Source organism: Massilia sp. CCM 8734 (assembly GCF_011682155.1).
Classification (GTDB): Bacteria; Pseudomonadota; Gammaproteobacteria; order Burkholderiales; family Burkholderiaceae_D; genus Telluria_A; species Telluria_A rubra.
On record NZ_WHJI01000001.1, the window covers coordinates 227425 to 282886 of the forward strand.

General features: G+C 62.9%; 56 protein-coding genes and 1 pseudogene (2 of these 57 running past the window's edge). 38 read left to right on the plus strand and 19 right to left on the minus strand.

Annotation, left to right across the window (positions count from 1 at the left end):
* The 3 genes from F2P46_RS00995 to F2P46_RS01005 form a co-directional block, all read left to right on the plus strand.
* A protein-coding gene (locus F2P46_RS00995) for a CHASE domain-containing protein (protein ID WP_166884407.1) crosses the window boundary here: on the plus strand, positions 1 to 1208 show its end. 1879 nt of this gene lie to the left of the window's left edge; the window shows 1208 of its 3087 coding nt (coding positions 1880-3087); its start codon lies beyond the left edge, outside the window; the stop codon is at positions 1206 to 1208.
* 317 nt (positions 1209 to 1525) lie between these two features.
* Positions 1526 to 2191, plus strand: coding sequence for a hypothetical protein (locus tag F2P46_RS01000; protein ID WP_166884409.1), 666 nt, complete (start codon positions 1526 to 1528; stop codon positions 2189 to 2191).
* Between the two features lie 172 nt (positions 2192 to 2363).
* Positions 2364 to 3158, plus strand: coding sequence for a hypothetical protein (locus F2P46_RS01005; protein WP_166884411.1), 795 nt, complete (start codon positions 2364 to 2366; stop codon positions 3156 to 3158).
* An 88-nt stretch (positions 3159 to 3246) separates the two neighbouring features.
* Here F2P46_RS01005 and F2P46_RS01010 read toward each other — a convergent pair whose 3' ends face one another.
* Positions 3247 to 3558: a YdhR family protein gene (locus F2P46_RS01010; protein WP_166884413.1), complete on the minus strand. Its 312-nt coding sequence runs from the start codon at positions 3556 to 3558 to the stop codon at positions 3247 to 3249.
* 17 nt (positions 3559 to 3575) lie between these two features.
* Entirely contained in the window at positions 3576 to 4106 is a 531-nt protein-coding gene (locus tag F2P46_RS01015) for a hypothetical protein (RefSeq protein WP_166884415.1), read from the minus strand.
* 401 nt (positions 4107 to 4507) lie between these two features.
* Here F2P46_RS01015 and rnk point away from each other — a divergent pair, with 401 nt between their 5' ends.
* From rnk to F2P46_RS01040, 5 genes are all read left to right on the plus strand, one after another.
* Positions 4508 to 4915: a nucleoside diphosphate kinase regulator gene (rnk, locus tag F2P46_RS01020; RefSeq protein WP_166884417.1), complete on the plus strand. Its 408-nt coding sequence runs from the start codon at positions 4508 to 4510 to the stop codon at positions 4913 to 4915.
* 218 nt (positions 4916 to 5133) lie between these two features.
* Entirely contained in the window at positions 5134 to 5475 is a 342-nt protein-coding gene (locus F2P46_RS01025; protein ID WP_166884419.1) for a hypothetical protein, read from the plus strand.
* A 184-nt stretch (positions 5476 to 5659) separates the two neighbouring features.
* Positions 5660 to 7582: an ATP-binding protein gene (locus F2P46_RS01030; RefSeq protein ID WP_166884420.1), complete on the plus strand. Its 1923-nt coding sequence runs from the start codon at positions 5660 to 5662 to the stop codon at positions 7580 to 7582.
* Positions 7583 to 7675: 93 nt separating this feature from the next.
* Positions 7676 to 7951, plus strand: coding sequence for a hypothetical protein (locus F2P46_RS01035; protein ID WP_166884422.1), 276 nt, complete (start codon positions 7676 to 7678; stop codon positions 7949 to 7951).
* 220 nt (positions 7952 to 8171) lie between these two features.
* Positions 8172 to 8960 (plus strand): hypothetical protein, encoded by a 789-nt coding sequence (locus F2P46_RS01040; protein WP_166884424.1) that lies wholly within the window; start codon positions 8172 to 8174, stop codon positions 8958 to 8960.
* 34 nt (positions 8961 to 8994) lie between these two features.
* Here the strand turns inward: F2P46_RS01040 and F2P46_RS01045 are convergent, their stop codons facing one another.
* A complete protein-coding gene (locus F2P46_RS01045) occupies positions 8995 to 10320 on the minus strand; it encodes a sigma-54-dependent Fis family transcriptional regulator (protein ID WP_166884426.1) in 1326 nt (441 codons plus the stop codon).
* Positions 10321 to 10533: 213 nt separating this feature from the next.
* Between F2P46_RS01045 and F2P46_RS37355 the strand changes: the two genes are divergently transcribed.
* The 4 genes from F2P46_RS37355 to F2P46_RS01065 all read left to right on the plus strand — a co-directional run bounded on the left by F2P46_RS37355 (position 10534) and on the right by F2P46_RS01065 (position 14838).
* Positions 10534 to 11415: an MBL fold metallo-hydrolase gene (locus tag F2P46_RS37355; protein ID WP_166884427.1), complete on the plus strand. Its 882-nt coding sequence runs from the start codon at positions 10534 to 10536 to the stop codon at positions 11413 to 11415.
* A gap of 14 nt (positions 11416 to 11429) precedes the next feature.
* Positions 11430 to 12662: an FAD/NAD(P)-binding oxidoreductase gene (locus tag F2P46_RS37360; RefSeq protein WP_166884429.1), complete on the plus strand. Its 1233-nt coding sequence runs from the start codon at positions 11430 to 11432 to the stop codon at positions 12660 to 12662.
* A gap of 10 nt (positions 12663 to 12672) precedes the next feature.
* A complete protein-coding gene (locus tag F2P46_RS01060; RefSeq protein WP_166884431.1) occupies positions 12673 to 13470 on the plus strand; it encodes a sulfite exporter TauE/SafE family protein in 798 nt (265 codons plus the stop codon).
* A 339-nt stretch (positions 13471 to 13809) separates the two neighbouring features.
* Positions 13810 to 14838 carry an energy transducer TonB gene (locus F2P46_RS01065; RefSeq protein WP_166884433.1) on the plus strand — a complete coding sequence of 343 codons (1029 nt, stop codon included), beginning with the start codon at positions 13810 to 13812 and terminating at the stop codon, positions 14836 to 14838.
* A gap of 341 nt (positions 14839 to 15179) precedes the next feature.
* Here F2P46_RS01065 and F2P46_RS01075 read toward each other — a convergent pair whose 3' ends face one another.
* Positions 15180 to 16094, minus strand: coding sequence for a hypothetical protein (locus F2P46_RS01075; protein WP_166884435.1), 915 nt, complete (start codon positions 16092 to 16094; stop codon positions 15180 to 15182).
* Positions 16095 to 17143: 1049 nt separating this feature from the next.
* On the opposite strand from F2P46_RS01075, the gene F2P46_RS01080 reads away from it, so the two are divergent.
* A complete protein-coding gene (locus tag F2P46_RS01080; protein WP_166884437.1) occupies positions 17144 to 17458 on the plus strand; it encodes a peptidylprolyl isomerase in 315 nt (104 codons plus the stop codon).
* 42 nt (positions 17459 to 17500) lie between these two features.
* Here the strand turns inward: F2P46_RS01080 and F2P46_RS37365 are convergent, their stop codons facing one another.
* From F2P46_RS37365 to F2P46_RS01120, 7 genes are all read right to left on the minus strand, one after another.
* A complete protein-coding gene (locus F2P46_RS37365) occupies positions 17501 to 19120 on the minus strand; it encodes a glycosyl hydrolase family 18 protein (RefSeq protein WP_229508918.1) in 1620 nt (539 codons plus the stop codon).
* A 288-nt stretch (positions 19121 to 19408) separates the two neighbouring features.
* Positions 19409 to 20506, minus strand: coding sequence for a branched-chain amino acid ABC transporter substrate-binding protein (locus F2P46_RS01095; protein WP_229508955.1), 1098 nt, complete (start codon positions 20504 to 20506; stop codon positions 19409 to 19411).
* Positions 20507 to 20646: 140 nt separating this feature from the next.
* Positions 20647 to 21729, minus strand: a complete 1083-nt coding sequence (locus tag F2P46_RS01100; RefSeq protein WP_166884442.1) for an HAF repeat-containing protein — start codon at positions 21727 to 21729, stop codon at positions 20647 to 20649.
* A 192-nt stretch (positions 21730 to 21921) separates the two neighbouring features.
* Entirely contained in the window at positions 21922 to 22284 is a 363-nt protein-coding gene (locus F2P46_RS01105) for a hypothetical protein (RefSeq protein WP_166884444.1), read from the minus strand.
* A gap of 71 nt (positions 22285 to 22355) precedes the next feature.
* Positions 22356 to 22649: a hypothetical protein gene (locus F2P46_RS01110; protein ID WP_166884446.1), complete on the minus strand. Its 294-nt coding sequence runs from the start codon at positions 22647 to 22649 to the stop codon at positions 22356 to 22358.
* A 190-nt stretch (positions 22650 to 22839) separates the two neighbouring features.
* Complete coding sequence (locus F2P46_RS01115) at positions 22840 to 24936, minus strand: TonB-dependent siderophore receptor (RefSeq protein WP_229508957.1); 2097 nt, start codon at positions 24934 to 24936, stop codon at positions 22840 to 22842.
* 114 nt (positions 24937 to 25050) lie between these two features.
* On the minus strand, positions 25051 to 27393 hold the full coding sequence (locus tag F2P46_RS01120; protein WP_166884449.1) for a DNA polymerase II: 2343 nt from the start codon (positions 27391 to 27393) through the stop codon (positions 25051 to 25053).
* A 186-nt stretch (positions 27394 to 27579) separates the two neighbouring features.
* Here F2P46_RS01120 and F2P46_RS01125 point away from each other — a divergent pair, with 186 nt between their 5' ends.
* The 4 genes from F2P46_RS01125 to F2P46_RS01145 all read left to right on the plus strand — a co-directional run bounded on the left by F2P46_RS01125 (position 27580) and on the right by F2P46_RS01145 (position 30649).
* On the plus strand, positions 27580 to 28248 hold the full coding sequence (locus F2P46_RS01125; RefSeq protein ID WP_166884451.1) for a hypothetical protein: 669 nt from the start codon (positions 27580 to 27582) through the stop codon (positions 28246 to 28248).
* Between the two features lie 27 nt (positions 28249 to 28275).
* A complete protein-coding gene (locus F2P46_RS01130; protein ID WP_229508920.1) occupies positions 28276 to 28854 on the plus strand; it encodes a DUF302 domain-containing protein in 579 nt (192 codons plus the stop codon).
* Between the two features lie 350 nt (positions 28855 to 29204).
* Entirely contained in the window at positions 29205 to 29891 is a 687-nt protein-coding gene (locus tag F2P46_RS01135) for a hypothetical protein (RefSeq protein WP_166884453.1), read from the plus strand.
* 335 nt (positions 29892 to 30226) lie between these two features.
* Entirely contained in the window at positions 30227 to 30649 is a 423-nt protein-coding gene (locus F2P46_RS01145) for an Imm70 family immunity protein (RefSeq protein WP_267875815.1), read from the plus strand.
* Positions 30650 to 30824: 175 nt separating this feature from the next.
* On the opposite strand, the gene F2P46_RS01150 is transcribed toward F2P46_RS01145, so the two are convergent.
* Entirely contained in the window at positions 30825 to 31235 is a 411-nt protein-coding gene (locus tag F2P46_RS01150) for a hypothetical protein (RefSeq protein WP_166884456.1), read from the minus strand.
* 162 nt (positions 31236 to 31397) lie between these two features.
* Between F2P46_RS01150 and F2P46_RS01155 the strand changes: the two are divergent.
* Positions 31398 to 32184 (plus strand): annotated as a pseudogene (locus tag F2P46_RS01155) (IS5 family transposase); the annotation flags it as partial.
* A gap of 9 nt (positions 32185 to 32193) precedes the next feature.
* Here F2P46_RS01155 and F2P46_RS38170 read toward each other — a convergent pair.
* Positions 32194 to 32322 carry a hypothetical protein gene (locus F2P46_RS38170; RefSeq protein WP_267875817.1) on the minus strand — a complete coding sequence of 43 codons (129 nt, stop codon included), beginning with the start codon at positions 32320 to 32322 and terminating at the stop codon, positions 32194 to 32196.
* A gap of 129 nt (positions 32323 to 32451) precedes the next feature.
* Here F2P46_RS38170 and F2P46_RS01160 point away from each other — a divergent pair, with 129 nt between their 5' ends.
* The 15 genes from F2P46_RS01160 (at position 32452) to F2P46_RS01230 (ending at position 45646) form a co-directional block, all read left to right on the plus strand.
* Entirely contained in the window at positions 32452 to 33324 is an 873-nt protein-coding gene (locus tag F2P46_RS01160; protein ID WP_166884702.1) for a LysR family transcriptional regulator, read from the plus strand.
* Between the two features lie 97 nt (positions 33325 to 33421).
* Positions 33422 to 33790: a metalloregulator ArsR/SmtB family transcription factor gene (locus F2P46_RS01165; RefSeq protein WP_229508923.1), complete on the plus strand. Its 369-nt coding sequence runs from the start codon at positions 33422 to 33424 to the stop codon at positions 33788 to 33790.
* A 130-nt stretch (positions 33791 to 33920) separates the two neighbouring features.
* Positions 33921 to 35273 (plus strand): sulfite dehydrogenase, encoded by a 1353-nt coding sequence (gene soxC / locus F2P46_RS01170; protein ID WP_166884458.1) that lies wholly within the window; start codon positions 33921 to 33923, stop codon positions 35271 to 35273.
* On the plus strand, positions 35257 to 36312 hold the full coding sequence (locus tag F2P46_RS01175; RefSeq protein WP_166884460.1) for a c-type cytochrome: 1056 nt from the start codon (positions 35257 to 35259) through the stop codon (positions 36310 to 36312). Before soxC ends, F2P46_RS01175 begins: the two co-directional genes overlap by 17 nt.
* A gap of 210 nt (positions 36313 to 36522) precedes the next feature.
* Positions 36523 to 36984 carry a thiosulfate oxidation carrier protein SoxY gene (soxY, locus tag F2P46_RS01180; RefSeq protein WP_166884462.1) on the plus strand — a complete coding sequence of 154 codons (462 nt, stop codon included), beginning with the start codon at positions 36523 to 36525 and terminating at the stop codon, positions 36982 to 36984.
* A gap of 43 nt (positions 36985 to 37027) precedes the next feature.
* Positions 37028 to 37339 (plus strand): thiosulfate oxidation carrier complex protein SoxZ, encoded by a 312-nt coding sequence (gene soxZ, locus F2P46_RS01185; protein ID WP_166884464.1) that lies wholly within the window; start codon positions 37028 to 37030, stop codon positions 37337 to 37339.
* 45 nt (positions 37340 to 37384) lie between these two features.
* Entirely contained in the window at positions 37385 to 38191 is an 807-nt protein-coding gene (soxA, locus tag F2P46_RS01190; protein ID WP_166884466.1) for a sulfur oxidation c-type cytochrome SoxA, read from the plus strand.
* Between the two features lie 10 nt (positions 38192 to 38201).
* The gene (gene soxX / locus F2P46_RS01195) at positions 38202 to 38825 is read left to right on the plus strand and encodes a sulfur oxidation c-type cytochrome SoxX (protein WP_166884468.1); all 624 of its coding nucleotides are present in this window, start codon (positions 38202 to 38204) and stop codon (positions 38823 to 38825) included.
* Between the two features lie 19 nt (positions 38826 to 38844).
* Positions 38845 to 40557 carry a thiosulfohydrolase SoxB gene (gene soxB, locus F2P46_RS01200; protein ID WP_208296476.1) on the plus strand — a complete coding sequence of 571 codons (1713 nt, stop codon included), beginning with the start codon at positions 38845 to 38847 and terminating at the stop codon, positions 40555 to 40557.
* On the plus strand, positions 40554 to 41078 hold the full coding sequence (locus F2P46_RS01205; RefSeq protein ID WP_229508925.1) for a thioredoxin fold domain-containing protein: 525 nt from the start codon (positions 40554 to 40556) through the stop codon (positions 41076 to 41078). Before soxB ends, F2P46_RS01205 begins: the two co-directional genes overlap by 4 nt.
* Before the next feature lie 21 nt (positions 41079 to 41099).
* A complete protein-coding gene (locus F2P46_RS01210) occupies positions 41100 to 42095 on the plus strand; it encodes an MBL fold metallo-hydrolase (RefSeq protein WP_166884472.1) in 996 nt (331 codons plus the stop codon).
* A 20-nt stretch (positions 42096 to 42115) separates the two neighbouring features.
* Entirely contained in the window at positions 42116 to 42544 is a 429-nt protein-coding gene (locus F2P46_RS01215) for a DsrE family protein (protein WP_166884474.1), read from the plus strand.
* Positions 42545 to 42764: 220 nt separating this feature from the next.
* On the plus strand, positions 42765 to 44378 hold the full coding sequence (locus F2P46_RS01220; protein ID WP_166884476.1) for a methyl-accepting chemotaxis protein: 1614 nt from the start codon (positions 42765 to 42767) through the stop codon (positions 44376 to 44378).
* Entirely contained in the window at positions 44368 to 44580 is a 213-nt protein-coding gene (locus tag F2P46_RS01225; RefSeq protein WP_166884477.1) for a hypothetical protein, read from the plus strand. Before F2P46_RS01220 ends, F2P46_RS01225 begins: the two co-directional genes overlap by 11 nt.
* 217 nt (positions 44581 to 44797) lie before the next feature.
* Positions 44798 to 45646, plus strand: coding sequence for an NAD(P)H-binding protein (locus F2P46_RS01230; protein ID WP_166884479.1), 849 nt, complete (start codon positions 44798 to 44800; stop codon positions 45644 to 45646).
* A 65-nt stretch (positions 45647 to 45711) separates the two neighbouring features.
* On the opposite strand, the gene F2P46_RS01235 is transcribed toward F2P46_RS01230, so the two are convergent.
* The 4 genes from F2P46_RS01235 to F2P46_RS01250 all read right to left on the minus strand — a co-directional run bounded on the left by F2P46_RS01235 (position 45712) and on the right by F2P46_RS01250 (position 48225).
* Positions 45712 to 46146: a GNAT family N-acetyltransferase gene (locus F2P46_RS01235; protein WP_166884481.1), complete on the minus strand. Its 435-nt coding sequence runs from the start codon at positions 46144 to 46146 to the stop codon at positions 45712 to 45714.
* Positions 46147 to 46288: 142 nt separating this feature from the next.
* A complete protein-coding gene (locus F2P46_RS01240) occupies positions 46289 to 46699 on the minus strand; it encodes a hypothetical protein (protein WP_166884483.1) in 411 nt (136 codons plus the stop codon).
* A gap of 29 nt (positions 46700 to 46728) precedes the next feature.
* Complete coding sequence (locus F2P46_RS01245) at positions 46729 to 47364, minus strand: response regulator transcription factor (protein ID WP_166884485.1); 636 nt, start codon at positions 47362 to 47364, stop codon at positions 46729 to 46731.
* Positions 47365 to 47613: 249 nt separating this feature from the next.
* Positions 47614 to 48225, minus strand: coding sequence for a c-type cytochrome (locus F2P46_RS01250; RefSeq protein WP_166884487.1), 612 nt, complete (start codon positions 48223 to 48225; stop codon positions 47614 to 47616).
* A 108-nt stretch (positions 48226 to 48333) separates the two neighbouring features.
* Between F2P46_RS01250 and F2P46_RS01255 the strand changes: the two genes are divergently transcribed.
* The 4 genes from F2P46_RS01255 to F2P46_RS01270 all read left to right on the plus strand — a co-directional run bounded on the left by F2P46_RS01255 (position 48334) and on the right by F2P46_RS01270 (position 50546).
* On the plus strand, positions 48334 to 48747 hold the full coding sequence (locus tag F2P46_RS01255) for a DUF6331 family protein (protein WP_166884489.1): 414 nt from the start codon (positions 48334 to 48336) through the stop codon (positions 48745 to 48747).
* 64 nt (positions 48748 to 48811) lie between these two features.
* Positions 48812 to 49621 carry a hypothetical protein gene (locus tag F2P46_RS01260; protein WP_166884490.1) on the plus strand — a complete coding sequence of 270 codons (810 nt, stop codon included), beginning with the start codon at positions 48812 to 48814 and terminating at the stop codon, positions 49619 to 49621.
* Between the two features lie 60 nt (positions 49622 to 49681).
* Complete coding sequence (locus tag F2P46_RS01265) at positions 49682 to 50251, plus strand: 2OG-Fe(II) oxygenase (protein ID WP_166884492.1); 570 nt, start codon at positions 49682 to 49684, stop codon at positions 50249 to 50251.
* Between the two features lie 43 nt (positions 50252 to 50294).
* Positions 50295 to 50546 (plus strand): DUF2164 domain-containing protein, encoded by a 252-nt coding sequence (locus F2P46_RS01270; protein WP_166884494.1) that lies wholly within the window; start codon positions 50295 to 50297, stop codon positions 50544 to 50546.
* 4 nt (positions 50547 to 50550) lie between these two features.
* On the opposite strand, the gene F2P46_RS01275 is transcribed toward F2P46_RS01270, so the two are convergent.
* Both F2P46_RS01275 and F2P46_RS01280 read right to left on the minus strand, forming a co-directional pair.
* Entirely contained in the window at positions 50551 to 53769 is a 3219-nt protein-coding gene (locus F2P46_RS01275; RefSeq protein WP_166884496.1) for a PAS domain S-box protein, read from the minus strand.
* Between the two features lie 186 nt (positions 53770 to 53955).
* Positions 53956 to 54363, minus strand: a complete 408-nt coding sequence (locus F2P46_RS01280) for a response regulator (protein ID WP_166884498.1) — start codon at positions 54361 to 54363, stop codon at positions 53956 to 53958.
* Between the two features lie 315 nt (positions 54364 to 54678).
* Here F2P46_RS01280 and F2P46_RS01285 point away from each other — a divergent pair, with 315 nt between their 5' ends.
* Positions 54679 to 55462: the start of a sensor domain-containing diguanylate cyclase gene (locus F2P46_RS01285; RefSeq protein WP_166884500.1), read on the plus strand. It continues 866 nt past the right edge of the window; 784 of the gene's 1650 nt are visible here — the first part of the coding sequence; its start codon is at positions 54679 to 54681; its stop codon lies off the right edge, out of view.

Sequence of the window (55462 nt, forward strand, 5' to 3'; positions counted from 1 at the left end):
GCAAGCTCGCCGAACAGCTCGAAGTCGAGCGCAGCCTGGCGCTGGAAGAAGCGCGCCATGCGCTCCAGCATTCGCAAAAGCTCGAAGCGGTTGGCAAGCTGACCGGCGGCGTGGCGCACGACTTCAACAATGTGCTGCATGTCATCGGCGGCAATGTCCAACTGCTCCAGCTGACCAACCGCGACGACGCACGCCTGCACAAGCGCTTGAACAGCATCCAGTCGGCGGTCGACCGTGGCGCCAAGCTGGCCGCGCAGCTGCTCGCGTTCGCGCGCCGCCAGCCGCTGCAGCCGGTGGTGCTCAACCCCCTGCAAACCTTGCAGGCCATGGACGACCTGCTGCAACGCGCGCTCGGCGAATCGGTGCGCATCAGCATCGACGCCGATGACGGGCTGTGGAACACGCTGGTCGACCCCTGCCAGTGGGAAAACGTGGTCATCAACCTGGCAATCAACGCGCGCGACGCCATGCCCGGCGGCGGCGTGCTCACCATCGGCCTGCGCAACGAGACGGTGGACGCCGCGCATGCGGGCGCGCTTGACCTGGCGCCCGGCGACTACATCCGCTTCAGCTTTGCTGATACCGGCCAGGGCATGGATGCCGAGGTGATGGCGCACGCGTTCGAGCCGTTCTTCACCACCAAGCCGGTGGGGCAGGGGACCGGCCTGGGGCTGAGCATGGCCTACGGCTTCGTCAAGCAGAGCGGTGGCCACATCGTGCTCGACAGCGTGGCGGGCGAAGGTACCGCGGTGGTGATTTACCTGCCGCGTTCAGCGCAGCGCGCCATCAGCAAGATGGGCGCGGCCGAGCAGGACGTGGTCGGCGGCGGCGAAACGGTGCTGGTGGTAGAAGACGATGCGGAAGTGCGCGCGACCACGGTGGCGACCCTGAACGAGCTTGGCTACTGCGTGCTGGAAGCGCACGACGGCGCCAGCGCGTTGGCCATGCTGCGCAGGGGGGCGTGGTTCGATCTGTCGTTTACCGACGTGGTGATGCCGGGACCGGTGTCGAGCATCGAACTGGCGATGCTGGCGCAGCGCGAGCTGCCTGGCGTGGCGGTGCTGTACACATCCGGCTACACGCGCGACGCGCTCACCACCGGCGGCAGGCTCGATGACGGCGTGCGCCTGCTCGGCAAGCCTTACCGGCGCGCGCAACTGGCGCAACACGTGCGCGACGCGCTGGCGAGCAGGATGCTGGACGCCTGAAGCGCACGACGCCATCATGCGTGCTCGCTGTCGTCTTTAACGTAGGGCTCAAGGTCACGTGGGGGCGTCGAATGCGGACGTACAGAACGCGGATGATGGAAATTGCGCGCGGGGCTATTTACAGCTCGTGTTCGCATTCCCACTGGCAGTGGCGGGTGATCGAGATGCAAACATCGCGCTCGTCGGGATTGCCCCGTTCCAGCATCGGCTTGTGGTCGTCTCGCTCACGTGAGCCATTTGGGTGTGCCTGTACGATACAATCGCCGCGCAATAGTACCCGATAACTTACACCTCACCTTTAAGCTACAAGGAATCTGATGTCCAGCAACAGCTCAGTTAAGTTCGACGTTTCCGATTGCACGCTTCGGGAGCAGTCCGAAGAGCATTTCGGCTGGAGTAACGCGAACGGCGTGTATATCGTATTACGCGTACCAAAGAGCACGAACTGGTCCTTTGACGTGCACGACATCGACACCGCCACGCGATATTTTTCTCAACAGAGCGCCAGCAATGGCGGCGTTTTACTGGAAATGGACGTCGTCTCCGTCGGTGGCCAGACCGCACTGCGCGGGTTGTTCAAGTACCGCTCGCCGCTTCCGCAGAGTATGGGAATGATGTTCGTAAGCATTCTGTGGATCCGTCTGGGCGATGCGACGGCGCAAATCAACGTTGAGTCCATCGAGCAAGGCACAACTGGCGTGCGTGAAGCGACCGTTTGCGTGATGACAGGGGAAAGCCCGGCTAGTGCTTCGCCAAACGTGCCAGTGCTGATGGACAGCATCGAAGACATGTTTGCCGACATGCGTGCGCGGCCGTTGCACGTACTTCCCTCCGACAACAGCCAATATGACCAGATGTTCCCCGACCATCCGCTTTCCAAGGTCCGCCACCGCATGGCGCAGTTGGAGGCCACATTGTCCATTGGGGCCAAGGAAGTGGCACTCGCGGCGCCAGGGCAAGCTCCGTGGTGGAAATTTTGGTGAGCCAATGTACGATCGTTCTCCCGCGCGCGCCGACATGACGCTTCTAAAAAGCCATGGCAGGATGCTGGCTGCGGTCGGCCCGGAACGGACGTTCGCCCATCCGTGGCTGACTAGGGGAATTGCGGAGCATGGCAGGTCGGCAATACGAACTACTTACTAGGAATTTATACCAATGGAACAACTCAACGACCTCATACGTGCCCAACTCAAACGCGACTTGATTCGCGATAAAGCGTTGCCGTTCGAGAAGGAATTTTGTCGGACGACCGACCTGGAACGATCGATTCTCGACCAGTTCGGTCGACCGGGAGCCGAGTTCATTGTCAGCCAACATAACCTCGTCCCGTCTTTCGATGCCGCTTGCCCGTGGCGGATTGAAGCTCTGGAGGCCGTCGATGCCGTGGACAAAGTGCTATCCCCACTTCGTAGGCTGCTTCCGAAGTTTGTATCCACACTTGAAGAGCGAATTCGATGGGTCGTGCCGGTTCGCAGTGGGAGCGATTGGAAGCTCGTTTATCTTGTTGATCGGGCACTATACGATGGCAGGCCATACTACGAACTGATTGTAGGGGGCGCCCCAAATTCCTCGCCGCGACTCTCGGATCGGGCAGAGTCCCTAGGGTGGCAAGTACCGCAAGCGATGAATAAGCTTTACAGCGTGCATGACGGCTTCGGCGTGCTTGACGGCGGAATACTTTCTAGTCGGTATCTGGTGGATCTGGGCGAGCTCATGGATCCGATCGCGAAGGAGCAAAGGTTCGTTCCCGACGATTACGAATTTCAAGATCTGCTCGAGTTCTGTCCGGATGGAGCGGGCAATTGCCAAGCATTCCACCGCAAGAGCCGTACCGATGCCGATCCGCTGACGGTCGACTGGGATCACGAGACACGCGAGATTTCTGGCGAGATGCTTTTTTTTGAGTTTGCTGATGAAAGGCTGTTGGGTCAGATTCTCGACGAAGAGTGATCTGATTTTTGCCGGCGCGGCTGACGTTTCCAGACCTGATGCTCCAAGATTCGTGACGCCCTGGTTTCAAGTATGTGTGCAGCATCAACTAGTAAGTAAATACCTTCTGCGCTACATTGTCGACCATGACCGGGCTGTAGAAATAGGTGACCGATGGCTCGGCGCCGTACTTCCCCCGCACGAATGCACGCCAGGCCGGCGTGTACATCGCTTCGGCTTGCGCCCGCGATGCCCAAACGTAGACGCCGCCCGCCGTGCCCCCGTCTTCCGAGAGCACATAGTGCTTTTGCAGCAGTCCCGGCACGTCCTGGTAGGTCGGCGCAGTGCTCAGGAAGATGGTGCGCGCTTCCTCGCGGGTGAGGGGCTTGGGTAGCGAAAACGCGGTCATGGCGATGATCATCGGTGACTCCTGCGCTCTCAGCTCAAGCTGCGATAGATAACCTGCTTCAGGCTGTCATCGTCGAACGCATCGGCATTGGTGACATGGCCATCGAAAGGGCCGATCTTGCAGACCGTGTCGCCATTGCGCAGGACGATCTGCAGTCCGTGTTCGCGTTCCCAATCGCAGTTGCAGGTGATCGAAATGTAGACGTCGCGCTCGTCGGGATCGCCCCGTTCCACCATCGGCTCGTAGCCGAACTGGATGTGGCGCCAGACCTCGGCGGGCGTGTCGATGGCAACGACACCCTCGTCCGATGCGCTCTGGCGGCTGCTCACATCGCGGTAGTACTGGAAGATATGCGCTTGCGCTGCCTTGAGCACGTCCGGGCCGCTGGACAGAAATGCGGCGATCGCGGCGTGAAAATCTTCCTGGTGCGGGTCCTCTGCATAGCCTTCGAGGACGATCTCGCACATCGCGTCATCGAGCATCTTCACCTGCATCGGCGCGCTGCAAAGCCAGTCGGTGCCTTCGTCGAGTGTCATGTCACCGAGTCCTGGAACGTTCATGTGTGCTTTCGTTGTTTGGATTTGAAGGAAAGAACGACGAGTTGCGCCTTCGTGCGCGAGGCGGCATCCCATCGTGATTATACGGGCGCCATGCCGCCTGCGCCACGCGCCGGGATGGCGCCCGGCAGCCGGGCCGGATTTATCGCCGATATCGCCGCGCTTGCCCAAGTAGCGCTATACTCGGGCTATTCCGATCACGTCCCGCCAATGAAGCTACTGCGCTCCCGTCCGATGCACGCTTGTCCGTCCCCTTGTGGCGACGGATCGCGCTCGCTCGCGCGCCATCTCGCCCGGCTCTCCCGAGCTCGGTGAGGACCATCCGGAAACAAACCCGTTTCCCGTCCTCCCGAGCCACCCTCCATCCGCATTGCCCCGTTTATCAATATCAGTGGAGTACCATCATGAGACCGAACATCATTGTGTCGTCCGTTGACATGCAACGCCTTGAAACCCTGCTCGACTCGCTGCCGGCCGCGCAGTCCGACGTCAAAAACGTGCTGCTCGACGAACTGGCGCGCGCCGAGCTGGTCGAGCCGGAGGCCATGCCGCCGGACGTCGTGACCATGAATTCGCGCGTGCGCTTTTCCCTCGACGCGCCCGCCGAGGAGTTCAGCCTGACCTTGGCCTACCCGAAAGACATGCAGCCCGATGGCGGGCATATTTCCATCCTCTCGCCGGTCGGCAATGCCCTGATCGGCCTGGCGGTGGGCGACAGCATCGACTGGCACCGTCCCGACGGCGCCAGTTTCCAGCTCACCGTGCTGGACGTCTTGTACCAGCCCGAGCGCTCTGGCGAGTTGCACCGCTGAGCGCAGCCGGATGACGACTTCCCGCCGCTTTGCTCGCGGCGCCGGTCGCCGCACCGACCTGCTGGGAGTGCATGAGCATCTCCCCGGCTTCCTGCAAGGCGCGTGGCGGGCGTCGCACCTCGACGAAGATTCCAAGCAAGGTGATTGGAAGCCGAAACGGACCGTCGTCTTTCAATGGGCGTCGTCAACATGATCGCCCCCCACTTTCGGAAAAACACATGACACTTGGAATTGATGCCTATTACATCGATGAACACGGCAAGCAGGTCGACTTGCCGCTGAGCTCGGCCCTTGGCGGCGTTGAAAGCACACGGTATTCCTTCTACGCAGGCGAAAAGGCGATTGCCGCCGGACTGGTTCTGTTTCCGCTGCTCGCTACCGAGATGTGGATCGAAGCGCGCGGGGCTGAACTGGCGATCCTCAAGCGCGAGGCGCACGTCATGCTGGGGCTTCTCGAGGATAAGGAACGAGCCTATTGGGAGTTTCGATTAGGCAATATCCTGGAAGCGATAGAACTGGCGACGCCGTATGGAGAGAACGGCATCGTGAGCATCGGCTAAAGCGTGCCTGCGCGCTCCAGCCGATTCAGGTCCACTTGCCGGAAGTAGCGCATGGCGCTGGTTTGCCATGGCGGCGCCGATACTGGCGCTTATGTTTGCTACCGTACTGAAGCTCGGTACCAAGTCGGTAGAATCACGGCATAGCCGCTTTGCTTGTGCTCGCCGAAAAGATTTGATTTCTCCCATGTCCGATTCCTTCCCTCCCAGCAGTGTTGTCCCGCCTGCACCCGCCGTTCCGGACATCGGCGCCGCCATTTACGACAGCAGCCCCGATTGCGTCAAAGTGCTCGACGTGGACGGTCGCATGCTGTCGATGAACAAGAACGGCCAGTGCGCGATGGAAATCGACGATTTCGCGCCGCTGGTCGGCCTGGCCTGGGCCAGCTTGTGGCCACCAGAGACGGTGGCCACAGTATTGACGGCGCTCGACGCCGCCCGCAGCGGCGGCACCGGCCGTTTTGGCGCCTTCTGCCAGACGGCCAAGGGGACGCCGAAATGGTGGGAAGTGATTGTCGCCCCGATCCTCGGCGCCGATGGCCAGCCCGGGCGCATCCTGGCCATGTCGCGCGATGTCACCGGCGCGCGCCAGGCCGACGCAGAACTGCGGCAAAGCGTCGAACGCCTGCAACTGGCCACCGACGCGGCCGAACTGGGCTTGTGGACCTGGGACCCGGTTTCCGACAAGGTCACCTGGGATAACGAGCGCACCTACGACATCCTGGGCGTCGGACACGGCGAGCCGCCGGTCAACGCGACGCGCTTTGCCGCCGATTTTTTGCATCCGGACGATGTTGCGCGGTTTGCGCAGGCAGTCGCCGCCAGCGTGGCGGGCGACCTGCGCTTCCAGTTCCAGGGCAGGGTGCTGGACAAGGACGGGGCGGTGCGCTGGCTCGAGCTGTATGGCCGGCCCCACGATTGCGCAGGACAGCCGCGCACACAACTGGTGGGCACCATCGCCGATATCACCGCGCGCAAGCTGGCCGAAGACAAACTGCGCGACGCCGACCGCCGCAAGGACGAATTCCTGGCCATGCTGGCGCACGAACTGCGTAATCCCCTGGCGCCGATCGGCGCCGCCGCCGAACTGCTCAAACTAGGCAAGTTCGACGAGGCGCGGGTGCGCAGGACCAGCGAAATCATCAGCCGCCAGGTCAGCCACATGACGCACCTGGTCAACGACCTGCTGGACGTTTCGCGCGTGACCGGCGGCGTGGTCAAGCTCGATACGGCGCCGCTCGACCTGCGCGACATCGTCGCCGACGCCGTCGAGCAAAGCGGGCCGCTGATCCTCGGCCGCGGGCACAAACTGTGCATCCATGTGCCGCCGGAGGCCAGCACCGTGCTGGGCGACGCCAAGCGGCTGGTGCAAATCGTCGGCAACCTGCTCAACAACGCCGCCAAGTACACCCCGGACGGCGGCAAGATCGACCTGCGCATCGCCATCGATGACGAGCGCGTGACGCTCAGCGTGGCCGACAACGGCATCGGCATGGAGCACCAGCTGGCATGCCGCGTATTCGATCTGTTCAGCCAGGCCGAGCATACGTCCGACCGCACCGCCGGCGGCCTGGGTCTGGGCCTGGCGCTGGTCAAGAGCCTGGTCGAGATGCATGGGGGCACGGTGTCCTGTGTCAGCGGCGGGACCGGCGCCGGCAGTACCTTCAGCGTCTCGCTGCCGCGCCTGTGCGACGGCCGCCAGGCCCCACTGGCGGCGCACGCTCCCGAGCGCGTGGCCGGACAAGCGCGCACGCTCGATATTCTGGTGGTGGACGATAACGTCGACGCCGCCGCCATGCTGGCCATGCTGCTCGAAGCGTCGGGGCACCGCATGACGGTCGAGCATTCGGCCAGGGACGCGCTGGCGCGCATCGAAACGGCCCGCTTCGACGTCTGCCTGCTCGATATCGGCCTGCCCGACATGGACGGCAACGCCCTGGCGGCGCGCCTGCGCAGCCATCCGCACACGCGCGGCGCGCTGCTGGTGGCCATTACCGGTTACGGGCAGGAGAGCGACCGCCAGCGCAGCCAGGCCGCCGGTTTCGACCAGCACATGGTCAAACCGGTCGATACCGGCAGGCTGATGGACGTGCTGGCAGAAGTCGCGTAGTGCCGGTCACCGAGCCGGCCGTCCGATGTATAGCGCCGCCCGTTTCCTGATGGTAAAATAGCATCTGTAAATGATCGGCAAGCAAGGCTTAACATGGTAAATCCGTGCAACATTCAAAATGCGGTTCTGTTCGTCTCCCTGCACCATGAAGATGCCAGCAGACTCGCTGACGACCTGCGCATGCCAACTGAAAATATTCTTGGCCTGGCTGCACACGAGTGCAAACACGGGGAAGGTCGATTTGCTGATAAAGGCAATAACTTCTTTTCGATGCACGCACCGGCTCCTTTCCAGATCGGCACCATTACAGCGTCGGGCGACCCCCGGGGTGAAAATGGCCGTGTTCCCGAACTTTCGCGTCGCATGTGATTCCTTCGCTTAAAGCTAGGGTGACAAATTGCGCGGCATAACGGATGCGGGAGACTTCAGCAGAGCCCTCGTCACAATCGGTTTCAATACCGGGAAGAAGAGCAACGGCGAACCGACGGCTATGCGAAAAAGGTGGAAGACTCGATCCGCATGGTCAAGATACGGTTGACGCGTTGCATTCGATAAGCTGTCAGGCTGCCAGATTTTCCGGAGATTTTCGATGACCATGCCCCGTCCGCACCACGCGCTGTTGACGTTTTTATTCATCGCGCTGGTCTCGTCCGCCTGCAATGCCACATCCAATGACGTCGTCGCGGTCCGCACGACGGGCGCGTCTGAAGCTGCCATATGGGCGCCGTTGCTCGCCGTCGCGACAGGAAACTACGACACGCGCTGCGAGTCGCTCAGTATCCCCCCTGATCCGGCAGCGAAGCAATACGGACCGCTGGTCATCGCCGCGGACGGCTCGCTGCGCGCCGGCAGCATCGTCGGCAACCTCAGGCCGGCCAAGGTGGCCTCGGTGAGCCGTCCGCGGGACATCAGCGGTAAGCCACTGATGTCGATGAGCGTCTCTTCTGAAACTGTATCGTTCGGCACAGTGGAACAGGACGACGGGACCAAGCAAGCAGCGTTTGGCAGGGCGCCCGACATGTTCGAGTGCCGGCTCGCCGGGAAGGTCCAACCCGGCATGCACAGCATCTACGCCCAATTGGACGGTGTTATCGATGCCGCAGGCAAGATGACGTGCCGGCACGTCAGAACGCGCAACGTCAGCAGGGCCGATTACGCGCTGGCCGAAGGCGTCCTCACGATCGGGACAACGCGTTTTGACTTGGGCACGTTGAAAAACGAAACGCTGACCATGTTTCCCGGAGAGCGTTTCTTCTATAGCGGATCCACCGACGATGACCGCAGTTTCAAGCTTCGCCTGCATAGCCGCGGCAAGCCGGAACTTTTCGAACTGAGAAAAAAAGGCGGGAACCTGGTCGAATGCACCCCCTTGCCGTGAGCACCAAGTTGTTCGCTCCCAAGGTGGCGGACTCCTATTTCTGTTTTGTCACATTCATCTCTTTGAGTCGTCTGTACAGCGTCCGTTCGCTGATGCCTAAGTATTCTGCCAACTCGCTACGCGTGCCCGCTGAATTTAACATTGCGTCGCTCAACACGGCGGACTGGCTTTTCGACGAATTCGCCACCCCGCCAAATTGTCCCGCCGGCGGCAGATGGGCGACGCGGATCACGCCATCGTCGGCGAACAGGCTGGCGCGTTCGAGCACGTTGCGCAGTTCGCGGATATTGCCCGGCCATGCGTGGCGCTGCAACTGCGCCAGCGCTGCCGCATCGATGCTCACGGTGCGCATGGCGCTTGGGCGCGCGAGGAAGGAATTGGCCAGCAGGGCGATATCGTCGGCGCGCTCGCGCAGCGGCGGCAGTTCGATCGGGAAGGCGTTGATGCGGTAATACAGGTCCTGGCGGAACTGGCCGCGCGCGACCATCTCGTCGAGCCGTTTGTGGGTGGCCGCCACCAGGCGAAAATTGGCGTGCAGGGTCTCCACCCCGCCCACCCGCCGGTAGGTGCCCGTTTCGATCAGCCGCAGCAGCTTGACCTGCATCGCCAGCGGCACGTCGCCGATTTCATCGAGGAAGATGGTGCCGTCCTGCGCCGTCTCGACCAGTCCCGGCTTGCGTAGCGCCGCGCCGGTGAACGCGCCTTTTTCATGGCCGAACAATTCACTTTCGAACAGGGTCTCGCTCAGGCCCGAGCAGTCGACCACGACCAGCGGGCCGCCCGCGCGCGCGCTGGTGGCGTGCACGGCGCGCGCGAACAGCTCCTTGCCGGTTCCCGATTCTCCCAGCAGCAGCACCGGCAGCATCGACGGCGCCACCCGTTGCAGCGCGGCCAGCGCCTGGTTGAAGGCGGGCGAACGGCCGACCAGCCCGTCGCCGCTGGGCTGCGCCGACGCGCTGCGCACCGTCGAGAGTCGCTCGACGTAGGCGGTAATGGCGCCGTGTTCGTCGAAGATCGGGCGCAGCTCCACATCCACGTGTTCCGGCCCGCGCGGCGTGTGGTGGATGTGCAGTACGCGGTCCGGCCCGCGCAGCTCCCGCGCTTTCTTCATCGGGCAATGCTCGCCCGCCTGGTCGCACGGCAGCTCGTAGTGATGCGAGACGCGGTAGCACTTCTGGCCGATGAACGGCTTGCCGGTGGCGCCGAACTGGCGCCGGTAAGCGCCGTTGGCGGCCAGGATGTTGTAGTCGGGGTCTAGCACGATCATCGGCTGCGCCTCGTGTTCGAGGAACGATACAAGCGACTGCACCTGCGCGGAATGGGGGGCAATCGAGGCTGGTTTCGCCGGGTCGTCGGGCATGGGGAAGCTCCTGGTCAGGCACGCATGGTGGCGCAGCACTGCCATGACTGTCAAGCGGCACTGCCATGTGGCAGTCTCCTCGCAGCCGGCCGCGCGCGCTGCGACATGTAAATTCCTTAACAAATCAAGGAGATCGATCAAGTTTTATGCACGTTTGCGCTCTGGCATGTGTTTTGCATTGTCCTGCAAGGTATCCACAGGAGAGCCCCACGCATGAGCACAGCCGCATTCCAGGTCGAAGGTTTTTTCGACGCCGCCACCAGCACTGTCAGTTACCTGGTGCTCGATCCGGTGACGCGCTGCTGCGCCCTGATCGACAGCGTGCTCGACTTCGACCAGAAATCGGGCCGCACGGCCACCACCTCGGCCGACCGGCTCATTGCGCGCGTCGGCGAACTTGGCGCCAAGGTCGCGTGGATACTGGAAACCCACGTCCATGCCGACCACCTGACGGCCGCCCAGTACCTGCAACAGCGCCTGGGCGGCAAAACCGCCATCGGCCGCCACATCGCCGCCGTACAGGAAGTCTTCGGCGCCTTGCTCAATACCGGGGCCGGCATGGCGCGCGACGGCAGCCAGTTCGACCACCTGTTCGCCGACGGCGAGACGTTCCGCATCGGCAGCCTGGAGTGCAGCGTCATGCATACGCCCGGCCACACGCCGGCGTGCCTGAGCTACGTGGTCGGCCACGGCGCTCGCCTGGCCGCGTTCGTCGGCGACACCCTGTTCATGCCCGACTACGGCACCGCGCGCTGCGATTTTCCGGGCGGCGACGCGCTCACCTTGTACCGCTCGATCGGCAAGGTGCTCGCCTTGCCCGACGATACCTTGCTCTACATGTGCCACGACTACCAGCCCGGCGGGCGCGAGGTGCGCTTTGTCAGCACGGTGGCCGAGGAACGCGCCCACAACGTCCACGTCGGCGGCGGCGTCAGGGAAGACGAATTCGTGGCCATGCGCACCCGGCGCGACGCCACCCTGGCGATGCCGGCGCTGATCCTGCCGTCCGTGCAGGTCAATATGCGCGCGGGACGCTTCCCGGAACCGGAATCGAACGGGAAGCGCTACCTGAAAATTCCGATCGACGCGCTGTGAGCGCGGCAGGGGTCATGGACCGGCACGAGGTGCTCATCATCGGCGGCGGCGCCGCCGGGATCGCGACGGCGGCCAGCCTGCTGGCGCGCGCGCCGGGCCTGGACATCGCCATCGTCGACCCGGCCGAGGTGCATCACTACCAGCCCGGCTGGACCCTGGTCGGCGCGGGCGTGTTCGACGCCGCGCAGACGGCGCGCACCATGGCTTCGGTCATTCCGCGCGGGGTGAAGTGGATCAGGGCGGCGGTGGCGGCGTTTGAACCGGAGCGCAACGCCGTCATTCTCGATGGCTATCGCATGCTGGGCTACGGGCAACTGATCGTGTGTCCGGGTCTCAAGCTCGACTGGGAAGCCATCGACGGCCTGCGCGAAACGCTGGGCAGCAACGGCGTCACCTCGAACTACCTGGGCCATCTGGCGCCCTACACCTGGCAACTGGTGCGCAGCCTGCGCGCGGGACAGGCCATCTTTACCCAGCCGCCGGCGCCGATCAAATGCGCGGGCGCGCCGCAGAAGGCGATGTACCTGTCGGCCGATCACTGGAAGCGCAGCGGCGTGGCCGGCCAGGTGCGGGTCGACTTTTGCAGCGCCGCGCCGGTCCTGTTCGGCGTGCCCGAGTACGTGCCGGCGCTGATGGACTATGTGAATGGCTACAGCATCGGCCTGCAACTGGGCCACACCCTGATTGCAGTCGACGGCCCGGCGCGGCGCGCCACGTTTGCGCGACTCAATGCCGACGGCGGCAAGGAGACGATCACGCGCGCGTTCGACCTGCTGCACGTGGTGCCGCCCCAGGTGGCGCCGGACTTCGTGCGGGTCAGCCCGCTGGCCGATGGCGCCGGCTGGATCGATATCGACCCGGCCACCCTGCGCCACAAGCGCTGGAACAACATCCACGCGCTCGGTGACGCCATCAATGCCGGCAACGCCAAGACGGCGGCGGGGGCGCGCAAGCAGGCGCCGGTGGTCGCGCACAATGTGCTGGCGGCGCTCGGCAAGCGGGCCGGCGTGGCCCGCTACGACGGCTACGGGGCCTGTCCGCTGACGGTGGAACGCGGCAGGATCGTCCTGGCCGAGTTCACTTACGGCGGCAAGCTGGCGCCGAGTTTTCCATCCTGGCTGATCGATGGCACGCGCCCATCGCGGCTGGCGTGGCTGCTCAAGGAGCGCATCCTGCCGCCGCTGTACTGGCATGCCATGCTCAAGGGGCGCGAGTGGCTGGCCAGGCCGACGGTGGCGGACGCGTGAGGCGCGCTCCATGACGCTCGTCGCGCTGCTCGGCTTTGCGGTCGGCATTGTGCTGGCGCTGACCGGCGCCGGCGGCGGCATCCTGGCCGTGCCGTTGCTGGTGTTCGGCGCGGGCTTGTCGATGGCCGAAGCGGGGCCGATCGGTTTGCTGGCGGTGGGCCTGGCGGCCAGCTTGGGTGCGGGCATGGGCCTGCGCAGCGGCACCGTGCGCTACAAGGCGGCGCTGCTGGTGGCCGCGGCCGGGGTGCTGTGTTCGCCGCTCGGCTTGTGGCTGGCGCAGCGCATGCCGAACCGGCCGCTGACGGCCGTCTTCGCCGTCGTGCTGCTGTACGTGGCGCTGCGCGCCTGGCGGCGCTCGCGCTGCACCGGCGACGCGCCGCCCGAACGCGGCAAGCCGCCGCCGTGCCGGCTCGATACCACGCGCGGCAAGCTCAATTGGACGGCGCCATGCGCGCGGGCGCTGTGCTGGAGCGGGCTGGTGGCGGGCGGCTTGTCCGGCTTGCTGGGCGTGGGCGGTGGTTTTGTCATGGTGCCGGCGCTGCAGCGCTTCACCGACTTGGGCACCCAATCGGTGCTGGCGACCTCGCTGGCGGTGATCGCGCTGGTGTCGATGGCGGGCGTGGCCGCCAGCGCCGCCACCGGGCATCTGCAATGGCCCGTCGCCGTGCCGTTTGCGTTCGGCGCGCTGGCCGGCATGGGCGCCGGGCGGCTGGTGGCGGCGCGCCTGCCCGCCGCGCGCCTGCAACAGGGCTTCGCGCTGGTGTCAGCGCTGGTGGCGGTCGCGCTGCTGGTCCGCGCTACGGCTTAGCAGCGTGTCGGACTTGGGATTGTCGGCTGCAAAAATACCTGGGACGGTCCATATTTCGCCGCTTTCTCGGCCAATAGCTCGCTATTGGCACTGCGAAATCGTCAAAATCTGGCCTCGCCCAGCTATTTTTTCGTTTCGACTCCGCAGGTCCGACAGGCTGCTGTGTGGTTGTTTTGCACGGTTCCCGGCGTTGTCATAAAAATATCTTGAGGGTTGGCGTAGTTTTCAGCTAGAGTTTCAAGCCGGAAATTTCCGCCTTTACCCACACCGAGGTCTGACATGTATCGAACGCTGAGCGCTTGCGCCCGCACACTCCCCGTGCTATCCGGAACCGCTGCCATGCTGCTGGCGCTGGCCGTGCCCTTGTCCACCGCAGCGGCGGCCGACCTGGCCCTGTCGGCCTGCGCGGCGCAAGTCTACCCGGACGAAGCGCTACGCTACCGCATGGAGGGCGTGAGCCGGGTCCAGCTGGTGCCGGGCAAGAAGGTGCGCGTGGCGGGCGTGGTCGGCGAGAGCGGCTACGCGCTGCTCGACAGCGCCTCGGTGGCGCTAGCGACCAGTTGCACGGTCCCGGCCACCAGTCCCGACGGTACGCCCTGGGTGCTCAGCGTGCCCTGGAAGCTGCCCGCCGAAAAAGGTGCGTACACGCCGGCGCGCCTGGCGGTCGAGTTTTGCTCGCGCCGGAACAAACTGATCCAGTTCCCCGAACTGGACGGCCTGGCGCCGAACATGACGGTGCGCGTGCTGGTGGGCGCCGATGGCGCGCCGTCCGCGCCGAAGATTGAACTGTCGAGCGGCGAGCCGCTGGCCGACCAGCAGGCGCTCGAGATGGTTGCGCAATGCCGCTTCGGGCGCGCAACCCTGGACGGCGTGGCGGTGCCTGGCGCGGTGCTGGTGCCGCTGGCTTTCGACAGCGCCGGCGCAAGCGAGGAGAAGGTGCGCGCGCTGTACAAGCTGCAGACCGATCCGAAGCTGGGACCGAAAGATTACAAGCTGGCGCAGATCGATTTTGCCACCGAAACGGAAGCGAGCCGGGTCATCGGCGAGCTGAACGGCGGCGCCAAGTTCGTCGACTACATCCGCAAGCGTACCAAACTGCCGGAAGTGATCAAGCGCGCGGGCCGGCTCGGCTGGATGCGCGTGGGAGAGATGGAAAAGGATATTGCCGAGGCCATCGAGGCACAGGGCGAGCCGGGATTGCTGCAACAGCCGGTGCGCGCGAAAAATGGCCGCTGGCATGTGATCGACATCGAAGAGACGCGCCCGGTCGCAACGGCGAGCTACGAGAAGGTCAGGGCCAATCTCAAGCGCAAGCTGATCGAGGAGCGCGACGTGGTGGTCCAGCAGCCGCCGCCGCTGGCGAAGTGATGCAACCTGAAGGGGCCGTGGCGCGCCCCTTCAGGACTGTGCTTACGGCAGCGTTTTCAGCGTTGCCTTGACGGGGGCCGAGAAGTTATAGCCGTCGTACTTGTCCCGGTTGATCGACCAGGTCTTGGCCTTCAGGTTCTTGACGGTGATCGGCAAATAGGTCTGGGATTGCCGTGCCCTGGGAGACGCCGCCATTCAGGTCGAGGTCGATGCCGTCGAATCCATACTTCACTGTCAAGACATGAAACTAAACAACGAAACACTTAACGATGATCGCGTGCAGCGAATTGGATACCTACGCCTTCGTTTTTATGGTGCCGAAACGTGCATCATCAAGTAATTCAGCGCTTTCCGAAATCGGAAGAGGCAGTGATTCCAAATCCTTCATATATTTTACCCAAATTCCCATCCTTGTCCCATCCTGAAAATTTCGACTCCAGCTTGCCATCTCGGAAAAACAAAAAAAGAGGCGATACCCAATGGGAAACTTCGGGCCATTCTTCCCGGCGATGCGTTAATGTAAACGGAAGAGAGGGGTGCGATTGGTTCCACCTGGTATAACTATCGTAATCGAAGTTAAAATCAGGCATTGCCATGACCGTAACTCTCCCAGGTAGCAGCGGCGCGAGCATGGGACTGCTCTCGATTTCCGAAAAAGCTCTGGTCGCGAATGGACAATACGGCGAACCAATAATAACGAGATGTCGCCCCTTTTGTAAGTCCATATCAAGTCGCGTTAAGGTGCGATTCGGATGAAAAGTCCAAATCGTCCGCGTCGAGAAAGGGCTCGTCAGGTCTTTTATGATAATTGGGCGAGCTTGTAAAGGATGACGACCGTACCGCTCAATAAAAGAATTGGCTTTTTCAAATTCGCGAAGAGCATAGTACATCTGCAATAACTTACCAGATTGTTCCGACGTTGCTTGGTGTATGTAAATCAGCCTGGCAAATATCATTTCAAATAGAGATAGTTTGGATCTATCCAGGGTGTAAAACATCACGTACTGGGTTGCTTCGAAAAACGCGGCTAACTCGTTCTCTGGTATGGCCGCCGCGTCGGCTGCAAAATTTTTCATATATTCCGCGTTAATTAATGATGCTTTTTCCTCAGTCGGTTTGCCGCTTGTTGAAACCGCATCGGTTTTCGCAATAAAGTTTTGCAGACGCTGTGAAATTTCCATTCCTGCGCAACTCAAAGAACAATATCCACACAGCGACAGCCCGGCAAGAATTTTTGGCCAAATATATTCTTTCATAGCTACTCCTGAAGTCATTTCTTGAGAATACACGCGTCTTAAGTCCGTCAGATCAATGCCACGTCGGGGATTTTTAGTGAAAATTGACTTGGCCAAATGGTGAAAGCATTATCGAAGAGCCGCTATCGCTCTGGATGCCGCAGCGGTTGAGCAATGATTTCCCGGTATGCAATTCAGTTGTCGTAAGCTGAGAGTGTAGATATCCGACACGCTCACGATTTTCCGCGCTTCCCACAAGGGCCCATGCTTGCGCAATGGCATATGCCCTTGCAGCGTCCTTTTTTCCAAATGCGCCGCTTAGATAACCATGCGCAAGGCACGCCATTGCACTCTCTGATCCAGAGCGAAAGCGGACACTAAGCTTATCTTTAAGTGTGTACACATCTTCAACCGGGCGATTGCTATCTAGACTGGCTTGAGTCTTCCTGTATGTTTCTATAATCGTCTGTGTACACTAAGCGTTACTCGCATATCATCGAATATATTGCCAAAGATATTTTTTATGAAGAATTTTCCTCCTGCCTCAAAATTTCCTGATAAAAACTTGATGCGTTTTTTGGTGATTAGATAAATTCTAAGGTTTGAATTCGCGCTTGTCTACTAAAAATCTGATTGAATTATGCCTTTTAATGTTTTTAAACTTGAGCACGCCTAAAATATTCGCAAAATTTTTGAAATACAATTGCTGCGTTGAAATCGTTAACCGGAGCGCTTTCCAAAACATAACTCTATGCTTTGCGGCTAGAGAATTGTGGATATATTCTATTATCTGATGAGCAGGACTTTGTACTCTATTTTTTAGTTAACAAAAATTGAATTTGGGAATGACATGCAATTACGCGCCCCCTGACTCTGTACGGTGCAATCGTCACCCTCCCGCGCGATTTCTTCAGCATGAGTTGTTTCAAGTCCCTCTTGGGAAATTCGTGCCGCTGCCAATGTCCGTGATAACGGCCAATCGCACGACCCAGCATGCGTTCGAACATGACGCGACAATCGGAGGAAGTTTCACGCAGTCGGAATATCTTGTGGAACGAGGTCCAGCCGGTATGCCGTTTGAATTCGTCGACTACATCCGCAAGCGTACCAAACTGCCGGAAGTGATCAAGCGCGCGGGCCAGCTCGGCTGGATGCGCGTGGGGGAGATGGAAAAGGATATTGCCGAGGCCATCGAGGCACAGGGCGAGCCGGGATTGCTGCAGCAGCCGGTGCGCGCGAAAAATGGCCGCTGGCATGTGATCGACATCGAAGAGACGCGCCCGGTCGCAACGGCGAGCTACGAGAAGGTCAGGGCCAATCTCAAGCGCAAGCTGATCGAGGAGCGCGACGTGGTGGTCCAGCAGCCGCCGCCGCTGGCGAAGTGATGCAACCTGAAGGGGCCGTGGCGCGCCCCTTCAGGACTGTGCTTACGGCAGCGTTTTCAGCGTTGCCTTGACCGGCGCCGAGAAGTTGTAGCCGTCGTACTTGTCCCAGTTGATCGACCACGTCATCACGCCACGGAAGTCTGGATACGCCTTGAGCGGCTTGATGGTGCCGCAGTTGAGCAGGCGGGTCAGGCAGTTGAGCGCGTTGTTGACGTCGGTCGTGGTGGTAAAGCCCGACCCGGCCGAACTTCTGCCGGACGGCACGCCAAAGCCCACCTGGTCCGGACGCAAGCCGGCAAAGGTATTGCCGCCGTAAGTAAAGCCTTCGATCAGCATCCTGGCCGTAGCCACCAGCTGGTCGGTCGATCCGGCCTTGATCGCTCCGCTCGCATACGGCGTGTAGATGTCGCCGTTGTTGTAATACTGCGGATGGAGCACCGTCAGTTCATTGCGCAGCGCGTTGATGATCGGAATGTACGCGCCCCAGATCGAACCGTAGCTGGTAAAGCCGCCTTCCACATACACCCATTCCGGCGCCATCGACAGGTAGAAGCCCGGGCCGACCTTGGCCTTCAGGTTCTTGACCGCGATCGGCAGGTAGGTCTGGATCGCCGCGCCCTGGGAGACGCCGTTTTCCAGGTCGAGGTCGATGCCGTCGAAACCATACTTGACGATGATCGCGTGCAGCGAATTGGTGAAATTGGTCGCTTCGGCGGTCGAGCCCACCGAGACCGAACCATTCTGCCCGCCCAGCGAGAGGATCACCTTCTTGCCCTGGGCTTTTTTGGCCTTGATGTCCGCGATGAACTGCGCTTCGCTGCCGGCGCTCGGGTCGACCGTGAAGCTGACGTTGCCGTTGCCGGCGTTATCGGCGAAGGACACCACGATCACGTCCCAGTCGTTGCTGACCTGGCTGATCGGGAAGGTATTGCCGCTCGGGTTGGCGAAATTGTGCCAGTAGCCGACCAGCGCGTGTTTTGCCAGCCCGCTTGGGGTGGGCGTCGGTGTCGGTGTCGGCGTTGGTGTCGGTGTCGGTGTTGGTGTTGGTGTCGGTGTCGGTGTCGGTATTGGTGTCGGTGTCGCGCAGCTCGCGCCAGCGCTCCACAGCGTTGGCGAATCCTTTGGATTCCAGTTGGTGCCAACGTACGCCGTATGCGTCACCAGCGCCTTGTACGACAGGCCGAGATAGCTGACCACCTGGCCGGCGGTGTACGAATTTCCTTCCGCCCACAACGCGCAGGCGGCCGGGGTTGGCGCGGGCGTCGGCGTCGGCGTTGGAACCGGGGTCGGCGTTGGCGTCGGTGTCGGGGTTGGGGTTGGTGTCGGTGTCGGTGTCGGTGTCGGGGTTGGTGTCGGATTGGCGCCACATGCGCCGCTCACGGTCCATGGTTTGCCGGTCCCGGCCGCGCCGTTATTGGTCGACGGATTGGCGCCTTGGGCCCAGTACGCCGCCGTGTAATTGACGCCCGCGACACTGGCCGATTTGCCGCCTTCATACACGCTTGCGCTGTTCCATTCGGCGAAGCACACCGACGTTGCCGCCAGCATCTTGCTCTGGGATGACTGCGTGCCGGTGGACTGGTTCGTGCCGGCGCCGCCGCAAGCGGCGAGCGAGCCGCCCAGCAGGCTGACGATGAGGCTATGGATGAGTGTCTTATTCAATTTGGAACTCCTTGTCGAGATGTCGGGCAGCCTGAAGATGTTTTATGTGCAATACATAAATACCAATATAACACCACTAATCCAGTATATGCATACCAAATTGAAAATTCTTAATACCAACTTATCACCTCCGGCAACGCTTGATGCTGCCCGTTATCAAGGCGCACGACAAGCGAAGGGCGATAGCCGGCGCGCGGCAGGGAAAGTGAAGGTAATCGGGGAAGGTGTTGGGTGGCGCCGGAGGCGGCGCTGAAGGCCGCTTCCGGGCTCGCCTGGGGCGAGCTAAACCTACTTGATGACAGCGACGCGCTGGCGCTTGCCGCCCTTGAAGGTGTACAAGGTCAGCTTGCCATCCTTGACGTCGCCCCGCGCGTCGAAGGCAACCACGCCGGTAATGCCCTGGTAGCTGCCCTTGGCCAAGGCCGGCAGGTACACCGCCGGGTCCGGCGAGCCGGCTTTTTGCATGGCGGCCACCATGGCCAGCATGGCGTCGTAAGCGTACGGCGCATAGGTCATCACCTCGACGCCGAAGCGGCGGCGGTAGGCCGCGCGGAAATCGTCCAGGCCTTTTTGCTGCTGCGGCTCGACCCCGCCCGCTTCGGCGCAGATGACCTGGCCATCGGCCATGCCGTCGCCAGCCAGCCTTGGCACCGAATCGGAACACATGCCGTCGCCGCCCATGAAGCGCACCGGCATGCCGAGCTGCTTCATCTGGCGCAGCATCGGCCCGGCCACGGCATCCATGCCGCCAAAGAAAATCAGGTCCGGCTTGGTGGCCTTGATCGCGGTGAGGATGGCGTTGAAGTCGGTCGCCTTGTCGGTCGTAAATTGCTGGGCAACGATGCGGGCGGCGCCGGACTTCTTGACGTTCTTGACGAACTCGTCCGCCAGGCCCTTGCCGTAGGCGGTGCGGTCGTCGATCACGGCGATCTGTTTGGCCTTGCCATCCTGCACCGCGTAGCGGGCGAGGGCGGCGCCGAGTTGCTCGTCATTGGCGATATTGCGAAACGCCGTGTTGAACCCCTGGCGCGTGTATTTGGGGTTGCTGGCCGCCGGCGAAATTTGCGGGATGCCGGCATCGTAATAGATTTTTGAGGCGGGGATGGTGGTGCCCGAGTTCTGGTGCCCGATCACGCCGCGCACCTTGGCGTCGACCAGTTTTTGCGCCACGGTGGTGCCTTGCTTGGGATCGCCGGCGTCGTCCTCGGCCAGCAGTTCCACGCGGTAGCGCTTGCCGCCGATGACTACGCCCTTGGCGTTGAGCTCATCGACCGCCATGCGCGCGCCGTTTTCATTGTCCTTGCCGAGATGGGCGATGGCGCCGGACGTGGCCGCCACGTGCCCGATCCGGATCACGTCCTGCGCCTGCGCCGCGCCGCCAACCATACAAGCGAGCACGCTCGCCCGCAACACCAATCTTGAACTGAACCGCATAGCTACCTTTATCGTTGACGCGGCCCGAGCGCCGCAGATCGGGCAGCATACCACGCAGTAATGGCAGCGCGCGCCTGTGGCTTTCCCTTACGTCAGCCGTTGCGGTCGATCTCGATGCCGCGGCTGCGCAATTTGTACAGCACCCCAAGGCCGGCCATGGTGAGCACGGCGCAGATCAGGGTCAGCAGTTCGCTGCCGCCCCGGGTAATGACGGCGGCGGCGCTCGAGGCCATGGTGGCGGCGCTCATGCCATGATCGTAAGTGGCGCCGATGACCAGCTCGCGGTCGTTGATGGCATTGGTCAGGTGCAGGCCCTGGCCGCCACGGTGCACGGTCATCTTGTTGTCGCGCCAGACGAAAGACATGCGCTCGGCGCCCACCAGCACGGTGCCGACCACGTGGCCGGCGTTGTTGATGTCGGTGGCGAAGCTGTTGTAGTTGCCGATCAGCGCGCCCAGGTCGACCATGCGCTTGCCGTCGTGCGCGAAGGCGCGCCAGCGGCGCTCGCGCGTTTCTGAGGCACCGACCACCATGCCGGCGTCGTTGATCGCCATGGCCGAACTCTGGCGCCCGCCCAGGGTGCCCAGGTCGACCATGCCGCCCGCCGGCGTGTACAGGAAAGCGTGGCGCAAGCCCTGCTCGTTGGCGGCGGTGCCGACCACATGGCGGTGCTTGTTGATGCCGCTGGCGTAGCTGATCTTGCCGCCCAGGGTGCCCAGGTCCTGCAAGGTTCCGCCGCCATCGTCGATGAAGGCGTGCCAGTCGCCTCCGGGGATATCGGCAAACCCGACCGCCACGCCCTCCTGGTTCAGGCCCATGCCGTAGCTGCTGGGGCCGCCCAAGGTGCCGATCACGCGCATCCCGCTGTCGCGATGGAACATGAAGGCGTTCCAGGTACCGTTTTTGTTGCGCACCGACCCGATGATCTGGCCCCGGTCGTTGATGCCGCGCGCGTCGCTGTGCTTGCCGCCGCGCGAGCCGAGGTCGGTGACCTTGCCTTTTTCGAACAACACCCCGCGCGTGTTGCCATCGCCATCTTCCAGCACGGCGGCGACCTGGCCGGCGGCGTTCATGTCGTACGCGATGGTGGACTCGCCGGGCGGATGGGGGCGGGCGCTGGCTTCGCCTTCCAGCAAGATCAGGACGGCGAGGCAGGCTGGGAGGGCAGGGCGCATGCGGGATTCCTTTGTCGATGGTGGGGGCGCGCGTTATTTCTTGCAAAACGGCCAATGATAAATATACGCCATCATTGCGTCAGCGAGGAATATTTCTTTGCTAGGCTGTGGTAAATCGATTGCGTCGCGGTTGCAAGAAATCCTGGACATGCTTGTCGAGCATCGGATAGACGCCGTGGGAAAGGATCGCCGTCAGGAGAGTTCTTTGACAAATTGCGCGATTGCGGGAAGGAACTGCGCGAGGATCACAGCGCTTGTAACCCACAGAACGGTTGCAGTTCTTCCCGCATTCATCGCGCTCACCATGTCGGAACGCAGTTTTTCGATCTGGGCCACCAGATCGCCCTGCACTTTGACGATCTGAGCGGCCATCTCGCCCTGCGCTTTGACGATCTGCGCCGAAAGCTCGAAACGCAACTCGTTAAGATCCGTCTTGGTCGCGCCGTTGGCCTTGATTAGTGCGACATCGATCTTGATGACGGCCACATCATTTTCCAGCCGTGCGACACGCCATTCAAGGTTGCCATGATTGCTCTGTTCATTGCCGGTATTCATTGCATTTCCTGGAAAGTTGGAACAGCTCCGTTCTGTTCCTGATGATATGACCTCATCAGCGTCGTGGCGTGCTAAAGCAAACTGCGGGACAGGCGAATTAGTTCGGGTACCAGCTGCGAGAGAAAAATCGCAGTGGTAACCCACATAACTATTGCAGCCTTCGCCTCGGAAACGTCACCTTTGGTGGCGCTAGTACTTTTCAATACCCCGACGTCCAGTTTCATCACACCCACATCGGTTCTCAATACGGCAACATCGGTCTTCATCATGGAGACATCAAGCATCATGGCTGCGACGTTCGCCTCCAAATGTGCCACGCGTGCTTCCATCCCGTCCTGGCTACGTGATTCGTCACTCATATCCATCGTCCTTCCTGTCGATTCAAGGGGCCGTAAAGAGCTTTTCGCAAATGAGCACGTGTGCTCGCGATGGTAAGACGTCTTCGACGGCGCCAAGTTCCGCTGGACAGTCATCTCCAATGATCCAGAACGAAAAAACCCGCACGCGGCGGGTTATTGGTCGAACAGCACGGCTAAGCGCCGTGCTCCACACTCATCAGAACGCGTAGCGCGCCGTCACCTGCACCGAGCGCGGCGCCCCTGGCAGGTTCAGGTTGCCGTTGCTGCCGTGCCCGGCCACGATGTACTGGCGGTCGGCCAGGTTCATCGCATTGACCTGGATATCGACTTTGCCCTGGCGGTAGTACGCCATCGCGTCGATGGTGGCGTAACCGGGCAGCGACACCGTGTTGCCGGGATTGGCGAAACGCTCGCCCACCGCGTTCACGCCGCCGCCCACGCCAAAACCATTGCCGAGCGCCTTGGTCAGCCACACATTGCCGCTATGCACCGGCGTGAGCGTCGGGCGCTTGCCCTGCACCGGCTGGCCGGCGTCAATCGCCACCGATGACACTGCCCGCGCATCCAGGTAGGCATAGCCCGACCACAGTTGCCAGCCGTCGCCAAGCTTGCCGGCGAAGGTCAGCTCGATGCCATCGCTGCGCTGGGTGCCGATAGGAATCAAGCGATTGGTGGTCGGGTCGGTGGCCTTGATGTTGGTGCGCTCGAGGCGAAACAGCGACACCGAGGCGGTCGCATTGCCGTCGAACAGGTCGAACTTGGCGCCGACTTCCTTGTTGGTGGTTTCCTCCGGCGCGATCTGGGCATTGTTAGCGGCCAGCGCGAACGATTCGCCCGATGGCTGGAACGACTTGCTGAACGAGCCGAAGTACGATTGCGTCTCGCCCGGCTGGTACACCAGTCCCGCGCGCGGACTCCAGGCGCGGTCCACCCGCGACAAATTCGACTGGCCGGCGCGGCGTTCGAGCGTGCTCTGCTCGAAGCGGTCGAAGCGCACCCCGGCCAGCGCCTTCCACTGCGCCGACAAGGTGGCCATATCCTGAACGTAGGCGCTGGCGACCTTCATCACGCCCAGGTTGTCGGTCGACGGCGCGGCGCTGACCGTGAATGGCAGAACCGGCGCAACCGGATTGAACAGATTGACCCTGGCGATATTGTTCTGGCTGCGGAACAACTGGTCTTTCTCTTGCTTGCCGATCTCCACGCCGTACAGCAACTGGTGGCGCATGCCGGCCAGGTTGGCCACTTGTTTGAGCTCGGTCTGGTTGAAGTAGCCGCTTTCGTCGCGCCGCACATTGCTGCGGTTGAGCGAGGCCGTCAGCGCCTTCTCGTCGACCGAACCGGCCAGTGTATTGTTGCGGTCCAAGGTGTAGTCATAGTGGCGGAAGGCATTGCGCACGGTCCACGCATCGTTGAAGCGGTGATCCAGGGTGAAGCCGAAGGCTTTCACTTCGGCTTCCGAGTAATCGTTGGCCTTGGCATTGGCGGCGCCATAGTAGGTGCCGGCCGGCACGTCGACGGGCTTGCCGCGATACGCCGGCACGCCAAAATCGGTCACGCGCTTGTCGTTCAGGTATTCGGCCTGCAACAGCAGTTTGGTGGCGCTACCGATATTGAGCGAGACCGACGGCGCAAACGCTTCGCGGTCGAGGAACTGCTGGTCGCGGTAGCTGTCGGCGCGTTCGATGGCGCCGGTGACGCGAAATGCCAGCGGGTTGTCGGCGTTGGCGCGCGCCACGTCGACCTCGGCGCGGCGCTGGTTCCAGCTGCCGGCCTGCAGGCTGACTTCATTCTTGTTGATGCCGGGCTTCTTGCTGATCCGGTTGATCAGCCCGCCGGACGAGCCGCGCCCGTACAGCACCGAGGCCGGTCCCTTGATGATTTCCACCTGCTCGGTGTTGGACAGGTCGCGGAAGTACAGCGCATCGTCGCGCATGCCGTCGACAAACTGGTCGGCAATCGCGGTAAAGCCGCGAATCGTCACCTGGTCGCGCTGGCCGTCGCCGTGCGACAGGCCGATGCCCGGCACCGCCTTGAGCACATCCTGCAGCGAGCGTGCGCCCTGGTCGCGCAGCACGGACAGGGGCACCACGTTGACGGTTTGCGGAATGTCGCGCAGCGGCGCGTCGATCTTGGTGGCGCTGGTCGAACTGGCCGGGTTGTAGCCGGCGTCCTGGTCGCGCGTGGCGGTGACGGTGATTTCTTTCAGTTCGGCCTGGGCCTGCGCGAGGGCAGGGCTGGACAAGTAGGGGAGCGCCAGCGCGATGATGACGGCCAGCCGTTTCTGTTGCATTGTCATGTTACGTCCTTGTTCTTGTGCATTTACTACGAATGATAATGATTCCCATTCATATTATTGCCGAGCAACGTCAATATGGCAAATTTATGTGAAACGCATAGGCCGGCGTCAGAACAGGTTCTGCTGCAAGGTCGTCAGGCTGTGGAAGTCGTCGCCCAGGAAGGGCAGGATGGCGTCGGCGATCGGTTGCAGCTGGCGCGTGACGTAGTGGTCGTAATCGATGCGCGAGCGTTGCGTTTCCAGCGGTTCGGGGCCGGCCAGGGTCATCACATAGCGAATCTGTCCGCCGCGCTGGTATTGCAGCGGGCGGCCGTGCAGGCGGTTGAAGTCGTCGGCCAGGCGCGCCGCGCGCACCGGCGGCGGGGCAGCGCCCTGGTATTCGTCGAGCGGCCGGCGGATGCGCTTGCGGTACACCAGCAGCTCGTCGAAGTCGCCGCGCAGGGTGCTCTCGACGTATTCGCGCACGTACTCGCGGTACGGTTCGCGCTTGAAGATGCGCAGGTACAGCGCCTGCTGGAACTGCTGCGCCAGCGGCGTCCAGTCGCTGCGCACCGCCTCGAGGCCCTTGAACACCATCTCTTCGCCGCCGTCGGCCTGGCCGGTCAGGCCGGCGTAGCGCTTCTTGCTGCTTTCTTCCGAATTGCGGATGTTCGGCATCAGGAAACGCCGGTAGTGGGTTTCGTATTGCAGCTCGAGCGCGCTGGCCAGGCCGAATTCCTGTTGCAGGTGCTCGCCCCACCAGGCGTTGACGTGGGCGACCAGCGCGCGCCCGATCTCGCCGGCCTGCGCGTCGTCGTGCGCGCCGCCCAGCCACACGAAAGTCGAATCGGTGTCGCCGTAGATCACCTGGTGGCCGCGTTCCTCGATCAGTTCGCGCGTGCGGTGCATGATCTCCTGGCCGCGCAGGGTGATCGAGGACGCCAGGCGCGGGTCGAAGAAGCGGCAGTGGTCCGCGCCCAGCACGCCGTAGAAGGAATTCATGATGATCTTGAGCGCCTGCGACAGCGGCTTGTTCCGTTCGCGCTTGGCCGCCTCGCGGCCCTCGGCGATCTGGCTGACGATGGCCGGCAGGCAGTGCTTCTCGCGCGAAAAGCGCGCGCCGCGAAAGCCCGGCACGGTGGCGTCGCTATCGTCTTGCAAGCCTTCGACCAGGCCGACCGGGTCGATCAGGAAGGTGCGGATGATCGACGGGTACAGGCTTTTGTAATCGAGCACCATGACCGAATCGTACAGGCCCGAACGCGAATCCATGACGTAGCCGCCAGGGCTGTTTTCGCCGGCGATATCGCCCTGGTTGGGCGCCACGTAGCCCTGGCGGTGCATGCGCGGCAGGTACAGGTGCTCGAAGGCGGCCACCGAGCCGCCGCCGCTGCGGTCCACCGCCAGCCCGGTCACGCTGGCGCGTTCAAGCAGGAAGGGCAGCAGTTCGGTCTTGTCGAAAATGCGGGTGACCAGTTCGCAGTCCTTCAGGTTGTAGTGCGCCAGCGCCGGCTTGTCTTCGTTGAAGCGGCGCTCGATTTCGGCCATGCGCTGGTAGGGATTGTCGATCGCCTTGCCTTCTCCCAGCAAGGTGCGGCTGACGTTTTCCAGGCTGTACGAGGAGAAACTCCAGGTGGCCGACTTGAGGGCGTCGATGCCGTCGATGATCAGGCGCCCGGCCGCGCAGGCGAAAAAGTGCTGGCGCGCGCCGTGCTCGCGCCACTCCATTGGGCTGCCGTCGCGCCCCAGGCGCAGCGGCACGCCGCAGCGCTCGGCGTGCTTTTGCAGCACGCGCAGGTCGAACTGCACCACGTTCCAGCCGATGATGGCGTCCGGGTCGTGCGTGGCCAGCCATGCGTTGAGGCGTTCGAGCATCTGCGCATGGCTGTCGCAGTACTCGAGCGCGAAGTCGAGCGGGGTATCCGGGCCGTTGGGGGGGGCCAGCATGTACACCTGGCGCTGGCCGCAGCCTTCGAGCGCGATCGAATACAGTTCGCCGCGCGCGGTCGTTTCGATGTCGAGCGAGACCAGTTTGAGGCGCGGCCGGTAGCCGGACGCCGGTTTCAACGGGCTGTCGGGCGCGTCGTGGAACAGCACCGGCGCGGTGATGAAGCGCTCCATCAGGTAACGCTCGGGCGGGCGGATGTCGGCCTCGTAGACGTCGATGCCGTACTCGCGCAGGCGCTTCGCTTGCCGGATCAACTGGCGGTACTGCTGGCAGTACAGGCCGAACACGGGACGCTGGCCGAAGTCGCGCAGGGCGAGGGTGCGCAGTTCGCAGCCGCGCTCGCCCGCAAGCAGCGCCTCGACCTGCGCGCGCCACTGCTCGGGAATGAAGGCGACCGAGAGCTGGTTGGCGAGGCGGATATGGCGCGGGCCATCGTCGGTGGCAAGCCAGAAGTCGACCTCGGTGCCGGCGGGCGTATCGCGCCAGTGGCGGGTCAGGATAAACCCCTGCTGCGGTTGATTCAAATGACTACCTCGGAAGCGCTGTAAGTGATGATGCGCCGGGGAGCGGCGGTCCGCGTATTTTAAGCGATGTGCGGCATGTTGGCTGGCATGAAATGTTGCAACTGTTGAAATGGCGTTGAGTTATGATTGTTGATCGACTATTATCGACCTTTTGCACATCATCGTTCCTGACGAAACCCCACTCAAATGAAAAGCTACCTGGCTCTGGCCGTCGCTGGTGTTGTCTCCCTCACGGCATGCGACAACAAGATCGAGGCAAACGACAAGAATATCAGCCTCGCTGTTGCGAACTATCTCGACAAAAAGGGTGAGCTTTGCCTGGACGTGACCGAGTGGCCGCTGTCCGTTTCGCCATACAACCTGGAAAGCAAAGACGTCGCCCCCGACACGCTGGTCGCACAAATGGAGGCATTGAAAAAGCTCGGACTGACTGCCGAGGCGCCTGGCGGAAACGATCCGAACGACACCAACCCGTACAAGCCGGAGGTCGTCGCCATACGTTACGTGCTGACCGACGCCGGGAAAAAGCTCTACCGCGAAAAGGAAGTGACCAAATACGATTACAGTCACAAAACCTCGAAGAAGGTCATTGAAGGCGACCTTTGCTACGGTCAAAAGAAGCTCGCCAAAGTGGTCAACTGGACCACCCCGGCAAGGGCGGGCAAGTGGCTGTTCGTGAACGTGACGTATGTGTACAAGATTGACAAGGTGGCCGACTGGGCCAAGCGGCCGGAACTTTCGGCGGCCTTCCCGTCGATCGCGGAAAACCTCGCGGAAGCGGGCAAAGTGGAGAAGAAAGTCCTGCTCAAATTGAACGAGCAGGGCTGGGATGAGTATGACATCGGTTTCGACTGAACCAGGCGCGCCGCGCCAGGCGATGCGATGAGAATGACGTCGGCGGCCCTGCCGCTGCGCCTGTTGACGGCGGCCGCGCCCTTGTTGCTGGCCGCCTGCGGCACCTTGGGCGCGGCCGCGCAGGCCGAATCCGGCGCCGGCGGCGTGTTCGCCGATGTGTGGGGCCGCTGGGCCGACTCCGGTGGCGACATTGCCGCCGCCGTCACCTGGGAACGCAAGGTGCAGCCCGGCGTGACCGTGGCCGAGATCGAAGATGCGTTCGCCAGCGTGGCGGCGGAAGAAAACCTGAAGATGGTCGGCAGCCTGCCGCTGTCGGCGGAATTGCAGGCGCGCTCGGGCCAGCCGCAAAAGTTCCTCAAGGTGTACTCCTATTGCGACCCCGAGACCGCGCGCCTGATGGTCGAGTTCAGCCCGCACATGGCGGCGTTTCTGCCCTGCCGCATCAGCGTGCTGGAAAAAGAAGACGGCCTGTGGATCTACACCATGAACATGGATATGCTCACCACCATGGGGCGCAAGCTGCCGCCCGCGCTCAAGCCGCGTGTCAAGCGCGTGCGCGACGCCGTCTGGAAGATGCTCGAGCGCGGCGCACGCGGCGAGTTCTGAGACCTCGTCGAGCAGGACTTAGAACGCCTAACAAAACCACGTGCTTGTCCTGGGAGCAACCACATCGTACACTGAGCGATTGCGACCGGCGGCTTTCGGCCAGAACCGGACGGTCGCGAATCGAATATTTGGCTAGAAGCGGTCGGCCCACGAGTTTGTCTCCGGCGCCGTGCTTACGATGAGCAGCCACTATAAAACTCATTGTTACCTCATCAGTCGGGCGGATCAGTAGCGCAGCGGAGTTTAATGAAAAATTTTCTAGCACGACACGACGTGTTGAATGCACGCAGAGGTTTACCTTGCTCTCTTTGCTGACTGAGAGACAAGTTCTTTATCGATAAGGAGATTTCGTGGCAGCAGCTCGACGGTTTTATTCCTGGGTGTGGCGTACTAACGGCCTAGTGTTTCTAGCGCTGGCGGTTGGGGGCGCGGCGATGCTCGTGTGGGCAGGCGCTTCCCTCTTCCAGCCGGCTACGCGCGCGCATCAGGACGAGACCGCTCTTCAGGTCGAGCCGGGCAAGGTTGATACCTCGGGGGCCCAGCTGAGCGGGTTTCAGACTATTCCGGGCACGGGCCTGCTGCAAGCGGCCCTTGAATTGCCTAAAGGAGGGGGAATGTTGTACTCGAAGGGGGTGGCGCCAATTCGAAATTACTATTTCTTCGATCCATCGTCCCATGCTGGACACTGGCTTATTCCGGGTTACCGTGGCCTGATTGCAGAGACCCATGAATTTCCCGCCAGGCATGTGCGCGGGGAGGACAACAGCGCGGCGGAAGTGGTTGTGTACCAGCTGGTCGACGCGGATTCCAACGGCGACGGCGCGCTGAACGAGGCCGACCTGATGACATTGGCCCTGGCGGACGCGAACGGAGGCAATTTCGTGCGCCTGCTGACCAAGGTGCAAAGCTTCAAGGGCATCCACCTTGTCGGCAAGCGCACCCTGTCGGTTATCTTCACGTCGGAGGGGCAGATGCGAGCCGCCCAAGTAGACCTCGACACCGGTAAGATCGTGCGCCAGTCGGTGCTCAAGCTATAGAGTTTGCTAGCCCATAAAGGAATCGAAATGCATATCGAATTCCTGCAGCGCCATTTGGGCGTTTGCATCTTCTTGCCGAACTTGGGCCCGCGCTGTAGTTCCAAGCCCCCACTGCCAGCACATGAAGGACTACCAGGTAGGCCAGGTGCGCCAAGCGACGCGAGGGGGCCAGAATGGGTGGGAATCGGATAGCTGGCAAGTCGTAAATTTCATGACATGCAAGCTGCTATCGTCGCTCGACAGGCAGGTTACGGCCAGGAGCCGTCATTCGGCCGGACGTGTTATGGAAGAGCTGATGAACAAGACAGATAGGTTTTAACGCGATGACTATTGGAATGAGACAAGGCAGTGTCGTAACCGAGATAGGTCCTGGAGGATTGTTGCACTCACTCATGTCGACAGTCGCAGCCCATCTCGAGAATGGGAATTGGGGGGCACGGTTTCCACTGCTGATGGGTAAGCTTTACCAAGGAAGCCTTCCTGCTGCGGATGTAGACGCCGCGATACTGGAGGCTCAGGCTATCAAAAGTGGCTTGATGAATCTAGGGCCTGACATGGTTGTTTGGGACATTGATGATCTGAGCCTAGTACCACCTCGGGGTAAGTCCGTCGGCACACATGTGAAGTCGATGGCGGAATATTTCGTGACTAGCACCGGGCGGAACTTGATGGATGAGATTCTTGACAACCTAGAGTCGTTGAAAGAATTCGGTGGGACTCTGGACATCCTTTCTTATGATGGCGTGCCGCCGTTTTAAACAAAGCGATCCAACGCAATCGCACGATAGAGTGAACCCATCTTCGATTTGGCGTGCAGGCCGGCACATGCAGGATGTCAGCTCCGAGGCGCCAGCGGCAGTACCGGTAGGCGCTGACGTGCCGTCGAGTACAATCGGCTGGAGCCGGCCAAAATCGGTCATTCGCCTCGGCTTGCTACTGCTTGGCACTTTGGTAGGCAATGAAGTCTCTTGCGGTATCGCGCACTTCCCGACTTGCATTTTCCGACGCCGCTACGGTTTCGAAAAGTTCGATCAACAATTCATTTCCCACATCGGTGATGCCACCGTTCAACATGCGATTTATCATCGTCAGATTGAAGTCTCCTGGAGCTCTGCGAACCGATTCAAGCAAAGCCGGCTCGTAGCCTTGAAAGTGTTCGAGGCAGTGGACAATGCCCCAGAAAACGCCGAATCCGTCGTGGTCTGGAAACCGCTCAAAGACCGACAACAGTTCTTCAAAGTCGGCTTGGGTAGGCTCCGATAGGTCTTGAACGAGCTCGTCTAGCCGCTGGAGCTGGGCCTCGTCCTCCGGAGAGTCAAACCAGCTTAAATCTAGCCGAGCCATAGAATCTTTTGAACGGTGAAAAGTATCATTTTATATGATTGAATGCATCACAATGCGAATGGTTTACGGGCATGGCCTATGTCCGGTTTGGGGCGATAGCGGACGTACACGGTCGTGTTCGGCAGCTAAGGTGGCGGCGATGTTCCCAGACGGACTCATGCCATGGCCCAAGCACTTCTTTCCCAAGACCTTTGGTCGTTTGTAGCCGCTTATCCCCCGGCCCTTCGCAGATCGCCGAAAGGCGGACGGCCACGTATCAATGATCGCGCGACCCTAACCGGGATCCTGTTGGTGCTCAAGACTGGGATACCTGCCGCGCGAACTCGGCTGCGGCAGTGGCATGACTTGTTGGCGTCGGCTTCACCAATGGATGCAAGCCGGCGTTTGGCAGCGCATCCACGAGGCGGTCCTGCGACGGCTGCGCGAGCACGACCAGATCATGTGGGATCGAGCTAGCGTTGACGCTGCCAGTGTGCCGGTCCCTGCCGGTGGCGAGCATAGGGGCCGAAACCCGACCGATCGTGGCAAGCTCGGTTGCAAACACCATCTGCTGGATCAACGTGGGTTGCCGCTCGTGGCCAAGATCTCGGGCACCCAGATGCGCGACTCGCGTTTCCTTATTCCACTCGTAGAAGTCATCCCAGCAGTCAAGGGGCTTTGCGGCCGTGCGCGCAAACGTCCAGATAGGCTGCACGCCGATCGAGCGTACGTTTCACGAGCACATCGGGCCTGGCTGCGCCGACGAGGCATCGCAGCACGCATCGCGCGATATGGCGTGGAGTCGCGTGAAAGGCTCGGCCGATGGCGTTGGGTCGTTGAACGTACCCTAGGGTGGCTACACCGTTTTCGCAGACTGCGCATCCGACACGAGCGACGAGCAGACATCCATCAGGCGCTCCTTTCGCTTGCCTGCCCACTCATCTGTTGGAAGTACGTCGAGAGATTTTGTCAGGCGCTCTTAATCTTCGCTGTTCATGGCCGACGATTCCGGGGCGGCCCCGGTATCGGCGCGGGCATACAGGAATTTTGCTGCGATGCTGGCCAGCACGGCCAGCGTTCCAATCGTTTCCAACAAAGCGTCGAGCATGATGTTCTCCGTAATGAGAGGCCCGGCAATGTGCGGCTCATGCATGCCATCGTAGTCGGCCGGCTCCAATCGCGCAATCTGGCAATTCCGGTGCTACACTTCGGCAATTCCGAAAGCACGAGACAAACCATGCGCTTCGACCTGACCGATATCCGCGTGTTCCTGAGCGTCGTCGAATGCGGCAGCCTGACCCAGGGTGCGCGCGCCATGCACCTGGCTTTGGCGTCGGTGAGCGAACGGATTGCCGGGATGGAGGCGGCGCTCGGTGCGCCTTTGCTCGAACGCAATCGACGCGGGGTGCGTGCCACCGCCGCAGGCGAAGCCTTGGTCCGGCATGGACGCTCGATCGTCGATCAGGTCGAACAAATGCGCGGCGAACTGCGCACGTACGCAACGGGCCTGAAAGGCCGCATCCGGCTGCTGTCGAACACGGCGGCGATGGCGGCATTCCTGCCGCCCCGGCTGTGCCAGTTCCTGGCCGCGCATCCCGACCTGTCGATCGACCTGGAAGAGCGTCCCAGCCTGGAAAGCGTGCAGGCGCTGGTGGACCGGCGCGCGGACCTGGGCATCCTTTCGGACGTGACCGATTTCGGCCCCCTGCAGACGCACCTGATCGCCAGCGACCAGCTGGTCGTCATTGCCAGCCGTTCGCATCGGATCGCCGGGCAAACGCAGGTGGCCTTTGCCGATATCCTGGGCGAGCCCATCGTGGGCATGGCCGATACGGCGCTCACCATCCATCTGGCCGAACGCGCGGCGCGCCTGGGCCGCCAGCTCGACTACCGGATTGCGTTGCGCAACCCCGAGCATATCGCGATGCAGGTCGAGGCGGGCGTCGGCGTGTCGATCCTGTCCGAGGTGCTGGCCCGGACACTGCGCCGCGACCTCGCCATTGTGCCGCTCGCGGAAGCCTGGGCCACCCGCCAGCTGTACCTCTGCGCACGCGATTTTGCCGCACTGACCCCGCACGCACAGTTGCTGGCGCGGCAGATGCTGGACTAGTGTTGTTTTCCGCAGTGCAACATCGAAATCGCTTGTGCAATCCCTGCGCATTTGGTTACATGCGTATATCGGCATTTCTTTAAACCTGAAACAAAGCATGGATCCAGACCTCGACAGTGAACAGATGAGCGAAGTGTTCGAAGAAGTATCGAACTATTTTGCGTTGCTGTCCGAACCGACCCGGCTCAAGATCCTGCATGCGCTGTGCAATGGCGAGCGCACCGTGGGCGCGATTGTCGGCGATATCGCCGCCACCCAGGCGAATGTGTCGCGCCAGCTCAACATGCTGTACCGCGCCCGCATCCTGGGGCGCCGCAAGGAGGGCGCGCAGGTGTATTACCGCATCGAAGACCAGAACACGATCGCCCTGTGCCGCACGGTGTGCAGCCAGATGGCGGAAAAGGTCAAGAACAGCCGCCGCATGGGGCAGGGCGCGATCCAGGGATTCATGGGAGCGGACGGCTGAGCAAGGTGAATACGATTCATGTCAACAGCACAATATGCCTGATTGGTTATATGCGCATATGGCCATATAAGTAAGTGGTAATGGTAGCCGCGTGCGGCGACCTTCAACAAGCAAGCGAGAGGTAGTGGCAATGACGACTCCGATACGCAAACCCGGCCGCGTGCAAGCAGCCCCCGAGCATTTTCTCGACAGCGCGCTGGTCGAGGACATCAACCGCGCCGGCATCGACAGCGCGCGCCGCGGCTTCCTGCGGCGCAGCTTCCTGGCCGCTGGCGCCGCCATGGGCGCGGGAACGGCGCTGGCGCAGGACGGCGGCGCGGGCGACCCCAACATCCTGATCCTGCCCGCGCATTCGCGCACCCTGGGCAAACCGGTCGTCACCAATCCGTACGGCCAGCCCTCGCAGTACGAGGCCAATCTGCAGCGGCGCGAGTCGCCCGGGCTGACCCGGGTCGGCGCGGCCTCGGTCTCGTTCACGCCCTTGCAGGGGCTGTTCGGCATCATCACCCCGTCCGGACTGCACTTCGAGCGCCACCATCAGGGCTGGCACGATATCGATCCCACCAAACACCGTTTCATGATCAATGGCCTGGTGAATAATCCCAAGGTCTACACCATGGACGACCTGATGCGCATGCCGTCGGTGTCGCGCATGCACTTCATCGAGTGCGGCGCGAATACGGCGATGGAATGGGGCAATGTGGCGGTGCCCTCGGTCCAGTATTCGCACGGCATGCTCAGTTGCAGCGAGTTCACCGGCGTGCCGCTCTCGGTGCTGCTGGAAGACTGCGGCCTCGACAAGCGGCGCGCCAAAGTGGTGTTGGCCGAAGGCGCCGACGGCTCGTCGATGACGCGCACCATCTCGCTCGAACGCGCGCTGGACGACGTCATCGTGGCCTGGGCCATGAATGGCGAGATGTTGCGCCCGGAACACGGCTACCCCTTGCGCCTGGTGGTGCCCGGCGTGCAGGGCGTGTCCTGGGTCAAATGGCTGCGCCGCATCGAAGTGGGTGACCAGCCCTACGCCACCAAGGACGAGTCCCTGCACTACATCGATGCGCTGCCGGACGGCACCTTCCGCCAGTACACCTCGATCCAGGAATGCAAGTCGGTGATCACCACGCCCTCGGCCGGCCAGCGCCTGCTCGATACCGGGTATTACAACATCACCGGGCTGGCCTGGTCCGGGCGCGGCAAGATCAAGCGGGTCGACGTCTCGGTCGATGGCGGGCGCAACTGGCGCACGGCGCGCCTGGAAACGCCGCTGCTGTCGAAATGCCTGAGCCGTTTCAATATCGATTGGGACTGGAACGGCGCGCCGGCCGTGCTGCAATCGCGCGCCATCGACGAGACCGGCTACGTGCAGCCGAAAATCAATGAACTGCGCGCGGTGCGTGGCACCCGCTCCATTTATCACAACAATGCAATCCAGTCGTGGCAGCTTGCGCAATCGGGGGAGGTGTCCAATGTCCAGGTTGACTGAAGCGGCGCTCGCGCTGGCCATGGCGGCGCTGTTCTCCAGCGCCGGCGCCGCCCCGGCCAGCAAGCCGGGGCGCAGCGCCACCCCACAGGAAGTGGCCGCCTGGGATATCGACGTGCGGCCGGATTTTGCCGGCTTGCCCAAGGGCTCGGGCAGCGTGCTGGCCGGGCAGGCGGTCTGGGAAGGCAAGTGCGCGTCCTGCCACGGCACCTTTGGCGAGTCGAACGAGGTGTTCACGCCGCTGATCGGCGGCACCACGGCCGAGGATGCCGCAAAAGGCCGGGTGGCCTCGCTCACCAATGGCCGCCAGCCGCAAAAGACCACCCTGATGAAAGTGGCGACCGTGTCCACCTTGTGGGACTACATCAACCGCGCCATGCCCTGGACCGCGCCCAAATCGCTCACCACCGACGAGGTGTATGCGGTCACCGCCTACATGCTCAACATGGGCGAGGTGGTGGCGGACGACTTCGTGCTGTCAGACCAGACCATGGCGCAGGCCCAGCAGCGCATGCCGAACCGTCATGGCATGGTCACCAGCCACGGCTTGTGGGATGTCAAAGGCAAGCCCGACGTCAAGAGCGTGGCATGCATGAAGAACTGCCCGGTCGAGGGCAGCGTGCGCTCGTCCTTGCCGGAAGCGGCGCGCAATGCGCACGGCAACCTGGCTCAGCAGACACGCGGCTTCGGCGCCACCCGTGGCGTCGATACAACACAGCCCGCGCCGACGGCCCGCCTGCCAGGCACGGCGACGGCGCCGCCGGCAGCGGCGGCGGGCGCACCCGGCCAGGCGGCGCTGGCGCTGCTCCAGCAAAACGCGTGCCTGGCCTGCCACGCCGTCGCCACCAAGGTCGTCGGGCCGAGTTTCAAGGCGGTGCAAGAGAAATACCAGGGCGACAGCAACGCCGCGACCACCCTGGCCGGCAAGATCAAGCAGGGTAGCGCCGGCGCCTGGGGCGTGGTGCCGATGCCGGCGCAGGGTCATCTCAACGATGCCGATATTGCCACGATGGTTGCTTGGATTCTGGCGACACCCAAATGAACGGATGTGGCCGGCGACTACCCGGATCGGGTAGTCTTGTTTCAAAGCGTAATCCTGTTCCACGCCACCGGCGCGATATCGTCGCCCCCGCGCAGGCGGGGGCCCAAGTTTGACGCGCTGCCGCTGCGCTACCAGCTTGGTTCCCCGCCTGCGCGGTGACGACGGTGGGGTGGCGTGCGACGCACTACCTTTTATTAACTGGAGAAGATGATGAATCAGAGTCGACGCAACCTCATGCGCATTACCTCGGTGCTGGGCGCGGCCTTCGCCGCCGGGCTGCTCAAACCGTCCGATGTGTTCGCGGCCGAATGGAGCCAGAAAGTGTTCGACGCAAAAAGCCTGGAGGCGGTGCTCAAGGAGCTCGGCGGCGATAAATTCGTCGTCAGCCCCGACATCGCGATCACCGGCCCGGATATCGCCGAAAACGGCGCCGTGGTGCCGGTCTCGGTCGCCAGCAAGGCGCCCAACACCGATTTCATGGCGATCCTGGTCGAGAAGAACCCGAACACCCTGTCGGCCAGCTTCAACATCCCGCCCGGCACCGAACCAGCCGTCACCACGCGCGTGAAGATGGGCGGCACCTCGAACGTGCACGCGCTGGTGCGCGCCGACGGCAAATGGCTGGTCGCGTCCAAGGAAATCAAAGTCACGCTCGGCGGCTGCGGCGGCTGATCCGCCGCCCACGCTTCTCCCCACATCGACAAAGGAAACCATCATGGCTGATCCAATGCGCATCCGCGCCAGCGCCACCGGCGAGCTGGTTGAAGTAAAAATCCTCATGCGGCACGACATGGAAACCGGGCAACGCAAGGATGCGGCCGGCAAAGTGGTCCCCGCCCATTTCATCAAGACCCTGGTGGCCAAGGTCGGCGACAAGGTCGTGTTCGACGCCAGCTTCGGCCCTTCGGTTTCGAAAGATCCCTTCCTGTCGTTCAAGTTCAAGGGCGCGGCCAAGGGCGACAAGGTCAGCGTGACCTGGGTCGACACGGCCGGCGACACCCGCACCGATGAAGGCACGATCACCTGAGGGGACCCCTGAGTTCCTCACGCACAAAACAACAAGGAGACGACCATGATCCACCGGCGTAAAGTTGTGCTCGCTTCAGGACTGCTGGCCGCGTTCGGCGCGGCGTTCGCGCAGACGTCCAGCACCGACGAGATTGCGAAATACCGCCAGATGCTGGCCGACGGCAATCCCGCCGAGCTGTGGGAAATGCGCGGCGAAGAACTGTGGAAGACCAAGACCGGCCCGAACAAGGTGTCGCTGGAGAAATGCGACTTCGGCAAAGGCGCGGGCGTGCTCAAAGGCGCGTACACCGAACTGCCGCGCTACTTCAAGGACGTTAACAAGGTGATGGACCTGGAACAGCGCCTGGTCCACTGCCGCGTCACCCTGCAGGGCTTGACCCCGGCCGAGGCGGTCAAGACGCCGTTTGGCGCGGCTGGCAAGAAATCCGACATCGAAGCGCTGGTGTCCTACATCACCGCCGAGTCGCGCGGCATGAAGATGGCGGTCTCGACCGCGCACCCGATGGAGCAGCGCGCCTTCGACACCGGCAAGCAGTTGTTCTTCTACCGGGGCGGCTCGCACGACTTCGCCTGCGCCACCTGCCACTCGGTGGACGGGCAGCGCATCCGCTTGCAGGAATTGCCGAACATCCTCAATCCCATCAATGCCCAGGCCGCGTACACGACCTGGCCGGCGTATCGGGTTTCGCAGGGGGAAGTGCGCACCATGCAGCACCGCCTGACCGACTGCTTCCGCCAGCAGCGCTTCCCGGAGCCGCTGTACGCCTCCGACGCGCTGACGGCGCTGACGATGTTCCTGGCAAAAAACGCGAACGGCGGCGTGTACGCCGGCCCGGCCTTGAAACGATAGGGGAAAGCACATGACATCAATCGCACGCATCTTCCTGGCGACCTGCGGCGCCGCCACCATCGCCGGCTGCGCCACGGTGGCGGCCGATACCGATTACCGCCAGGCCGCGCTCGCCCTGATCCGGCAAGACTTCAAGTCGGCCGGGCCGGCCACGGTGGAACGGGTCGCGGCCCAGGACGAGTCCCAGCAACTGTGCAGCCAGTACCCGAGCGCCCGTCCGCCCGAGGTGGCGGCCCACATCGAGGCGGCGCAGCTGGCCGCGGTGAAGCAGCCGGCCGACGGCAAGTATCTCGGCGCCTGGAAGGAAGGCGAAAAGATCGCCCAGAACGGGCGCGGCATGCAGTCGTCGGACGCGATCGGCGCGGTCAACGGCGGCAATTGCTACGCCTGCCACCAGATCAGCAAGAAAGAGATCTCGTTCGGCAATATCGGACCATCCCTGTACCAGTACGGCAAGCTGCGCGGCAACAGCGACGCGATCCTGAAGTACACCTGGAACAAGCTGTACAACGCGCAAGCCTACAGCGCCTGTTCCAACATGCCGCGCTTCGGCCACAACGGCGTGCTGACCGAAGCCCAGCTCAAGGATGTGATGGCGCTACTGCTCGACCCCGCATCGCCCGTCAACGAGTAAGCAAGGAGGCACCATGGGAATGAACCGGCGCGAATTTGCGCAACTTATGGGCATCGCCGCCGCCGGCGGCATGCTGCTGGGCTCGAAAGCGGCGCTGGGTGCGCCATCGCCGGGTGCGCTGTACGACCTGGCGCGCTTCGGCAATGTGCATTTCCTGCACTTCACCGATTGCCACGCGCAACTGAACCCGGTGCATTTTCGCGAGCCGAGCGTCAATCTCGGCATTGGCCAGGCCGCCGGCAAGATGCCGCACCTGGTGGGCGAAGCGCTGCTCAAGCAGGTCAACATCAAACCGAACACGCCGCAGGCGCATGCGTTTACCGCGCTCCATTTCGAGCAGGCCGCGCGCACCTATGGCAAGGTGGGCGGGTTTGCGCACCTGGCCACCCTGGTCAAGCAAATGCGCGCGGGCCGCCCCGGCGCACTGCTGCTCGACGGCGGCGACACCTGGCAAGGTTCGGGCACGGCCCTGTGGACAAAGGGCCAGGACATGGTCGACGCGGGCCTGCTGCTGGGCGTGGACGTGATGACCGCGCACTGGGAAATGACCCTGGGCGACAAGCGCGTGCAAGAAATCGTCGGCAAGGATTTCAAGGGCAAGGTCGATTTCGTGGCGCAGAATGTTAGCACCACCGATTTTGGCGATCCGGTATTCGCCCCCTACGTGATCAAGGAAATGAACGGCGTGCCGGTGGCCATTATCGGCCAGGCGTTTCCGTACACGCCGATCGCCAATCCACGCTACCTGACGCCCGACTGGAGCTTCGGCATCCAGGAAGAAAACATGCAGAAGATGGTGGACGAGGCTCGCGCCAAGGGCGCCAACGTCGTGGTGGTGCTGTCGCACAACGGCATGGACGTGGACCTGAAAATGGCCTCGCGCGTGCGCGGCATCGACGCCATCCTGGGCGGCCACACGCACGACGGCGTGCCGCAACCGGTGATCGTGGCCAATGGCGGCGGCAAGACGCTGGTGACCAATGCCGGCAGCAACGGCAAGTTCCTCGGCGTGCTCGACTTCGACGTGCGCGGCGGCCAGGTACGCAACTTCCAGTACCGCCTGCTGCCGGTGTTTTCCAACTTCCTGCCGGCCGACAAGGACATGGCCGCGCTGATCAAGAAGACGCGCGCCCCCTACGAGGCCAGGCTCAACGAAAAGCTGGCGATCACCCAGGGCACCTTGTACCGGCGCGGCAATTTCAACGGCACCTTCGACCAGTTGATCATCGACGCGCTGATGGAGGTCAAGGGCGCCGACATCGCCTTCTCGCCGGGATTTCGCTGGGGCACATCCTTGCTTCCCGACAGCCCGATCCTGATGGAACACCTGATGGACCAGACCGCCACAACCTACTCGTACAGCACCCTGAGCGAGATGACCGGCAGCACCATCAAGACCATCCTGGAAGACGTGGCCGACAATCTGTTCAATCCCGACCCGTATTACCAGCAGGGCGGCGACATGGTGCGGGTGGGCGGCATGAGCTACGCCATCGACCCGAACGCGGCGATGGGCGCGCGCATCAGCGACATGCGCCTGCACGGCAAGCCGCTCGACGCCGGCAAGGCCTACAAGGTGGCCGGCTGGGCCCCGGTGGCCGAGGGCGCCACGGGCGAGCCGGTGTGGGACGTGGTGGCGCAGTGGTTGCGCCAGCAAAAAACCGTCACCCCGCGCAAGCTCAACACGCCGCGCCTGATCGGCATGCGGGGCAATCCGGGCATCATCGCATGAGCGGGCGGGGCGCCGTGATCCGCATTGTCGCGCTGGCCGGCTGGCTGCGTCGTCAGGCGGCCTTGCTGGCGGTGCTGGCCCTGCTCGGAACCGATACCCTGGCCGCCGGCGCACCAGCGCTGGGGTCGCCACGCGACCTGTCGGCCGACGCGGCGCTGGCGGCGCAGCGCGGCCAGCCATTGTTGGTGCTGTTTTCGCTGCCCGGCTGCGGCTATTGCGACGTGGTGCGCCGCAATTACCTGCTGCCGCTCACGCGCGAGGGCGCGGCGCAAGCGCGCCCGGTAGTGCGCGAGGTCGGCCTGACCGCAACAAAGCCCTTCACCGGACCGAACCAGGAAGCGAGCAGTGGCGCAGCGCTGGCCGCCCGCTACCAGGTGCGCATGGCGCCGACCGTGCTGTTGCTGGGCGCCGACGGCGCGTTGCTGGCCCCGGCGCTGGTCGGGGGCGACGTGGCCGGCATGTACGGCGCTTACCTCGACCAGGCGTTGGCGCAGGCGCAGCGCAAGATCGCCGGCCTATAGTCACCTTCTGAAAGGACTGCCATGAAATTCGCTATCTCGATTGCCGCCTGCCTGCTGGCGCTGGCCGCCCCGGCAGCGCATGCCGTCACGCCTGCGCGAGCCCAGGCGCTCACACCGGTCAAGGTGTCGCCGCACGTGTACTACTTCCAGGGCCATTCCGGCATGGCAGAGGCAGCCAACCAGGGTTTCATGTCGAACGCGGGCTTCGTGGTCACGCGCGATGGCGTCGTGGTGTTCGACGCGCTCGGCACGCCGGCGCTCGGCGAAGCGATGCTCAAGGCGATCCGCAAGGTGACGGCCCAGCCGGTGCGGCGCGTGATCGTCAGCCATTTCCACGCCGACCATTTCTATGGCTTGCAAGCCTTCAAGGCGCGCGGCGCGCAGATCTGGGCGCACGAGCGGGGCAGGGAGTATCTCGCTTCCGACCTGGCGGCCACCCGGCTGGCGCAGCGCAAGGAGGCGCTGGCGCCCTGGGTGAACGACGCCACGCGCCTGACCGGCGCCGACCGCTGGCTCAGTTTTGCCGACGGTAAAAGCATCGCCTTCGAGATGGGTGGCGTGCGCTTCAAGATCATCGACATGAGCGGCGCCCACGCGCCGGACGACATCATGCTGGCCGTCGACAACGACCAGGTGCTGTTCGCGGGCGACCTGTTTTTCGGCGGCCGCATTCCCTTCGTGGGCGAGGCCGACAGCCGCGTCTGGCTCGCCGCACTCGATCGCATGGTCGCGCTCGCGCCGCAGGCCGCCATTCCGGGCCACGGCGAACTGTCGCGCACACCGGCCAGGGATATGGCGCTCACGCGCGACTACCTGACGTTTTTGCGCCGCGTGATGGGCGACGCGGTAGCCGAACTGACCTCGTTCGACGAGGCATACGGTAAGATCGACTGGAGCGCGTTCGACAAGTACCCCGCGTTTGCCCAGGCCAACCGCCTTAACGCCTACGGCACCTACCTGCTGATGGAACGGGAAAGCCTGCAGCAGAAGCGACTGCCGGTCGCGCCGTCCCCTTGACCGTTTTGACAGGAGTTAGCATGCAATTGTTCCGCACCATGGCCGCCGTGATGGTGGTTGCCGCCGTCGCCGCCGCGCCGGCCAGCGCCATCGCGCGCGAAGAAAAAGTGGTTTATCACGTCACCGACAGCGCCAACGCCATGGGCGCGCTCGGCAATGTGCGCAATCACCTCAACGCCAGCCCGAAAGCGAAGATCGTGGTCGTCACGCACGGCCCCGGCATCGACTTTCTGCTGGAAGACGCCAAGGACAAGAACGGCAACCCCTACGACGCGGTGGTGCAGGAACTGTCGAACCGCAACGTCAAGTTCCGGGTCTGCAACAACACTCTGGAAGCGCGCAAGATCGACCGCAAGCGCGTGTTGCCTGAAGCGACCATCGTGCCATCCGGCGTGGCCGAAGTGGCGCGCTTGCAAACGCAGGAAGAACACGCCTACATCAGGCCCTGATCCGGGCTGCCGGATGCATGGATGCGGCGCGCCGGCTCAGGCTTGGTCGCGCCTGTTGCCATTGCTTTAAGTCGTGTTGCGCCATAGCCTCGTTTGTGTAAATCAAGGCCGGTCACGCTGGTCATTGTCGGTAGAATTAATGCTGTACTGAAACACTCTATTTGTCGCCGGCGTGGTCTTGCCGGTCGCCGCGCATTCCCAACGAACGAGGTTGAGCACAATGAAATTACGGAACAAAATGGCCTTGTGCATGGTGATTGTTTTCACCCTGTTTACGATCGCCCTGGGCGTCGCCATTGCGGGCATGCAGAATGCGACCACGAAATTCGAAGTGTTCATCAAGCAAGATCAAGCCTTCCTGGGCGCCAGCACCACCCTGTATGCGCAGGGCCTGCAAATGGGCCAGGCGCTGCGCAACATCATCCTGGCGCCCGAGAACCAGCAGGGCTACAAGAACCTGAGCGCGGCCCGTGACGAATTTCGCAAGGCCCACGGCACCGCGGTGGAACTGGCCAGGGACGACCCCAGCGTCTCGCAGTCCCTGGCAACGCTGAAGACCTTGCACGAGCGCCAGACCGAGATCCAGGCTGCCGTGGTCGAACTGGCCAAGGCCGACCAGGCCGCCGCCATCAAGAAACTCAATGCCGATGAGACCCCGCTGTGGCGCCAGATGCGCAGCGACTTGCTGGAACTGATCAAGTCGAAAAACGGCGCCGTCGATATCGCCAAGGGCGAGCTGACCAAGCAGACCCGCGCCACCCTGATCCTGAGCCTGGCGCTGGCGGCCGGGGCCGTGCTGCTGGGCGGCGGCATCGCCTTCTGGCTGACCCGCAACGTCATGCACCAGCTCGGGGGCGAACCGCACTACGCCGCCGAAATCGCCGCCTCGATCGCGGCGGGCGACCTGACCGCCAACATTGTGGTCGACGCCGACGCCGATCCCGACAGCCTGATGGTGGCCATGCGCACCATGCAGCACAGCCTGGCCGCGCTGGTGATGAAGGTCCGGGCCGGCACCGACACCATCTCGACCGCGTCGAGCGAAATTGCGACCGGCAATATGGACTTGTCCGGACGCACGGAAGAGCAGGCCAGTTCGCTCGAAGAAACCGCCGCCTCGATGGAAGAATTGACCACCACCGTGCAGCACAACACCGACAGCGTGCGCCAGGCCAACACCCTGGCCACGGCCGCGTCGGACGTGGCGATGCGCGGCGGCGCGATGGTGGCCGAAGTGGTCGGCACCATGGGCTCGATCAATGAATCGGCCAGGCGCATTGCCGACATCATCGGCGTGATCGACGGTATTGCCTTCCAGACCAACATCCTCGCGCTGAACGCGGCGGTGGAAGCAGCACGCGCCGGCGAGCAGGGACGCGGGTTCGCGGTGGTGGCGACCGAAGTGCGCAACCTGGCCCAGCGCAGCGCGGCGGCCGCGCGCGAGATCAAGGGCCTGATCGGCGATTCGGTCGAAAAGGTCGAGATCGGCAGCAAGCTGGTCGATACTGCCGGCACGACCATGAAGGAAGTGGTGGCCAGCGTGCGCCGGGTGACCGATATCATGGCCGAGATCACCACCGCCGGCCAGGAGCAGAGCACCGGCATCGTGCAGGTCAACCAGGCGATCGCGCAGATGGACAAGGTCACCCAGCAAAACGCGGCGCTGGTCGAGCAGGCGGCGGCCGCCGCAGCCTCAATGCAGGAGCAGGCCCGGGAGCTGAGCGCAGTGGTGGGCACGTTCACGGTGAGCGGAGCGGCCCACGCGCCGCGCAAGCTGGCGGCCCGTTCCGCGCCAGTGCCCGCCTTGCGCCAGGAATCGCGACATGGAGCATGAGCGCGCCCGCGACTACGTGCTGGCCGAGCTTCCCGGATACGCAAGCTGGTTCCAGGGCAGGTTGGACGCAGGCGACCCGGAAGAGCTACTGATGTATCTCGACACGGTCTCGACCTGGCTGTTGCCCGATCAAGCCGCGCACTTCGGTCCAGACGATTTCGACGCGATGCTCGACGAGTTCAGGGATGACGCCGGCCTGTAGCCGTGCCAGTCGGGCGCACCAAGCGTGTCGGTCGATGCCAGTCCAGGCCAGGCCAGGCCCATTCGCACATCTGCCATGCCAGGCGTTTTCGCTTGGCCGCTTGGCGGCGCCCGGACACGTCGTCGCGCCTATCTAAATAGGTTTGAATTTTCATTGTCAATCGCATACCATTGCGCAGCAAACAACAGCCATGTGAACACAAGGAAAGCGGAAAACAATGAAGATCGGTATCAGCGGCGCCAGCGGCCATCTTGGCCAATCCACGCTCAAGAAACTCGCCGCGCGCGGAGGCGGACACGAACTGGTGGGTATTTCGCGCACGCCGCAAGCGATCGCAGCGCCGTTGCAAGGGCGCTTTGGCGACTACGATGAGCCGTCCTCGCTGGTGGCGGCGTATGCGGGACTGGACCGCCTGCTGCTGATCCCGACCATCTCGCTGGTGCCGGGCGTGCGTTCGCGCCAGAACATTGCGGCGATCGACGCGGCCGTCGCCGCCGGGGTAGGGCACATCGTGGTCCTGTCGAGCTGCGGCGCGCGCGATATCGCCGAACCTGACCTGTACGCGCCGTACTTCGCCGCCGAACAGCACCTGATGCGCACGGCGCCGCGCTGGAGCATCCTGCGCATGAACTACTTCGCCGAAGCGCTGGCCGAAGAGGCGTTGGGGTCGCTGGGACATGGCTTGCTGGCCTGCTTCACCGAAAACCGCGTCGCTTACGTCGCGCGCGACGACGTGGCCGCGTCCGCCGCCGGCCTGCTGACGACCGACGGTCATATAGGCGCGACCTACAATCTGACCGGACCGGCGGCGCTCACCGGCGAGCAGCGTGCCGCCATCATCGCCAAGGCCTCGGGCGCCGGGATGGGCTTCCTGCCGATGACGGAAGAGGCAATGCGCGCCGCGCTGCAGGTTCTGGGCACGCCGCCGGACATCGCGCGCGCCGTGATCTGCCTGCATCATGGGATGGCATCTGGAATGTTCGACATCGTCACCGGCGACGTACAAAAGCTCTCGGGCAAGGCGCCGCGTACCTTGCAGCAGGTGTTGCGCCAGGCGTTTGCCTGAGCTCTGGTGTTGCGCGTCAGAAAGTCGTTGACTACGGTGGCGCGCCATGCCGGCGACGCGCGGGGTTACGACGCTTCGTCGGCGAGGTAGCCGCGTTCGCGCGCCAGTGGCTCGTTGTCGAACAGCGCCATGGCCGTCGCCATGCGCCTGAAGCCGAAGCGGCGATAGAACGGCTCCTTGCCGGGCACCGCGTACAGCAAGATCTTCTTGTGTCCGTGCGACAGCGCAACCAGCCTGGCGACGATTTGCTTGCCCAAGCCCGTGCCCTGGTATTGAGGCAATACGGCGATATCGCACAGGTAGGACGTATCGACCCCATCGGCCAAAGCGCGGCCCACGCCGACGATGCGTCCGTGCGCCCGCACGAAGCAGCAGTAACGGCTGTTGGCAAACACGATGGCAAGCTCGGCCGCAGGCTTGTCGCCGAGCGCGATCTTGTACAGTGCCGACAGCTCGTCCCAATCGATTGCATCGAGCGATTCCGTCCATTCCAGTGTCATACGCGTAGCTCCCGTCCGATGGCCCGCCATGCTTGCGGCAAGCCGTTGCGACATTATAGGACAGAATGTCACGATTGTTTTCGAGCGCCTGCCATGCGCTTGCCGCTGCCGGTCACCATCCCGACTCCATCATTTCGGGAATCTAAATTCCCTTCGGCAAGTGTCCCAGCAACTGGCGCAAGGCGCCGTGGGCAATCGCCACATCGGGCGAGTCGTGCAGCAGGATGATGTACTTGGTGCGGAACGCGCCCGCCGCCGCCGTGCCCGGGCCGACCAGTTCCTCGATCGCCGCGCGCCAGCCGGCGACGGCCTCGCGGGTTAGCGTGTCCGGCTCGTCGAGCGCTTCGTCGAGCGCGGCCATCAGTGCCGACATCGCTTGCAGCCACGCGAAATGCGGATGATTGGTGATCAGTTGCAAGTGCTCCAGCGGGCTGCCGACCGCGCCGAAATACACCGTTTCCACATCGATCAGGGCCTTGTGCAGGGTGCGCAGTGCACGCGGCACGGCTTGCAGGCTGGCGCGCAGCGCGTCGTTGTCATTCGCTTGATTCATTCGGTTCTTTCGATAACAGGTAACAGGATTCAAGATAGCGTCAGGATGCCGCGCCGCAGCGCGATGGTGGTGGCGTGGGTGCGGTCCCTGGCGCCGAGCTTGGAGAGCACCGCGCTCACATGCGCCTTGACGGTTTCTTCCTTGATGGCCAGGCGCACGCCCACTTCGCGGTTCGAATTGCCGTCGGCGACCAGGCGCAGCACTTCCAGCTCGCGCCCGGACAAATTATCGCTGCCGAAGTAGTTGGCCATTTCGGCGGCCACCTCGGCCGGAATGTAGCGGTGCCCGGCGTGTACGCGCGCAATCGCATCGGCCAGGTTGAGCCGGATCGCGCATTTGAGCAGATAGCCGCAAGCGCCGGCGCCGAGCGCGCGCGCAATGCGGGCGTCGCCCTTGTAGGTGGTCAGCACCAGCACGCGCGCGTTCGGCGCCAGCGCGCGGATCGCCAGCATCGCCTCGTGCCCGCCCATGAGCGGCATTTGCAGGTCCATCAGCGTCACATCCGGCCGCAGGCGAATGAAGCATTCGAGTGCTTCTTCACCGTTGGCGGCCTGGCCGACCACCTCGATGTCGCTGTCGCCGGCCAGCAGCGCGACGATGCCTTCGCGCAGCAGGCTGTGGTCGTCGGCGACCAGGACGCGGATGGGAGGGAAGGCGGCGGACATCGCGCATTGACGTTCTGTTAATGGATGAGCGCGATCATGCCACGCCTGCGCGCCTGCGGCTTGGATCAGTTTGCTGCGCCGCCGCAAACCCGTATCATGCCGGCATTTTCGCAAGATGGCGTTTGTGTGACCGCACCCCAACGCTGGTCCGGGCGCGACCTTGCGCTGCTGCTGGTCCTGGCCTTCCAGTTTTACCGGCACGGCGGCCAGACCTGGATCGGCGGCGGGCAGCGAAGGCATCAGCGCCACTTAGCGCACGGTCGCCAGATAGGCCGCGACGGCGCGCATGTCGGCGTCGCCGAGCTTGACGGCCACTTCTTTCATCGCCGTGGCCAGCGGATTGTTGAATTTGGGCGCGTCGCGGTACACCTTCAACTGTTCCAGCGTGTAGCCGGCCGGCTGCGAAGCGATGCGCGGGAATGGCGCCTGGCCGTGGCCCTGCGGCCCGTGGCAGCCGGCGCAGGCCGGGGCGCCCCCGGTGCTGCCGTGCTCGAAAATCCGGCGACCCTGCTGTTCCAGGCCGGCATCGTGCGACGGCTGGGGCTTGACCGGCTGGGCCGCGTAAAAGGTGGCGAGCTCGCGCATTTCCGGCCCGGTCAGTTGGCCGGCGACGGCGCGCATCTGCGCATGGGGCCGTTCGCCGCTGCGGAAATTATTCAGTTGCAGTTCGATATAGGCGGCGGACTGGCCCGCCAGATTGGGATACAGCGCGGCCGCCGCCGTGTTGCCGGTCGCGCCATGGCAGGCGGCGCAGCGTTGCAGCAGCGCCGCCGATGGCGCTGCGGCTGCCGGAATGGTGAAGGCCGCGAGCATGAGCGCCAGCGCGGCGCTCGCCCGGCGCAGGGAAAATGCGGTTTGCATGATGGTGTGCTTGTCGTCCGAACGGGTGGCAGACGAGTATAGGGGGGCTGGTACAAGCGGCACTTATACTTTGGTATAGTTAAATGGTGGCCATTAAAGGGAAAAGCGATGAATCAAACAGTCCTGCGTCCAAAAGACGCCATCGCAACCGGGCCGGATACCTGGATAGAACACATTGACCTGGGCGGGCGCTATCGTACGGCGGTGAAGATCGACCATTTGATGCCGGAACTGGCGAGCATGTGGGCGGCGCTGGAAACGCAGTGCGTGGCCGGGTGCTGCGGCGTACATGCTTTCGATTTTTCGGCGGACGGTGTGGCGGCATCGCTCGGCAAGGTCAATGCCGCGTGCAGCTGCGAGGCGCTGGCAAAGCTGCGCAATGGCTTGCTCGCCCTGCGCGGCGAGGTCGTGTCGAGCAAAGAACTGAATATGAATATCGACAAGAGCGAATTCCTCGAATTGCTCAGCCACCTTGACAAATGTTATCGCGCTGCAATACCCTCCCATCGCGACAAGCGTTAACAACGGCCTGTATGTCGCCATTGCGTTCATCCCAGCTTGTTTATGGCTGTCTGTAAAATAGAGAATGATGAAAACCCTGAACAAGGCGCTCGCCGCGTTGGTACTTTCTGCATGGGGCGCTTCCGCGTTCGCCGCACAGGCGTGCGATGAGCAGACTTTGCATGCGCTGGGCGCTTTCCTGAAGCTCGACCGGTTTGGCGCCGGCGCCGAGGGCCGGATTTTGGCCAGCACCTGCAAAGTGCTGCCGAACGATCCGCACACCACCGCCGCGGCCATGATCTTCCACGGCGAGTTGCGCGAGGTGGAGAACGACGACGAGAGGCTGCTCGTGTCGCTGATCGATAATCGCTCCTTTAACGTGATCGCTGCGCACGACGAGCGCTTTTCCAGCGGAATGGCCGTGGATTACCCGAAATACGCGCTCAATGTGGATACTGCAAGGTATAACTTGTCTGACGACGTGTTCGTGTTCGGCATCGATATTGTCGATAACCATGCCGAGCGCAGAGCCTGTAACTGGGATGGCGCTGACGGACCGACGCTCACGCTGTTTGCCTACGATAAGAAAAAGAGTCTACGCCCGATCCTGAGCATGCCCAGATCGCAGTGGATATATCGAACCTGCCTTAACAATACCTTGGATCAATTCAAGATCCTGGTCGAGGAATCGCGTACCACACTCGCCGTTGGCAAGGCAAAAACGCATGGTTATGCGGATCTACTGGTCAACGTCAGCAGCAGCTTGAGTCTGAATGGCGAGCCGTTCAAACGCAATCCGAAACGCAAGCCCTTGCGCTCCCTGATCCGCTACGACGGCCAGCAATACGATATCAAACCCTACGAGCTTGCAAAAGAGAAGTGGTTCAACCGATGACGGCGCGTTCCATGCACCCGGAACGTTCGCAATTTCACCTCATCAACAGGACCACTTATCATGAACATCGAAAAATTTGGCATGGGTATCTTCTATATCCATGATTTTCTTACCCCCGAAGAATGCGCGCGCCACATCGCTGACAGCGAAGCGATCGGCTACACGGCGGCCGGCCTGACCACCGGCAGCGGCGAGATGATGGCGCTCGATTTTCGGAATAACGACCGCATCATCTACGATAACGCCGCGCTGGCCGGGCAGTTGTACCAGCGTGCCGCGCCCTTCCTGCCCCCGCTGCAGCGCGACTGGGAACTGAGCGGGTTTAATGAACGCTTCCGGTTCTACCGTTATCAGGACGAGCAGTTCTTCAAGGCGCACATGGACGGCAGCTACGAGCGCAGCGAATCGGAGGTCAGTTTCCTGACCATCCTGTTTTATCTGAACGACGATTTCACTGGTGGCCATACCGATTTTGCGTGGGAGAGCATCAAGCCCAAAGCCGGTTCCGCCCTGGTCTTCCCGCACCTGCAAATGCATCAGGGTTCGCCCGTGGAAAGCGGCACCAAATACGTCTTGCGCACCGATATCATGTACCGCGAGCCGGCCGGCGCCGTTCCTGACCCAGCCTGATTCTGCTAAGCTGCGGCTCCCGATCACGTCACATGAAACAACGATGGCCATTAAACTGAACCAGGAAACCGAGGAGCGGCTGTTGTCGTCGCTGCAGCGCTATTGCATGAAGAATTTCGATGAAGAGGTGGGCGTGCTCAAGGCGCGCCTGCTGCTCGACTTCTGCCTGCGCGAAATCGGCCCGTCGATCTACAACCAGGCCGTGCAGGATGCGCAAGCGGTCATGCAGGAAAAGATCGCCGAAATCGATACCAACTGTTACGAGAGCGAATTCGGCTACTGGACGAAAAAGTAGCGTTTTACCCCCTGCGCTCGATGATTTTCTGCATCACCGCCACCAGCGCATTCATGTCGTAGGGCTTGTTGAGCACCAGGTCGCCCGGCCCCACGCCCGGGTGGATCTGCCCCGTGGCAAACACCACCGCCAGCCCCGGCAGGATCGCCCGCACCTTTTCCGCCAATACATTGCCGGGCAGTCCGGGCAGGCCGATATCGGTAATCATCACGTCGAAGCCGGTGCGCGCCACCGCGTCGAGCGCGGCCTGGGCGTCGGTGGCGTACTCCACCGCATGTCCCATCAGCTTGAGCATTTCAAACGTGATTTCGCCGACCGCCGGCTCGTCTTCGACCAGCAGCACGCGCAGCGCCGCCGGCGCCAGGGTGGCCGGCTGATCCGGCAAGGTGAGCAGTTTCTGCTTCTGGTTGGCCAGCACATGGCGGATTTTCCTGGCCAGCGCTTCGCGCGTGTAGGGCTTGCCCAGCAGTTCCACGCCGGCGTCGACCCGCCCGCCATGCACGATGGCGTTCTCGGTGTAGCCGGACGTAAACAGCACCGCCAGTTGCGGCAAGCGCTCGCGGGCCTTGCGCGCCAGGTCCGGGCTGCGCAGCGGGCCTGGCATGACCACATCGGTAAACAGCAGGTCGACCTGCACGCCGCTGTCGATCACGGCCAGCGCGCTGGCGGCGTCGCTGGCCTTGAGCACGCGGTAGCCGAGCTCGCCCAGCATGTCCACCACGGTGGCGCGCACGCCGTCGTCGTCTTCCGCCACCAGAATGGTTTCGGTGCCGCCGACATACACGGAATCGACCGGCATCGCCTGCGCCTCTTCCATCTCGAACGAGCGCGGCAGGTAGATGCGGACCGTGGTGCCGTGTCCCTCTTCGCTGTCAATCTTGACGTGCCCGCCGGATTGCTTGACGAAGCCGTACACCATCGACAAGCCCAGCCCGGTTCCCTTGCCCTCCGGCTTGGTCGAGAAGAAGGGCTCGAACGCCTGCGCCAGCACCTCCGGCGTCATGCCCTTGCCGGTGTCGCTCACGGCCAGCATCACGTACTGCCCGGCGTCGACTTCCGAGTGGCAACTGGCGTACAGCTCGTCGAGCACGGCGTTGCCGACTTCGATGTTCAGGCGGCCGCGTCCGTCCATGGCGTCGCGCGCGTTGATCGCCAGGTTCAGCAGCGCGTTTTCGACCTGGGCCGTATCGACCAGGGTGTTCCACAAGCCGTCCGAGATCACGGTGTCGATATCGATCGCTTCGCCCAGGCTGCGGCGCAGCATGTCTTCCATGCCGAGCACGAAGCCGCCGATCTTGACCACCTTCGGTTCGAGCGCCTGGCGCCGCCCGAAGGCGAGCAGGTAGCTGGCCAGCTTGGCGCCGCGCGCGACCCCGGCCATGGCGTTTTCCACGCGCTGGGCCGCGCGCGGGTTGTCTTGCACATCTTTCGACAGCAATTGCAGGTTGCCCGAGATAACTTGCAGCAAGTTGTTGAAATCGTGCGCCACGCCGCCGGTCAGCTTGCCGATGGTTTCCATTTTCTGGGCCTGCTGCAATGCCAGTTCGGTCTGGCGCATGGCGGCGGCGGCTTGGCGCTCTGCCGTGATGTCGCGCCCGACCGCGTGGATGAATTCATTGTCGGGCGCGGCGCTCCACGACAGGGTGCTGTAGCCGCCATCGCGCCGGCGGTAGCGGTTCTCGAAGCGGAACGTGGTTGCGCCCGTGCCCAGCGCGCTCACTTGTTGCGCCGTGGCGGCGCGGTCGTCCGGGTGAACCAGGTCCATGAACGACTGTCCGACCACAGCGTCGGCATCCCAGCCCAGCATCGCGCTGAAAGCGGGATTGGCGGCGATGATGCGGGCGTCAAAATCGGCCACCAGCATGATGTCGGTCGACAGGCGCCACATGCGGTCGCGCTCGGCGGTTCGGGCGCTGACCTGCTCGGCCAGCGTACTGTTGAGCCGTTCGAGCGCCAGCGCGCTGCTCTTGTGGTCGTCGATGTCGGTATTGGTGCCGATCCAGCTGATCAGCTCGCCACTGTCGCTGAAGATCGGCAAGGCGCGCGACAGGTGCCAGCGGAAGGCGCCATCGGCGCGGCGGAGGCGAAATTGTGTCTCGTATACGACGCGCTCGGCGATGGCCTGGCGCCACAGCGCGGCGGCGGCGGCCAGGTCGTGCTCGTAGACCAGGCTGGCCCAGCCGTCGCCATCGAGCGTGCCCTTGGCCGCGCCGCTGTAGGCGTACACGCGCTCGTTGAACCAGTCGAGATAGCCGTCGGCGCGCGCCGACCAGACGTGGTTGGGCATGGCCTGGGCCCAGACCCGGAACTTGCGCTCGTTGGCGCGGGTCATCCGCTCGGCGTTGACGCGCTCGGTCACGTCGGCGCCCTGCACGAACACGCCCCAGATCGCACCCTTGTCGTCGCGCACCGGCTGGTAGACGAAGTCGAGGTAGACCTGGCGCGCCGGCGCGGCCTCGGTGGCCGAGATGGCAAAGGCGACGTCATTGCCACGAAACGCTTCGCCGCTGGTGAACATGCGGTCGAGGTGCGCGATAAAGCCCTGTTCCGCCGCTTCCGGCAGCACCTCGCGCACGGTGCGCCCGATCAGGTCGCGGTTGCCGACCAGGTCGAGATAGGCTTTGTTGGCCAGGATGAATTCGTGCTGCGGGCCGCCGAGCAGCGCCATGAAACCGGGCGCCTGTTCGAACATGCTGTGCAGGCGGCCAATCTCGCCGCGCGCGTGGCGTTCGGCCAGCACCTTGGCGGTGGTGTCGATGACCACTGCGATCACGCCATCGATCTGGCCATCGTCGCCCTGCACCGGCGAATAGTCGAGGTTGAGCCAGAACTGTTCGAGCACGCCGTTGCGGCTCCAGCTCAGTTCCTGGTCGCGGTAGGTGAGGGTGCCGCCGGCCAGCACCACCGACAGCACCTGCCGGTTGAACCCGGCCACATCGGGAAAGCTGGCGCACACCGGCGTGCCCAGGATGGCAGGATGGTTTTCTCCGGCAAACACCGAATACGCCGCGTTGTACAGCATGACGCCGTCCGGTCCCCACAGCAGCGTCATCGCAACGGGCGAACGCAGCATCAGCGCGACGCTGGTCTTGAGCGCTTGCGGCCACAGCGCGATCGGCCCCAGCGAGGTGCTCGCCCAGTCGACGGCGGCGAAGGCGGCGCCCATGCCGCCCGCGTCCGAGAGAAAAGCGGGAAGGCGGGCAGGGGTGGCGGGATCGGTCATGAATGCGGGCGGTAATGTGAACGGCTGCGGGCGCCGCAAGAGCCGAAAATTATACCTTTTGCAATGAGCATTTACCATCGACACTGCGCGCGCGGCCGGCCGGCCGACCTACTCCCGCCCGGCTGCGCCGGCAGCCGGTGTTGTATTTTGATTCGTCAACAGACGCCGGCGCAGGGCGCGGACCGCTTACGGCATGCGGTCGATCAAGTCCTTGATCGAGCCCGGATTGACCGGCTTGACGAAATAATGATCGAAACCGGCGCCCAGCGAACGCTGCTTGTCGTAAGCCTGGCCGTAACCGGTCAGGGCGATCAGCACCGCGCCCGAGGTATCGGGCAGGCGTCGCAGGTTTTCCGCCAGCACGTTGCCATTCATGCCAGGCAGGCCGATGTCGAGCACGCAGACCTGCGGTCGCAGTTCGCGCGCCAGGTTCAGCGCGGCGTACGGATCGGTGGCGATGGTCACCTCGTAGCCGGACAGTTGAAGATAGGTGCCGAGCGTGTCGGCGGCGTCGGCATTGTCGTCGACGATCAGGATGTGGGGGCGGGTCGTTGCCGACGGCGTCGGGCTGGTGGCGAGGGTTTGTGGCTGCACTGTGTACACCTTTTGGTCTTCGGTTTGATCACGAATCGGGCCGGCAGGGCGGCGTTGAAGCGGCGCATGCACGGGTCCGTTAGTTTCCTATGTTACAGGTGATTCCGCCGCGCGGCGCCGTTTGCACGCCTTGCGTACAGCGAGAATCCCTAACAATGTTTATATGTTAAGCTTTTTTACAAAATAGTCGCGTTCGCTTGCACGGATGTGTTAGGCGCGCCGTTCACATGCTGCCGGGTAATCAAGGCGGCGGCAAGGTAAAATGGCGTGCGTGGCATCGTGCCCACGCGTCACCATTGCCGAAAAACGACACCGATGCGACTTACCTTCAATCCAGCAACGCTCAAGTTCCGCCTGACCGTGCTGGTGATCGGCCTGGTGCTGCTGGCCACCAGCGTGCTGACCTTCGTGTCGCTGCAACTGGCCGAGCGCCAGATGCGCGATGTGATCGGATCGCAGCAGGTGGCGCTGTTGTCGAGCGCGGCCGCCTACATCGACGCCGACCTGGAGGCGCGCCAGACGCTGCTCAAAACCCTGCGCGAGGAACTCGGCCACACCGACGGCAAGCCAGGCGGCGGCCTGCAAGCGTTTTTGGAAGCGCACGCGGGCCTGCGCGACGAGTTTTTCAATGTGCTGGTGTTCGACAGCGGCGGCACCATGCGGGCCAATATGAACGACCGGCGCACCAACGACAAGGTCAACTTCGGCAAGCGCGCTTACTTTACCGACACCGTCGCCGCGCGCGAAGGCGTCATTTCGCGCCCGTTCAAGAGCGTTTTGTCGGGCAAGCCGGTGATCCTGATCACTGAACCGCTGTACGACGCCGACGGCAAGCTGATCTTGATGCTGGGCGGCGCCATCGACCTGCAACGGCCGCGCTTTTTCGGCCAGCTTGCCGCGCTCGGCTCGGGCGCCACCGGCTACCTGTTCATGCTCACCGGCGACGGCACGGTGATCCACCACCCGAACAAGGCGCGCATCCTGCAGCGCGTGCAGGACGAGCCGGGCGGCGCCAATCCCGCCACCAGCGCCGCGCTGGGCGGCTTCGAAGGCTGGGTCGAAGGCCCCACCAAGACCGGCGTGCGGGCCCTGATCACCT

What these genes read in the sequence shown, in the direction of transcription:
- F2P46_RS01165 (WP_229508923.1), top strand. Translation starts at nt 33,422, where the DNA reads ATGGATCCAGACCTCGACAGTGAACAGATGAGCGAAGTGTTCGAAGAA.
- F2P46_RS01030 (WP_166884420.1), top strand. Translation starts at nt 5,660, where the DNA reads ATGTCCGATTCCTTCCCTCCCAGCAGTGTTGTCCCGCCTGCACCCGCC.
- F2P46_RS01080 (WP_166884437.1), top strand. Translation starts at nt 17,144, where the DNA reads ATGCCGTTTGAATTCGTCGACTACATCCGCAAGCGTACCAAACTGCCG.
- F2P46_RS01010 (WP_166884413.1), bottom strand. Translation starts at nt 3,558, where the DNA reads ATGATCATCGCCATGACCGCGTTTTCGCTACCCAAGCCCCTCACCCGC.
- F2P46_RS01035 (WP_166884422.1), top strand. Translation starts at nt 7,676, where the DNA reads ATGGTAAATCCGTGCAACATTCAAAATGCGGTTCTGTTCGTCTCCCTG.
- F2P46_RS01175 (WP_166884460.1), top strand. Translation starts at nt 35,257, where the DNA reads ATGTCCAGGTTGACTGAAGCGGCGCTCGCGCTGGCCATGGCGGCGCTG.
- F2P46_RS01095 (WP_229508955.1), bottom strand. Translation starts at nt 20,506, where the DNA reads ATGGTTGGCGGCGCGGCGCAGGCGCAGGACGTGATCCGGATCGGGCAC.
- F2P46_RS01255 (WP_166884489.1), top strand. Translation starts at nt 48,334, where the DNA reads ATGAATCAAACAGTCCTGCGTCCAAAAGACGCCATCGCAACCGGGCCG.
- F2P46_RS01245 (WP_166884485.1), bottom strand. Translation starts at nt 47,364, where the DNA reads ATGTCCGCCGCCTTCCCTCCCATCCGCGTCCTGGTCGCCGACGACCAC.
- F2P46_RS01225 (WP_166884477.1), top strand. Translation starts at nt 44,368, where the DNA reads ATGGAGCATGAGCGCGCCCGCGACTACGTGCTGGCCGAGCTTCCCGGA.
- F2P46_RS01270 (WP_166884494.1), top strand. Translation starts at nt 50,295, where the DNA reads ATGGCCATTAAACTGAACCAGGAAACCGAGGAGCGGCTGTTGTCGTCG.
- F2P46_RS01065 (WP_166884433.1), top strand. Translation starts at nt 13,810, where the DNA reads ATGCTGCTGGCGCTGGCCGTGCCCTTGTCCACCGCAGCGGCGGCCGAC.
- soxY (WP_166884462.1), top strand. Translation starts at nt 36,523, where the DNA reads ATGAATCAGAGTCGACGCAACCTCATGCGCATTACCTCGGTGCTGGGC.
- rnk (WP_166884417.1), top strand. Translation starts at nt 4,508, where the DNA reads ATGAGACCGAACATCATTGTGTCGTCCGTTGACATGCAACGCCTTGAA.
- F2P46_RS01005 (WP_166884411.1), top strand. Translation starts at nt 2,364, where the DNA reads ATGGAACAACTCAACGACCTCATACGTGCCCAACTCAAACGCGACTTG.
- F2P46_RS01205 (WP_229508925.1), top strand. Translation starts at nt 40,554, where the DNA reads ATGAGCGGGCGGGGCGCCGTGATCCGCATTGTCGCGCTGGCCGGCTGG.
- F2P46_RS01260 (WP_166884490.1), top strand. Translation starts at nt 48,812, where the DNA reads ATGATGAAAACCCTGAACAAGGCGCTCGCCGCGTTGGTACTTTCTGCA.
- F2P46_RS01210 (WP_166884472.1), top strand. Translation starts at nt 41,100, where the DNA reads ATGAAATTCGCTATCTCGATTGCCGCCTGCCTGCTGGCGCTGGCCGCC.
- soxX (WP_166884468.1), top strand. Translation starts at nt 38,202, where the DNA reads ATGACATCAATCGCACGCATCTTCCTGGCGACCTGCGGCGCCGCCACC.
- F2P46_RS01045 (WP_166884426.1), bottom strand. Translation starts at nt 10,320, where the DNA reads ATGCCCGACGACCCGGCGAAACCAGCCTCGATTGCCCCCCATTCCGCG.
- F2P46_RS01145 (WP_267875815.1), top strand. Translation starts at nt 30,227, where the DNA reads ATGAGACAAGGCAGTGTCGTAACCGAGATAGGTCCTGGAGGATTGTTG.
- F2P46_RS01060 (WP_166884431.1), top strand. Translation starts at nt 12,673, where the DNA reads ATGACGCTCGTCGCGCTGCTCGGCTTTGCGGTCGGCATTGTGCTGGCG.
- F2P46_RS01275 (WP_166884496.1), bottom strand. Translation starts at nt 53,769, where the DNA reads ATGACCGATCCCGCCACCCCTGCCCGCCTTCCCGCTTTTCTCTCGGAC.
- F2P46_RS01230 (WP_166884479.1), top strand. Translation starts at nt 44,798, where the DNA reads ATGAAGATCGGTATCAGCGGCGCCAGCGGCCATCTTGGCCAATCCACG.
- soxC (WP_166884458.1), top strand. Translation starts at nt 33,921, where the DNA reads ATGACGACTCCGATACGCAAACCCGGCCGCGTGCAAGCAGCCCCCGAG.
- F2P46_RS01075 (WP_166884435.1), bottom strand. Translation starts at nt 16,094, where the DNA reads ATGAAAGAATATATTTGGCCAAAAATTCTTGCCGGGCTGTCGCTGTGT.
- F2P46_RS01100 (WP_166884442.1), bottom strand. Translation starts at nt 21,729, where the DNA reads ATGCGCCCTGCCCTCCCAGCCTGCCTCGCCGTCCTGATCTTGCTGGAA.
- F2P46_RS01265 (WP_166884492.1), top strand. Translation starts at nt 49,682, where the DNA reads ATGAACATCGAAAAATTTGGCATGGGTATCTTCTATATCCATGATTTT.
- soxZ (WP_166884464.1), top strand. Translation starts at nt 37,028, where the DNA reads ATGGCTGATCCAATGCGCATCCGCGCCAGCGCCACCGGCGAGCTGGTT.
- F2P46_RS38170 (WP_267875817.1), bottom strand. Translation starts at nt 32,322, where the DNA reads ATGCTCGACGCTTTGTTGGAAACGATTGGAACGCTGGCCGTGCTGGCC.
- F2P46_RS01160 (WP_166884702.1), top strand. Translation starts at nt 32,452, where the DNA reads ATGCGCTTCGACCTGACCGATATCCGCGTGTTCCTGAGCGTCGTCGAA.
- soxB (WP_208296476.1), top strand. Translation starts at nt 38,845, where the DNA reads ATGAACCGGCGCGAATTTGCGCAACTTATGGGCATCGCCGCCGCCGGC.
- F2P46_RS01025 (WP_166884419.1), top strand. Translation starts at nt 5,134, where the DNA reads ATGACACTTGGAATTGATGCCTATTACATCGATGAACACGGCAAGCAG.
- F2P46_RS01220 (WP_166884476.1), top strand. Translation starts at nt 42,765, where the DNA reads ATGAAATTACGGAACAAAATGGCCTTGTGCATGGTGATTGTTTTCACC.
- F2P46_RS01040 (WP_166884424.1), top strand. Translation starts at nt 8,172, where the DNA reads ATGACCATGCCCCGTCCGCACCACGCGCTGTTGACGTTTTTATTCATC.
- F2P46_RS01115 (WP_229508957.1), bottom strand. Translation starts at nt 24,936, where the DNA reads ATGCAACAGAAACGGCTGGCCGTCATCATCGCGCTGGCGCTCCCCTAC.
- F2P46_RS01235 (WP_166884481.1), bottom strand. Translation starts at nt 46,146, where the DNA reads ATGACACTGGAATGGACGGAATCGCTCGATGCAATCGATTGGGACGAG.
- F2P46_RS01015 (WP_166884415.1), bottom strand. Translation starts at nt 4,106, where the DNA reads ATGAACGTTCCAGGACTCGGTGACATGACACTCGACGAAGGCACCGAC.
- F2P46_RS01130 (WP_229508920.1), top strand. Translation starts at nt 28,276, where the DNA reads ATGAGAATGACGTCGGCGGCCCTGCCGCTGCGCCTGTTGACGGCGGCC.
- F2P46_RS01105 (WP_166884444.1), bottom strand. Translation starts at nt 22,284, where the DNA reads ATGAATACCGGCAATGAACAGAGCAATCATGGCAACCTTGAATGGCGT.
- F2P46_RS37360 (WP_166884429.1), top strand. Translation starts at nt 11,430, where the DNA reads ATGGACCGGCACGAGGTGCTCATCATCGGCGGCGGCGCCGCCGGGATC.
- F2P46_RS01110 (WP_166884446.1), bottom strand. Translation starts at nt 22,649, where the DNA reads ATGGATATGAGTGACGAATCACGTAGCCAGGACGGGATGGAAGCACGC.
- F2P46_RS01240 (WP_166884483.1), bottom strand. Translation starts at nt 46,699, where the DNA reads ATGAATCAAGCGAATGACAACGACGCGCTGCGCGCCAGCCTGCAAGCC.
- F2P46_RS01150 (WP_166884456.1), bottom strand. Translation starts at nt 31,235, where the DNA reads ATGGCTCGGCTAGATTTAAGCTGGTTTGACTCTCCGGAGGACGAGGCC.
- soxA (WP_166884466.1), top strand. Translation starts at nt 37,385, where the DNA reads ATGATCCACCGGCGTAAAGTTGTGCTCGCTTCAGGACTGCTGGCCGCG.
- F2P46_RS37355 (WP_166884427.1), top strand. Translation starts at nt 10,534, where the DNA reads ATGAGCACAGCCGCATTCCAGGTCGAAGGTTTTTTCGACGCCGCCACC.
- F2P46_RS01000 (WP_166884409.1), top strand. Translation starts at nt 1,526, where the DNA reads ATGTCCAGCAACAGCTCAGTTAAGTTCGACGTTTCCGATTGCACGCTT.
- F2P46_RS01125 (WP_166884451.1), top strand. Translation starts at nt 27,580, where the DNA reads ATGAAAAGCTACCTGGCTCTGGCCGTCGCTGGTGTTGTCTCCCTCACG.
- F2P46_RS01250 (WP_166884487.1), bottom strand. Translation starts at nt 48,225, where the DNA reads ATGCAAACCGCATTTTCCCTGCGCCGGGCGAGCGCCGCGCTGGCGCTC.
- F2P46_RS01215 (WP_166884474.1), top strand. Translation starts at nt 42,116, where the DNA reads ATGCAATTGTTCCGCACCATGGCCGCCGTGATGGTGGTTGCCGCCGTC.